Genomic DNA, 57,098 nt, shown 5'->3' with positions numbered 1-57,098 from the left:
TTCTTCCTGACAAACAGGTACCGGTAAAGGATGCGGACAGGTGGTTTGAGGACCTTATGGCATCCAAGCACCATCTGGGTGTTTCCACCATTGCCATCAGCCAGATCCATGATGAGATCACCCAGATGCTGGATACAGCTGCGGTGAATGTGTCGGAGAGTTTTATGGCAGTGGCCAACGGGCCTGGAAATGATGGGATCCATCCCATTGAGGAAAGGGAAGAGGAGATCGACCTGAGCAATGTGAGGATCTCCAAAAAGATATCCAAGATACTTGTTTTGGACCAGACGCCCAAGGATGTGGACACCCTGAACCGTATGTATACGATCCTGGGCAATATTGAGCGTATCGGGGACCATGCCATGAACCTGGCGGAATATGCCGAGACCATTGAGCAGAAAGGGTTATCATTTTCCGGATATGCCCAGAAGGAGTTTAAGACCATGGAAGAAACCTGCAGGGAGGGAATGGGCATCCTGCGCAGGGCAGCGGACGGTGACCCCGAGTTCAGGCTTTCCATGGCGGAGGAGATCGAGCAGAGGATTGATGATATCACCCTGAAGTTCCGCCAGAATCAGATTGACCGGATGCGTGAAGGAAACTGCAATGTGGAATCCTCCATTCTGTATTCCGAGATGCTTACCGATTATGAGAGGATCGGTGACCATATGCTCAACATTGCCCAGGCATATGCCGCTATTGAGCGTCCCGGTGACGGGGGACAGACGGCTGCGGCCGCAATTGCATCATAGGACGGGAGGTACAGGTTCTAAACAGAGCGGCATAGGGCCGGGAACCTGAAAAGACGGTTGACCGGGAAGGCCGGGCGGTGTAAGATAGTACCATAAAACAAACGTAACAAAAAGAAAAAGGTGATGAAGGTCCGGCATATCAGATGACACAGAATCAGTGGCATGGGTGTGACTGGAAAAGAGCGGATAAAATCAATTGGATCGGATCAAAGGCAGCTGTTCTGACAGTTCTGTTTTTGTACCCGGTATTTGATTTTACTCTGCTCACACTTTCATTGACCTGGAAAGAAAACCGCGGAGTAAAATCTGCGGTTTTATTATTTCCAGGTCAATAAACGTGTACCGTTTAAAAATGATTGCAAGGAGGATGGATGATGTACAAACACATGATACAGTTTTTAGACAGGCCGGACCTTTACCAAAAGACAGAGGCGGCATTCTGGGATGATGAGCACATTTCCGGGGAGATGCTAAAAGCCCATCTTGCTCCGGATTTTGAAGGGGCAAGTAGGAAGCTGGAATTTATCCAACGGTCGGCAGCGTGGATCGGGGAAATAATGCCCCCTGCAAAGTATCCCCGTATTCTCGATGTGGGCTGCGGTCCTGGGCTGTACACGGAACGGTTTGCCAAAATGGGATATGGGACAACTGGTATGGATCTTTCCAGGCGGTCCGTTCAATACGCCAGGGATTCAGCGGCAAGTCAGGGATTGGATATCACCTATTATTGCCAGAACTATCTGGCCATGGAACTGGAGGAAACCTTTGATGCGGCTGTGATGATATACTGTGATTACGGGGTGCTGCCGGATCACGAAAGGAGAACTCTTTTAAGAAACCTGTATAACCATCTAAGGCCAGGGGGAAAGGTGCTGCTGGATGTCTTTTCAATGGAAAGCTATAGGCGCTTTGAGGAACTGCAGACATGGGAAACCTGTCCAAAGGGGGGCTTCTGGAAAAAGGAGGGATATATAGCGTTGACGGGGAAATACCGCTGTACGGACCATGTGACACTGGAGCAGGTTACTGTGATCGGAGAGAGGGAAACAAAGGCATACTGCCTGTGGAACACATATTTTACAAAGGAAATGTTGGTCAGGGAAGCCGGGGAAGCCGGTTTTGGGGTATGTGGAGTGCTGGGGGATGTGGCGGGAAGCCCTTGCAGGGAGGATGGTCCCACCATTGCCATACTCATAGAAAAACAGGCCGGATGACCGGCCTGTGATTAAAGGGTACAGCAATATGATCCATTTTTATTTCTGCTTCCTGGTGGCGGTGGGCAGGTTCCAGCAGTATCGGGTGGCCAGCAGACGTATGAGGATGACCACCAGGGCGCCAACGATCATGGACGCATCCCCGGTCAGCCAGTCACTTAGGAACACATAGCACAGGGCGCCGGCAATGGAAGCGCTGGCGTACACGTGTTTGCGCAGGATGTAGGGGGTCTGCCCGGCCATGATATCCCTGAGCACCCCGCCTCCGACCCCGGTGAGCACACCCAGGAACACGGACAGGAAATGATAGTCCTCATATCCCGCCAGTACCGCGGTATCAATGCCCGTTACAGTGAAGGCGGCCAGACCAATGGCATCAAAGATATTCATCATTTTTTCATATGCCGCAATGTAGCGGCTTTCCAGTATCTTTTGGTTCAGGCGTACAACAATGAACAGTACCAGGACCGTAATGAATGCTGTGAGGACATAGACGGGATTCATAAACAGGCTGGGAGGGACATTTCCCAGTATGATATCCCGCATCATTCCGCCGCCCACCGCAGTGGTGACGCCCAGGACCACCACGCCAAGCAGATCCAGCTGCTGCTTAATGGCAACCATGGCGCCTGATGAGGCAAATGCAATGGTGCCGATCACCTCAATGATAAAAAAGATTGAAACATGAAATTCCATAAGATTCTCCGTTCTGCCGCATCAAAGGGATATCGGTATATACCCGGATATGCGGCATTTCTCCTCCGTAATTTAACCCATATGTATGCTATATTAGAAATGGCCGGATGTCAACAGGCATTTGAAGGAAAATCCAGTGAAACGGAAATATATAATAAAAACATCCCGCACCGGGGAAATCGCAGTCCCGGTCCGGGATGGTCTTGATACAGAAATCAGTTTGAACAGGTATTATAAAAGGAAAATATTATGTTCCCTGCATGTTTCCCGCATTTCACCGGGCCAGATGCTGGCCTGGACCTCTCCGATGTGGGCGCGGTCCAGCAAAAGCATGCACAGACGGGACTGTCCGATACCGCCGCCGATGGTGTAGGGAAGTTCCCCGTTTAAAAGCATCTGGTGGTATGGAAGGGTACGGCGGTCCTCGCAGCCGGCCTTTTTAAGCTGTTGCTCCAGGGCTTTTTCATCCACACGGATTCCCATGCTGGAAATCTCCAGCGCGCACTGGAGGTGGTCGAACCAGAACAGGATGTCGCCGTTCAGGCTCCAGTCATCATAGTCAGGCGCGCGGCCGTCATGGGGTTCCCCGCCCTTTAACTTGTCGCCGATCTGCATAAGGAAGACACATCCGTGTTCCCTGGTGATCAGGTTCTCCCGTTCCTTGGGCGTACGGTCCGGATACAGATCCTCCAGTTCCCGGGTAGTGATAAAAAAGATCTCCTTTGGAAGGTGCTTTACGGCTTCCGGATATTTGTACCATACTTCATGCTGCATGTGCTTGATGATCTTAAATATCTCGCGGACTGTTTCCATCAGGGTGTCCAGGGTCCTTTGTTCCTTGGTGATTACCCGCTCCCAGTCCCACTGGTCCACATAGCAGGAGTGGAGATTATCCAGCTCCTCATCCCTTCGGATGGCGTTCATGTTGGTATAAAGGCCTTCGCCCGGCTGAAAGCCGTATTCCTTTAATGCCATACGTTTCCACTTGGCAAGGGAGTGCACTACCTCCAGGGTTTCCCCGGGCAGTCCCAGCATATCAAATGCCACGGGACGCTCCGTACCGTTTAGGTTGTCATTGAGACCGCTGCTGCGTTCCACAAAAAGGGGGGCGGAGATACGCTCCAGGTGCATTTCCCGTCCCATCTCTTTCTGGAATGTATCACGTATGTATTTGATTGCGTCCTGTGTCTCCCGGATACTAAGCCGGGGGTCATAGTGTTCAGGTAAAATGAGTTCCATTTAACAAACCTCCAAATAATCGATTAGCGTATTTTCTTATGGTATCATTAATAGGAAAAAGGCGCAAGAGTAAAAAATAAAAAACATTACTCATATAGATCCATAAGTTTCCTGCGCATTTGCCTGCGCCGTTTTTCGGTTGCACCTGCATCCACGCAGAAGACGCCCTCCTGTTCCAGGATCACATCCCCCTCTTGTGCCCCGGGAGGGAGCTCCTTTAGGGGAATGGGGATCATTTCCCTGGACTCATTTTCACACACAGCCATTTCTTCCTCCAGGCGGTCGATAATGTATTTCATAAAAAACCCCTTTCTCATATATTATGTTTGGTCTAAGATCACTGCGGGTTAAGATCACTATGGATTGCACTGCTTACAGGGAGCGTAGCCCGCCTCTGTCAGTTCATCGCGGGTGGAGGTGACCTCCCGGCGGTTTCCGTCCCGGATCTGGCTCACTGAGGAGCACTCCGGCACATGGAATTTCTTTGTGTTGGTATTGAGTATGTACGTCTGCCCGGTCCCGGTCTGTCCCGCCCCGGTCTGCCCGGTCCCGGTCTGTCCCGCCCCGGTCTGCTCCGTTCCAATCTGTCCCGATATGGTTGTCCAGGTGATCTTGCTTCCATCGCTGTCCGCAATGATGGTTCCCTGCTTATCGGTGCGGAAAATGCGGCATCCGGCCTGTTCCAGCTTTTCCATGGTCTCTTTGTGGGGATGACCGTAGGAGTTGTCCTTGCCGCATTGGATCACCACATAGCTGGGGGATACCTTTTTAAAAAATGCATCGCTGGTGGAGGTGCTGCTGCCATGGTGACCCGCTTTCAGCACATCGGCAGACAGCACCGCGCCGCTGTTTACCATATCCTCCTCAGCATCCTTTTCCGCATCGCCGCACATGAGGAAGCTGTTATCCCCATAGGTCAGGCGGATGCCCACGGACCAGTTGTTCAGGTCATTTCCGTAATCCGCTGCAGGAGCCACAATGGTGAAGGCGGCTGCGCCCAGGGAATAGGAAGTGCCCGGAACCGGCTTGGTGATCTTAAGCCCCTTATTGGAAATGGAATCCAGCAGGTCCTCAAAGGTCCTGGATGTGTGCTCCACAGGGGGCAGGATGACTTTTTTCACAGTAAATTGGCCGATCACCTTGTCCAGGCCACCGATGTGGTCGGAATGGGGATGGGTTCCGATCACATAGTCCAGCTCAGTGACCCCGGCCTGCTGCAGATACCGGATGACGGTGTCCGCCTGGTTGTTTTCCCCTGCGTCAATGAGCATGAAATGCCCGTCCGACTGGACCAATATGCTGTCCCCTTGCCCCACGTCAATAAAATGGACCCTTAAGTCCTGTCCCTCAGAGCCTGACGCTGCAAGGGCCTGGGATCCGGGCGGGCCGGAGGACTGGGAAAGACCGGAGGAACACCCTCCCAGGAGAAGGGCTATTGCAGTGAGTAAACATATTATCAGTATTCGGATATGTTTTTTTTGTGCGATCATTTCAGTCTGCCTTTCTGTCAGTTAAATATTCTGTGTGGCCATGGCCTTTTGAAAAGCCTCATCCCATGTGGGATAGGTCCGTTTCAGGGAGACGGGATGCCCCTCCCTGTTAAGGAAGCAGTGGCTGCTCTCACCCGCGGCCCGGAGTTCGCCTGTAGCCTTGTCCCGCATCTCGTATGAGAGGGTCATGCGGATGGCGTTATAAGCTTTCATCCTTACCCGTATGAGGATATGGTCGTCAAAATGCACCATGGTCCTGTATTGGCAGCTGATCTCCAGAACCGGGCTCATGATCCCGGCCTCTTCCATGGAGCGGTATCCGCAGCCCATCTGCTCCATCATATCGATCCGGGCCTCCTCCATCCAACGGATGAAATTGGAATGGTGGACACAGCCCATCTGGTCTGTCTCATAATAGTTTGCGTGGTGCTCGTAGTCTTTAAACATTGGTACCTCCTGTGCGTTCAAATGCTACTGATTAGTATACCCCAGGCCCTGGATTTCGTAAAGTCCCTGAAAATTTGACATTTCCCAGTGAAACAAGCCGTATATTTTTGGATAAGCTGACATATAATGGTAATAAATGGCCGGTGAAAGAAACAAACGGCCTGAAAAATTAAATTCAGTAAAGGAGCGCGCGATTATGGCACGGGGAGTAAGAAAAACACCGATTGAAAAGCTGCAGGGAGAACTGGCGGAGGTGCAGAATTCCATTGCACAGTATGAGAACTGTCTGGAGACAATGAGGGAGCGTGAAAAAGCCCTGGAAGATCAGATCCAGCTGGAGGAGTTTAAGGTGGTCAATGAAATGCTGCGGGAGCGGGATATGACCATGGACGATTTAAAAGAGATGATCGCGGGGGGAACGGAGGAGAGCCTGACTGCTTAAAAGCGTAACTGCTTAAAGCATATTTGTCCGCTGTTTCCCGAAAGCTGTGTATAAATGTGAAAACACAGCATTCCGCACTTGTATACCCCATGATTTCTATGATAAAATAGAGAAAAATTCTCGGTGGAGGTACAGGTGATGGTGGAAGTGACTTTGGGAAGCACGGGCATTACGGTGAACAAGAACGGTTTTGGCGCCCTTCCCATTCAGCGTATATCAGATGAAGATGCTGTCTGTCTGATCAGAAAGGCATATGAAGGGGGCATCAACTTTTTTGATACGGCCCGGTGTTATTCGGACAGCGAGAAAAAGGTGGGGATTGCCCTGGAGGGAATCCGGGACAAGGTGATAGTGGCTACCAAGACCATGTCCACCACAGTGGAGGGATTCTGGGAAGATCTGGAGATCTCTCTGGACAACCTGAAGACAGACCATGTGGATATATACCAGTTCCATAATCCTTCCTTCTGTCCTCGCCCAGGTGACGGCACCGGCCTCTATGAAGCCATGCTGGAGGCCAAGGCACAGGGAAAGGTAAAACATATCGGCATTACAAACCACAGGCTGTCTGTGGCCAATGAAGCCATTGATTCCGGCCTTTATGAGACGCTGCAGTTCCCGTTCTGTTACCTTGCCACTGACAAGGATATAGAGCTGGTGGAAAAGTGCAGGAAAGCAAACATGGGATTTATCGCCATGAAAGCCCTGTCCGGAGGACTGATCAATAATTCCAGGGCTGCTTATGTGTACCTGGCCCGGTTTGATAATGTCCTGCCCATCTGGGGGGTCCAGAGGGAGAACGAACTGGATGAGTTTCTTTCCTATGTACAGGAGCCGCCGGTGATGACACAGGAGCTGGAGGAGCTGATCCGCCATGACAGGGAGCAGCTCCAGGGAGAATTCTGCAGGGGCTGCGGTTACTGCATGCCTTGCCCGGTGGGCATTGAGATCAACAACTGTGCCAGGATGTCCCTGATGATCAGAAGGTCTCCTTCTGAGGCACAGCTGACTCCAAAGATGCAGGAAAAGATGAAGCTGATCGAAAAATGCCTCCACTGCGGCCAGTGCAAAGGCAAATGTCCCTACGGGCTGGATACGCCCACACTCCTTGAAAAGAACCTGAAGGATTATCTGGAGATCCTGGACGGCAAAGAATATTAAAAAAGTTCTTGACTGTTATGATTTGATTTAGTATAATGCATAGCGTTCACTCGGAGGGTGAGCCATTCGTTTGGAAATGGCAAGCTGGATAAGGTGACAGGTTGAAAAGCCTGTTATCCTGTCCGGCTTTTTTTGTGTCATTAAAGTGACAAAAGGAGGAACGCAGTGATGGATTTATTGCAGGGAAACACTAAAACAACATACTTTAAATATCTGGGTGCGGCATTTGGCAGCGCATTGATCAGCGCGGTTTACAGCATTGTGGATATGGCCATGGTGGGGCAGTACCAGGGACCTGAGGGCACGGCGGCCCTTGCAGTGGTGGCTCCTGTGTGGAATATCATATACAGCCTGGGGCTTTTGACCGGCATTGGCGGATCCGTGCTTTTTGGCGCTGCAAAAGGAAAGGGTGAGAGACGCACAGAGGGGGAGTATTTTACGGCTGCCCTGATGATCACCGTGGTTTTGGCAGCTGCCAGCTGGCTTATGGTCCTGTTTTTTGACACTCCCATGCTGCATTTGTTTGGGGCGGAGGAGACGTTGCTGCCCCTGGCCAGGGAGTACCTTTATCCCATTAAGTTTGTGGTGCCCCTGTTTCTGTTTAACCAGATGCTGGCGGCCTTTCTGCGCAATGACGGCAATCCCGGCCTGGCCGCCGCCGCTGTATTGTCAGGGGGTATATTTAATATCATTGGGGATTATTTGTTTGTATTTGTGTTTGGCATGGGGATCATGGGAGCCGGACTTGCCACCGCGGCCGGAGCCGGCATCACCTTTGCCGGGATGATCTCACATTTCTTCACAAAAAAGAACACTATGAGACTGGTGAGGCCCAGCCTGTTTTGGGGAAAATGCCGCAGGATCATAGTGACGGGCTTTTCCACCTTTTTTATTGATGTGGCCATGGGAATCCTGACCATGCTCTTTAACCGTCAGATTATGAAATACCTGGGAGGCAGTGCACTATCCGTATATGGCGTGATCGTTAATATCAGCACCATTGTCCAGTGCTGTGCGTACAGCGTGGGCCAGGCGTCACAGCCGATCTTTTCCATCTGTTTTGGGGCGGGAAAATGGGACAGGATAAAAGAAACACTGAAATATGCCCTGTATTCAGTGGCATGTTTCAGTGTTGTCTGGACCCTGCTGGTATTTGCATTTCCCAACGGGTTTATCCGCATTTTCATGGCGCCCACAGATGAGATATACCGCATTGCGCCCTTTATATTGAGGAGTTATGGGATCTCCTTCCTGCTGCTTCCTCTCAATGTTTTTTCCACCTATTATTTTCAGGCGCTTATGAAGCCGGGAGTCTCATTCCTGGTATCGGTTCTGAGAGGGCTGATCCTCAGCGGAATTATGATCTGCCTGCTGCCCATTGCCGCGGGCCCTGATTCACTGTGGTTTGCCATGGTGATCACAGAGGCAGCGGTAGCGGTCCTGGTCATTTCCCTGATCCGCAGATACACAAGGGAACTGCCCGCAGGATAGGCGGAGCCAAAACCGGGACGTCCTTGGAATAAGTCTTCCATAGGAACCGGCTTATCCCCGGTACCGGTTGATACATGCAAAGATTTCCTGGGTTCTGGGCATGCACAGGCCGCAGGCAGCATAGGAGGTGTCGCTGACAGCGGTGATGCCTCCCTTTTTTATTTCCTTTTCCAACAGGGTAACCGTGTCAGCCACGGTATAGCGCTCCAGCAGCTGGTGCTCCACACAGTAGCGCAGCATCTGCGCCAGGGCATTGGTCTGCTCCGGGTCGATCAGCTGCTCCACGAAACGCAGGTCAACAGGAGACTTCCCCACCTGAAGGGAGTCCTTGCCGTAAACCTTGACTTTGATCCGCTCCTCGCGGCCGCCCTGACTGCCGTAACCGCCCCGGGCTCCATCCCGTCCGCCTCTTCCGCGTCCATAAGATCCTCCCTGGCGGTAACCGCCCTTACCATGTTCTTCAGGCTGCGCATTTTGGGACTGACCCGAACGGCCGGAAGCGGACAGGCCGGAATTGGATAGGCCGGATGTGGATGTCCCGGTCTGAAGCTTCCTTCCCCTGGCGGGAAGGGCAAAACCCGGGGCGCGGGTAATTGGCTCAGCGCCGTAAGAGGCGCAGAAAGCCTTGGTCTTGTCCGTAATATCCAATGGCTCGTAACAATCCATCTGTATGATAGTGTCCGCAATGTAAAAGTAAGCGCCGGAACTGCCCGCCACCATGATGGTGGAGATGCCGGCATTCTCATACAGATCCCTGGCCCGTTCAATAAAAGGCGTGATGGGTTCCTTGGAGCGGCTGATGATCTTTTGCATCAGGTCATCCCGCACCATGAAGTTGGTGGCGGATGTGTCCTCATCGATCAGGAATGCCCGGCTTCCCGCTTCTATTCCCTCGATCACCGCAGCTGCCTGGGACGTACTTCCGCTGGCATCCTCAGTGGAGAAGCACTTGGTATTCTTTTTGTTGGGAAGGTCATTGATGAACAGGGAAATGTCGGTGTTCTGTATGCTCCTGCCGTCCTCTGCCCTGAGCTTCATGGCAGTGCTGTCCGTGATCACATATTCCCGTCCATCTCCTGCAACATGGTTGTAGACGCCGGCCTCCAGGGCCTTTAACAGGGTGGACTTGCCGTGGTATCCGCCGCCTACGATCAGGGTGATGCCCCGCCTCAGCCCCATGCCTGTAAGCCTGCCATGGTGAGGCAGGTCCAGCTCTGTCCGAAGGGACTGAGGGGAGGAAAAGGGAACGCTGCCCTTCATGGGCCTGCTGGAAATACCGCTTTCCCTGGGAAGCACGGCCTTGTCCGCCACAAAGGAGACCAGATCCAGGCGCTCAAGCTCACGGCGTATGAACTGCTGGTCCTCTGCCAGATGGATCACGGACAGCACCTCCTCCGGCTTTCTGTTTTTAAAGTAGAATACATGTTTTACGCAGCGGGGCAGGAAGTCAAAAAGGATCTTGATCAGCTCCCCTGAATTAATGGTCCTGCCGTTGGCAGGGAAACCGGCCTCAAAGCGGGCGGTAATGCCCTTTGGGCCGCATTCGCAGGCCGTGCGGCTCAGTATCTCCGGGCCGGGCCGGCTGGTGGTGATAAGACCGCTTTTGCCGGAACCCTTTGCCTTAAAATTAAACGTTGCAATTCCCTGGTAAAACTGCCTTACCATATAATCTTCCAGGGCAGTCTGCTTCCAAGGCGTGTCAAAATATTCTGCCGGATATCCTGCCTTCTCATGGGGGATCCATACGCTTAATTTAGAAGGGGAAGCAAAGGGATCTCCCTGTACGTGGTCAATGGAAAGTACATAGTCATTAAAATCATAGGAACCCCTGGCATCCTTATAGGCGGGGTAGCTTCTGCGGTCAATGGACTCCAAGAGCCTCTGTAGATCTGTTGATGATTTCATAGTGGATCGTCTCCTCGCATTTAGTCCATTCCATTTTATAGCAGGGTACAGGAAAATGCAACAGGATGTGACATTGAAGAAAGGGATTGTTTGTGGTATGATGATTTCCATGATACGGCAGGAAACCATAGTGAAATAAAAGGGGATGAATCGAATGGACCAGCAAAAACAGGAAATACTGGATGCACTGGCAGGTGCGGATAAAGTGCTCATCGGAATCGGCAATGAATGGAAGCTGGCCGGAGACGGCCGGGATATAAGGGAACGCAGGCTGGATGACCCGGGGCAGACCCGGCTAAAGGAGGCCTATGGCAGGTTATGTGAACTGGTAAAGGATAAGGACTATTATGTGGTCACCACTGTGACGGACGGAGCCGTCTATGACACAGGGTTTGACAGCGGCCGGGTGGTGGCTCCCTGCGGAAATATCCACTGGCGCCAGTGTTCTGCCGCGTGTACCAAGGACATATGGGAGGAGGGGGAAGTCCCCGGGGACGTCTGTCCCCACTGCGGCGCGCCCCTGACAGGGAATACCCTGGAGGCGGGCCGGTATATAGAGGAGGGATATCTTCCCCGCTGGGAAGCCTATAAGAGATGGCAGACAGGCACCCTGAACCGGAACCTGGTGATACTGGAACTGGGAGAGGGGTTTAAGACCCCCACGGTGATCAGGTGGCCCTTTGAGAAAATTGCTTTTTTTAACCAGAAAGCCAGGTTTTTCAGGATCCACGAAAGCCTTTACCAGATTCCCGGGGAAGTGGGGGAGAGGGCCCTTGGGATTGGGTGCAACAGTGTGGATTTTATATTAAAATGGTAACAGTTCAGGACATCCGGTGTGAAATGGGTGTAAAAACCTGTTGCCTTTATTACGTTACCATGCTAAAATGTTAAATCATAGGGAACGAGGTTTGAGAATATGATTGGGATTATCGATTATGACGCAGGGAATCTGCGCAGCGTAGAAAAAGCACTGATATCCCTGGGAGAGGCACCGGTGATCACCAGGGACAGGAAGTCCATACTGGAAGCGGACCGGGTCATACTGCCCGGGGTCGGCTCCTTTGGGGACGCCATGTCCCGCCTTCGCCAGTATGGACTGGTGGATGTCATCCGGGAGACAGTGGATAAGGGCACTCCCTTTTTGGGCATCTGTCTGGGACTGCAGCTTTTGTTTGAGAGCAGCGAGGAGAGTGAGGGCGTGGAAGGCCTTGGAATCCTTCCTGGGCGCATTCTGCGGATCCCGGATACTCCGGGGCTTAAGATACCCCACATGGGATGGAATTCCCTGGACATCAAACCAGGCGCAAAGCTGTTTCGGGGGATTGACAATGGCGCCTATGTGTATTTTGTCCATTCCTATTATCTGAAAGCCGATGACGAGCGTGTTGTGGCTGCTTCCACGGAATACAGCACTCATATACACGCGGCTGTGGAAAAGGAACATGTATTTGCCTGCCAGTTCCATCCGGAAAAGAGCAGCCAGGTGGGTCTGTCTATTTTGAAGAATTTTCTCGAAGTTTAGGTGTATCTGAAAATGATAGGAGAGAGCTATGTTTACAAAGAGAATTATCCCATGTCTGGATGTGAATAACGGACGTGTTGTAAAAGGCGTAAATTTTGTGAATCTCAGGGATGCAGGTGATCCGGTGGAGATCGCTGCGGCCTATGACAAGGCCGGGGCGGATGAGCTTGTATTCCTGGATATCACCGCTTCCTCAGACAACCGGGGGACCGTGGTGGATATGGTGCGCAGGGTGGCTGAGACCGTGTTCATTCCATTTACGGTGGGAGGAGGGATCCGCACAGTGGAGGATTTCCGCATGCTCCTTCGGGAAGGGGCGGACAAAATTTCCATCAACTCCTCGGCTATCGACCGCCCGCGGCTGATCAGCGATGCGGCGGACAAGTTCGGCCGTCAGTGCGTGGTGGTGGCCATTGACGCCCGGCGCAGGAAAGACGGATCCGGTTGGAACATATACAAACACGGCGGACGGGTGGATGTGGGCATTGACGCAGTGGAATGGGCCATGGAGGCGGACCGCCTGGGAGCCGGGGAGATCCTTCTCACCAGCATGGACTGTGACGGCACCAAAGGGGGGTATGACAATGAACTCACTGCCCTGATCGCTGAAAATGTCTCAGTTCCCGTCATTGCCTCAGGGGGGGCCGGGACAATGGAGCATTTCTATGATACGCTGACAAAGGGAAAAGCAGATGCAGCCCTGGCCGCCTCCCTGTTTCATTACAAAGAACTGGAGATAGGGGATCTGAAGGAGTATCTGGCGGGAAAAGGGATATGTGTGCGGTTGTGAGAGCATTGTGACAAGTGAGGGATGGGGTTCACCGGCGGGTTCTGCCCGCCGGTATTTTTATGGGATGTTTTTCATCCATATTTCCTCATTGACATTTACGTGGTAATTTGATATAGTGATTTTGGGAACGTTCCCAAAATGATTCTGTTTGATCCGAAGGAGATTATATATGGACTTTTCAATCTGGGATGTGGCGAAGCGTGCAGGAGTGTCTAAAAGTACGGTATCCCGCGTGCTCAACGGCAATGCGGTTGGACAGGCTTCTTATCAGAAGGTTATGGACGCTGTTAAGGAGATGGGGTACCGTCCTAATTATATGGCCCGCGGCCTGAGGGGAAATTCCAGCAATGTGATCGGAGTACTTTCCCTTGGAGGCATGATGTTCCGTGACCCCTCACTGTGCACCCGTTTTGCGGGAGTTGCAGATGTGCTGCAGCAGCAGGGGTATGACCTGTTTCTGGTACATGATGACTATGATAATTTTAATGGCATTAACACGCCCAAATATATGACATATCTTGCTGAAAAAAGAATTAACGGTTTGATCACCCTGGGTGCAACGGACAGCCTAGAGGATCAGATTAAAAATGCTGCAACCAAGTTCCGCAATGTTGTCTATACCGGTGACCGGATCCTTTCTGATAAGGGATTCAGGGTGTATCTGGGCAACTATAATTACAGCTATGACCTGTTTCACTTACTTCTTGAATATGGTCATCGCCGGATCTTAATGATATACCGTGACAATAACAAGCTTCTTCTCAGCCGCAGGGAAGCTGCGCTTAAGGATGCGGCCGGAAGCCTTTCCATTTCTGGTGAGGTGCATTGTCAGTTTTATAATCCCTATGAAGATACCGGATATTCTGCGAAAACATCTAAATTGCAGGAAGCCATTTACCATACCTATAGGTCTGGTGATTTTACGGCTGTTTTTGCCGATGAGTCAATTGACACCCGCACAGTACTGGGGGCCTTTGCAAAGCATGAAAAGGTTTTGGGAAAGGACTATTCCCTTGTTACCATTGAAGGAGGTCTTGAGATCAACCAAAGCGGCGTTGATTCCATTACCTCTGTCCATTTGCCTGATTATGACTACGGAAAACGTATTGCTGAACTGATGATCGAGGTCATTGAGGATGACACTCTTGAATATAAAGATGTGTACATGTCCTACTCCCTGACAAAAGGAAATTCTGTCAGAAGATTACTTTTATAGGTTTATTTTTGCTTTTTCTGGGAACGTTCCCGAAAAAGTTTAAATAAGATCTGCGTTCCGGAACCGCAGTTTCTACTAAAATAATTAAGGAGGATCGTTTTTATGCAAACAAAAGGAAGATTCCATTATGCATTTGCTGTTGCGGCAGCATATTGCCTGGTTATTCCGGCTATCTATCTGTTCAGTAATCCTTTCAGCATGTATATGGTGCCTATCGTAGAAGATCTTCATATTTCCCGGGGTACATACTCATTGCACCAGACCATTCACGAAATCATATCTGCAATTGCCTACTTCTTGTATGTCAAGGCCCAAAAAAGGTTTGGCCTGCGGGAACTGGCAACCATGGGGCTGCTTTGCGCCGCGTTATCGGCTGTTTGCTACGCAGTTGCACACAGTGTGCCTCTTTTGTTCCTTGGAGGTGCCTTTTCAGCTCTGATCTGGCCTCTTTCCAGCCAGGTTACAGCGGGAAGTATTGTAAATAACTGGTTTGCCAAGAAAAGCGCTACCGTGATTTCCGTTATTTTCGGGTGTGGAAATATTGCAGGATTTTTTAATGCCAAGATCATTGCTTACTGGATCAGCCATTACGGCTGGAGGCGGTCAATGCTTTACACCATGGCGGTTATGCTGGTGGTGGCTGTCATCGCATATGCGGTAATCCGCAGCCATCCCAGCGAAAAGGGCCTTCACGCATGGGGGACTCCCCAGGGCGGGGAACAGTCTGATGAAGTAGAGGAGGATGACCCTTCAAAGCTTCCTGGCGCGGATTTTAATACGTCCATGAAAAATATTAAGCTTTACAGCGCGTACGCCTGGTGTTTTATCACCGGCATCATTGTATATCCGGTGGTTGGTATTTTTTCCGCCCAGCTTACGGATATTGGCCTGGATGCCGCCGCGATCAGCAATGCGGTGGGGATCATGAGCATCGGCTCCCTGGTTCTTCTGATCCCATTGGGACAGGTGATCGACAGATGGGGGATCCGGCCGGCTACCGTGGCCTGTGTATTGTCCTACCTGGGAACCATCGCCCTGCTGCTCACCGTATCCCCGGCGACTCCGGTTCTCGCAACGGTTGCCGGATTCCTCATGGGGGCTGCGATCCTTCTTTTTACGATCCTCCCGCTGTTTATGAAAGAAGTGTTCGGATTCCGGGAATTTGCAAAGTTTATGAGCTATTCTGTTATTTTCCGCACGGTGGGAAATGCGATCGGTTCGCCGATGTTAAACTTTGTGTATGATTACGCTGGTTCTTACCGGATCGTCCTGCTGGTGTTTGCAGGGATCTCGCTGCTGCTATTACTTTTTGGCTGCATAGCCACCAGCAAAAAGAACCCCTTGTGGGTGGAAACCCGTCCGGGATATCCGGGATATGTTGAAAACTAAATAAAAAACCATAAAAGGAGATATCACTATGCAGTACACGCGTTTATTAGGAAAATATGCTTCTGAACTGAAATATGAGGATCTGCCCGCCGAAGTCATTGAACAGGCTAAAAAGATCACGCTGCACACCATTGCGGTTGCCATTGCAAGCATGAATGTACCCACTGCGCAAAAGGCCGTGGAAATGGTGCGCAGAAAAGGTGGGACTCCTGAGGCAACTGTCTGGGGAACCGATCTGAAGGTCCCTGTGGAAGAAGCAGGCTTTGCCAATGGTACGACCGCGGATACTCTGGACTGGGAGGATTGTACCTGGACCGGACATGCGTCAGCCGGGGCGATACCGGCAGCCTTTGCCATGGCGGAACAGCAAAAGGCATCGGGAAAAAGGTATCTGGAGGCGGTGGTTGCGGCTTATGAAGTGTATCAGCGCATTGCGATGTCCGTGCAGCCGGACCTGTCCAATTACTTTGGAAAAGGAAAAGGCTGGGGGCTTGTGTGCTGGCAGATTTTTTCCTCCACTGTTGCGGCCGGCAAAATACTTGGGTTTGACGGAGATCAGATCGCGGCAGCCATTACAAAAGGCGCTTATCTTACCCCTCTTACCCTTGGTGATACCGGACTGACGGACACGTATCATGTGGCCCACGGGGTTTCTGCAAGATGCGGTATCAACAGCGCGCTGTTGACCAGCATCGGATTCGAGCCTTATCTGGATGGGTTGGATGGAAACAGCGGTTTCTGGAGACAGATCTGTGACCGTGTTGACTGGGATTGGCTGGATCGGGATTTGGGCAAAGATTACCTGATCATGCAGACCCTTCTGAAACATTGGCCTGTAAATGTATGGATCGAAGCGCCGCTGGACGGACTTGATAATCTTTGCAGGAAGTACCAGTTCCGGACAGAGGAGATTGCTAAAATACGCGTGTCGCCCCAGCTTGACATCTATACGGATAAAGGGATGAGCAGGCCGTATGTGTTCATGCAGGCGCAATACAGTGTTCCCCATTGCTTTGCAGCTTATTTGGACAATCCATTTCCGTCCGAAAACTGGTTTACCCAGGAGAGCAGACAGCCGGAAGGGCGTATTGCAGAACTGTCGCGCCTGGTTGAGTTTTTTGGCCCTGAGATGGATCGCTATGAAGCATTTCTTATTTTTATGGATCGTGATTTTCCTGAAACAACAGTTGAGGTCACTTTAAAAAATGGTGCCACTGTCGCAGAAACGCTTAAATATCCAAAAGGCCATCCCAAGAATAATTATACCTTTGAAGAGGAACGTGAACATTTTATGGCGCGTACGGCCCCGTATATCGGAGCGGAAAAAGCCAAACAGTTTGTGGATGCAATTGAACACCTGGAGGAATATTCCAACGTATCAGAGGTTGCAAAGTACCTGATCCGGGAATAAGAACGGTATTGCAGCCGGAAAATATTGTCCCGGCTTCCGGCTGCAATCTTTCATGGAATGAGGAGGTATCTGTTCATGTCTGGTAATACTCATGATACAAAACAAAAGTTAACTTTTTCCGAATGTTATTCCACGGGCATTGGAATGGTAATCGGAGCCGGAATCATCACAATGACAGGTGTTTGCATTGGTTTCACCGGCAGCGGTGTTTTCATTGCCTATCTCATTGCAGGCGTTGCCGTATTTTTAGCAAATGGTCCCCTTTTGCTGGCAGCATCCGTTTTGCCGCGTACCAGCGGCAATTACGTATATGCCAGTATACTGAACCGGAAACTGGGAGGCATTTATGCCTGTATCATCTTTTTAACAGATGTAACCATTGGTTTTATGGGAGTTTCTTTTGCCAATTATCTGGACAGTATTTTTCCTGTTAATAAGACTGTGATCGCTTTGGTGGTCGTGACTGTTTTCTTTATAGCAAATCTTTTTGGGGGTAAAAATGTGGCAAGGCTCCAGACAGCCCTCAATATTATTTTAATTCTTGCATGGGGAAGCTTTCTGATTTTAGGACTTCCGAAAGTTAATATTGATAATTTTACCGTTGACAAAATGTTTCTTAACCGGGCGCAAGGGATGAAGGATTCTGTTACAATGCTGGTTTTTGCAATGGGAGGCGGCCTTTGGCTGACCAACAGCGGAGGGCGTGTGAAGAATCCCCACAGGACTATTATACTTGGCAACCTTGCCATCACGGGAACAGCCATGGTGCTGTTTTCCTTGATCGCAATCGTGGCAGCCGGTGTTTTACCCTTGAGTGAAACCGCAAACCAGCCCCTTACCCTTGTGGCAAAAACAATTTATCCGGGAAACAGTTATCTGTTTTTTGTTGTAGGCGGTGCGCTGATCGCCCTTGCCACGACCATCAATGCCAGTTTCCTAAACACAGCAAATGCTCTGGTCCGCAGCAGTGAGGAGGGATGGTTTCCGGGCATTCTCGGAAGGCTTAATAAGCATGGTGTTCCGTATATGCTTCTAAGCCTGATGTTTGTTATCACCGTTATGCCCATCCTTTTTGGAATTGACACAACGCTGTTTTCACGCATGACCTCAGGCCTGACATACCTGACAAAGATCATTCCCAATGTGGCGTGTATTGCTGTTCTTTATAAGTATCCTGAAATTTGGAAAAACTCAAAGTTTCACATGAGCAAGCCGGCTTTGATCCTATTTTTAATGATCTGCTATACCGCCCTGGGATGGATCGTGTATGAGAATATGAAAAATTATCCTCCTGTGCTGCTTTTTATAGTTGCCCTGGTGCTGGCGGCAACCACGGCCTATATTTTCTGGCGTGAAAAATACCAGATCAAAATTAAAGAGGAACAAGGTTTCTCCGATACTGAGATCAGATTCTGACGCATTCCAGGCGGCTGATCTGTTTCCAAGTTTTCCGTAAAAAGGTCCGATTCCCCTTCCGGATAGGGGGGGAATCGGATTTTTTATGGAAATTAATCCATTCCCATGTCCAAATTCCTCAAATCTTTGACAAATATTTTGTATATATCCGTTGTTTCCTTTGTATTCCTATGCTAAAATATGAAAATATGGATAATTATGTAGAAGAAAAGGAGATGCAGAAGATGGCCGCAATATCCAATGATTGGCTGCAGCCCTTAAGCAGTGAGTTTAAGAAAGATTATTACAGGAAACTGTACCAGACCGTAAAGCACGAATATGAGACCAGGAAGGTATTCCCGGCTCCTGATGATATTTTTAATGCATTTGCCTTCACGCCTCTGGCTGATGTGAAAGTGGTGATCCTGGGGCAGGACCCGTACCACAATGACGGACAGGCCCACGGCCTGTGTTTTTCCGTGAAGCCGGATGTGGAGATCCCGCCGTCCCTTGTGAACATTTATCAGGAACTCCATGATGACCTGGGATGTTATATCCCCAATAACGGTTATCTGAAAAAATGGGCGGATCAGGGCGTTATGCTGCTGAACACTGTTCTTACGGTGCGTGCCCACCAGGCTAATTCCCACCACGATATCGGCTGGGAGGAGTTTACCAACGCGGCGATCAAGATCCTCAATGAGCAGGACAGGCCCATGGTATTTATCCTCTGGGGCAGGCCGGCCCAGTCCAAGAAGCCCATGTTAAACAATCCAAAGCACATGATCCTGGAAGCGCCCCATCCCAGTCCCCTTTCCGCGTTCCGTGGATTTTTTGGCAGCAGGCCGTTCAGTAAGACCAATGCCTTTCTTGAAGAACACGGCCTGACGCCTGTGGACTGGCAGATCGAGAATCTATAAAACAGGTATAGTGACCGAAAAGATTACATAAAATGTACAGCATGCAGCCGGAGCAATGCAGTCATGCGGTAAGGAGAATTTATGACTTTAGTTGAAGTGTTGAAGATAATTGTATTGGGTATTGTGGAGGGCTTTACGGAATGGCTGCCCATAAGCAGCACAGGGCATATGATACTGGTGGATGAGATCATCCGGTTAAACCAGCCGGATGCGTTTAAGGACGTGTTTCTGGTGGTGATCCAGCTGGGGGCTATCCTGGCGGTGGTGGTAATGTATTTCCATAAGCTGAACCCGTTCAGCCCTACCAAGAGCAGCCGCCAAAAGGATGCCACCTGGGCCTTATGGATCAAGATCGTGATCGCATGTGTGCCCGCGGCCGTGCTGGGGCTTCTCTTGGATGACTGGATGGAAGCCCATCTGTTTAACGCCTATGTGGTGGCGGCGGCCCTGATCATATACGGCGTGCTGTTCATTGTACTGGAGAACAGCAGCGTCTGCTCCAATCCGCAGATCAATAAGGTGGGGCAGATTTCAGCCAAGACAGCCTTTATGATCGGCATGATCCAGCTGCTGGCCCTGATCCCGGGAACCTCCCGTTCCGGCTCCACCATACTGGGAGCCATGGTGCTGGGCTGCTCCAGGGGCGCTGCTGCCGAGTTCTCATTTTTCCTGGGGATCCCGGTCATGTTCGGAGCCAGCCTTTTAAAGCTGGTGAAATATTTTGTGGCAGGCAATGTATTCACCGGCCCACAGATCTTTTATACGGTCCTGGGAATGCTGATCGCCTTTGTGGTCTCCATCTACTCCATCCAGTTCCTGATGAGTTATGTGCGCAAGCATGATTTTAAGTTCTTTGGATATTACCGGATCATACTGGGCGTGATCGTATTGGCTTATTTTGGAATAACGGCATTGGCCAGTTAACTGGCTTGCAAACGAGTTGAAGAAGTGAGGCAAACGAGTTGCAGAAGAGTTAAAAAGAGAAAAGAGAGTTGTCCCGCCGGCGTCCTATACGCCGGCCTTTTTATATCTGATATTTACATCTAAGTACGCCCGGCTTCCCCAAGGCGGATTGAAAAAAGTGATGGAAATAATTTCAGCCGGAAACAAAACACAGCGCCCAAACTAACTGGCAGCTGCGGTTTTGCTTCCGGCTGAGGCGATAGTCAGGAATGATTTCCCGCTTAGTCCAGATTATCGGCGATCTCGTACAACAGCCGCTCTGAGTCTTCCCAGCCCAGACAGGGGTCTGTGATGGATTGGCCGTAGCAGTGCTGGCCGATCTTCTGGCTGCCCGGCTCGATATAACTCTCGATCATAAGTCCCTTGACCAGCTTTTTGATATCGCTGGAATGACGGCGGCTGTGAAGCACTTCCTTGGAGATACGGATCTGCTCCTTGTACTGCTTGTTGGAGTTGGAGTGGTTGGTATCCACAATGCAGGCCGGGTTCTTCAGATCTCTCTTGGCATACAGGTCAAAGAGCAGCTTCAGGTCCTCGTAGTGGTAGTTGGGAATGCACTGTCCCCTTTTATTGACAGCTCCCCTGAGAATGGTGTGTGTCAGCGGGTTCCCCGGGCACTGCACTTCATTGCCCCGGAAGATAAAATCATGAGGCAGCTGGGCGGCCACCACGGAGTTGAGCATAACGGTCAGGTCGCCGCTGGTGGGATTCTTCATGCCCACAGGCACATCACATCCGCTGGCTACCAGGCGGTGGTACTGGTTTTCCACAGAGCGGGCGCCCACTGCCACATAGGCCATCATGTCGGAAAGATAGTTCAGGTTGTCGGGATAAAGCATCTCGTCAGCGGTGGCCAGACCTGTCTCACGCAGAACCCTCATATGCATGTGGCGGATGGCCAGGATGCCCTCGAACATATCGGGCTTCTTCTCAGGATCGGGCTGGTGCACCATGCCCATATAACCCTCGCCCGTGGTCCGCGGCTTGTTGGTGTAGACACGGGGAATGATGATGAGCTTGTCCTTTGTTTTTTCCTGAACCTTAACAAGGCGTCCCGTGTAATCGCACACGGATTCCTCATTGTCGGCAGAGCAGGGGCCGATGATCACAATAAACTTGTCGCTTTCCCCGGTGAATACCTTTTTGACATCCTCATCCCTCTGCTGTTTGATCTGTGCCAGCTTCTGGTCCAGAGGGAACTGTTCCCGTATCTCTGCCGGAGTCGGCAGTTTGTTAATAAACGTGAATCCCATTTTCTATATCCTCCCATGTATAAATACCGTGCCGTTATGCGTGGCGGATCGATCTATATGTAATGCCCCCAGCGCACGGATATGTTCCAATGCTTCATTATAGTATAGAAACAGGGATTCGTAAATAGTGAATCCCACGAAAATGTTGACAATAAAGGCATTTCCAAGTATAAATAGAGACATGGCGGTTTTGGGAGACAATACCTGACCGGGAGATAATACCTGCCGGGAGACAATACCTGACCGGGACACGATCCATAGCCGGGGCACAATACATAACCAGGAGACAGTACATAACTATGAAGACAGGGAACAGACAGACCATGGGGACGATCATGGCGCTGGCAGGCGGCATATGCTGGGGTTTTTCAGGATGCTGCGGCCAGTTCTTATTTGAGCAGAAGGCGGTACAGGCACCGTGGCTGGTGACCGTGCGCCTTTTCTTTGCAGGCATCCTTTTGATCCTGACAGGATTTAAGCTGAACGGAAGGGAGAATCTTAATATATTCAGAAAAAAACAGGACGCACTCCATCTTCTGGCCTTTGCTATTTTTGGCATCACCTTCTGCCAGTATACGTATTTTATGGCTATCCAGGCATCCAATGCGGGAACCGCCACGGTGCTGCAGTACCTGTCGCCGGTACTGATCCTTTTGGTGGTGTGCATCCGTGGAAAACGCCTTCCCAAAGGCCTGGAGCTGGGGGCCATCGGGCTGTCGCTCCTTGGCACCTTTGTCATAGGGACCCATGGGGATATCCACACCTTCCATATCTCGGGGGAAGCGCTGTTCTGGGGCCTTTTGGCCGCTGTCAGCTCCATGATCTATACCATGATACCGGGCGGTCTGATCCTCAAATATGATATCTACCAGGTACTGGGATTCGGCATGTTCATGGGCGGCATTGCCATGGGAATATTCGTGCGTCCGTGGACCTGCGCGCCGGTGTGGGATATGGGAACCGTTGGCGCCCTGGCCGGCGTGATCGTGGTGGGGACAGCCCTGGCTTTTGGTCTGTTTTTGCAGGGGGTCAGCCTTATAGGCCCTTTGCGGGGAAGCATTATGGGGAGTGTGGAGCCGGTGTCCGCGGTCATTATTTCCGTGTTTTGGCTGAACACGTCCTTTACCCCTGCTGATTTTATTGGGTTTGCCCTGATCCTGGGAGCTGTGTTTGTGCTGACATTTTCACAGAGGCCCGAATCCCTAAAAAAGGCGGATGCAGGGATAACAGACGGTATTTAGGGCTTGACAAAACAGGGAAGCCTGTCTATAATGGGGATAATTTCATGAATTGGCTATGACGGGAACAAGTAATGATCTGCAAAAGCATACAGAAAGCAGCCGGGTGATGAGAGGCGCATGGAAAGCAGGTCATGAATACATCTTAGAGCTTCACACCCAACGGCGGCTGCCCAGTAGGCTGTGACGGATCCTGCACACGTTATCGTGCTAGAGTATAAAGGAGAGGCATGCACTCCAGTACTCGAAGAGGCGGGCAGCGTGAGCTGTCTGTAAACATCAGGTGGTAACACGGAGCACATGGCTTCGTCCTTTTGAATCAAGAGGACGGGGCTTTTTTAGTACTCAGGAAAACATCTCCCCCTCCCGGGGAAATGCTGCCTGATAGAAAAACGTAAGAATCAAGCCCTTGCATGAAACAGGAAATATGATAAAATATTTAGAGTAGGAAGAGGAGAAAACACCATGCAGATTTACGAAGAATTAGTTGCCAGAGGCTTAATTGCCCAGGTCACAAACGAAGAAGAAATTAAGAAAATGGTAAACGAAGGCAAGGCTGTATTCTATATTGGCTTTGATCCAACGGCTGACAGTCTCCATGTAGGGCATTTTATGGCCCTGTGCCTGATGAAGCGCCTGCAGATGGCAGGCAACAAGCCGATCGCCCTGATCGGAGGAGGCACCGGCATGATCGGAGATCCGTCCGGACGTTCCGACATGCGTACCATGATGACTCCTGAGATCATCCAGCACAACTGTGACTGCTTTAAGAAACAGATGAGCCGTTTTATAGATTTCTCTGAAGGCAAGGCGCTGATGGTCAACAATGCGGAGTGGCTGTTAGAACTTAACTACATTGATTTTCTCAGGGAAGTGGGACCCCATTTTTCCGTCAACAACATGCTGAGGGCTGAGTGCTATAAGCAGAGGATGGAGAAGGGATTAAGCTTCCTGGAATTCAACTACATGATCATGCAGAGCTTTGATTTCTATGAGCTGTTCCAGCGCTATGGCTGCAATATGCAGTTTGGCGGTGATGACCAGTGGAGCAACATGCTTGGCGGCACGGAGTTGATCCGCAGAAAGCTGGGCAAGGATGCCCACGCCATGACCATCACGCTGCTGCTCAACTCTGAGGGCAAAAAGATGGGCAAGACCCAGTCCGGCGCTGTCTGGCTGGATCCCAATAAGACATCTCCCTTTGAGTTTTACCAGTACTGGAGGAATATTGCGGATGCGGATGTACTCAAGTGCCTGCGTATGCTTACATTCCTTCCGATTGAGCAGATTGATGAGATGGACCGGTGGGAAGGCAGCCAGCTGAATAAGGCCAAAGAGATCCTTGCATATGAACTCACCAGCCTGGTGCATGGTGAGGAAGAGGCAGCCAAGGCGCAGGAAGGGGCAAGAGCCCTGTTTGAGTCCGGCGGCAACACGGCTAACATGCCCACATACCAGCTGACAGATGAGGACTTTACCGATGGCGCCATTGACGTGCTGGGCGTGCTTCAGAAGTCAGGACTTTGTGCTTCACGTTCAGAGGCAAGAAGAAATGTGGAACAGGGCGGTGTATCCGTGGATGGGAATGCTGTAAAGGATATCAAGGCAGTTTTCTCAAAGGACCAGTTTGCAGGCGAAGGCCTTGTGTTTAAGCGCGGCAAAAAGAATTTTATGAAGGTCATTGCCAAATAAAAAGTCCTGCGGAGTCAGAAGATTGAGAGGAGGGTGCCGGATGAGCGGTTTCAGACCGGTACGGCAGCTGGGAGCATTTGTGGCTGCAGCTGTCCTAAGTATAGGCTCGGTGTTTGTTTCGGAAGCAGCAGCCGTAAAGCCACAGGTGCCTGTATCCATGCACATGGATATCAACAGCAGAAGGACATCCATCTATGATGGGTATTCCACCTATGTGCTTGGCTACAGGGCATCGGAAAGTGATACATTCACGGTTACAAAAGACAGAAACGACATCAATCTTGATGACGTGACAATGAATTATTATCTTCTCACCTATGACGGTGAGACACAAAAGTATCTGGAATGCACGGTTTATGGCCTGAAGGAGGGAACCCATTATCCCATTGTCCGGCCGGAGACCGTGGAGCGGGAAAAGGCAGCAGGCAATCTCTATGAATACCTAAACCGCTGTTATGTGGTGGAATTCTGTTATGGGGATGCCAGGTCGTCCATGTATTTTTCCGTGTTTCCCGAGGAGGATATGAATGCATACCGCAACATCCTTTTGGGAAAATGGAAAAAAGAGACCCGGGGATGGAAATATGAATATCAGGACGAGGTTCTCACGAACTGGGCCCTGATCAATGAAAAATGGTACTATTTCGGCGCAGACGGATATATGAAGACCGGATGGCAGGATTATAAGGGAGATGTATATTACCTGAGCCCTGACAGCGGTGTGATGCGCGCGGACTGTACCATTGACGGATTCCGTCTGGATTCCAGCGGTAAACGAGTGGATTAAAAACATGAAAAAAGCTGTACCCGGCAGGTATGATGTGCCGGATACAGCTTTTTTATTGCAGATATGTGCTGAGAATATGTGCTGAAAATATGTGGTGCAGATATGTTTTAAAATGCCAACAGCCCCAAATGTTCCAGCAGGATCTTAAGCCCCATAAGGATCAGAATGGCGCCTCCGGCCAGCTCCGCCCTGGATTTGTATTTGCAGCCAAAGGCATTTCCAACCTTTACGCCCACCATGGACAGGGTAAATGTGACAGCGCCGATAAAGGACACGGCAGGAACAATGTCAACGTTCAGGAATGCGAAGGTGACTCCCACGGCCAGAGCATCGATGCTGGTGGCCACGGCCAGAAGGACCATGCCGCGCACATCCAGGGACGCGTTGGCGCAGGACTCGTCTTTTTCAAAGGACTCCTTCACCATGCCGGCGCCTATGAGGACCAGAAGGAGGAAAGCCACCCAGTGGTCGTAGGCACGGATAGCCATGCTGAACTTAGAGCCCAGGAAGTATCCCAACAATGGCATGGCGGCCTGGAATCCTCCAAAGTACAGACCCACGATCAGCGCACCCTTCCAGCTCATCCTGGGCATGGCCAGGCCCTTACAGACAGCAACAGCAAATGCATCCATGGACAGGCCCACGGCAATGATGAATAACTCGGTTAATGACATAGCAGATCCTCCCGTTATTGGTTTAATATATGGAATGGCGTATAAAAAAAGACCCATCTACAGCTCTCTTGCCGTAGATAAGTCTCATTATTTAAAATAAAGCCAGATAGAATCTATCAGCGTGTTGACCTTATTACATGCAGCGCATGCCAATTACTCCCTTATCACTTGCTACATTTTACGTGACATTGGAAGAAAAGTCAAGAATAATTCTCAAAAAAGATCTGAAACAGCGTTTAATTCGTTGATTCAGACCATTGTAAAAAAACAGCCCCTGTGCTAAACTGATAAGAACGTACCGATACTGCGGAAAACAGCAGAAAAAAGGAGTATACAGGGAGTTTACGCGAGATGAAAAAGTCATATGAAATAGACATGTGCAACGGTCCGCTTTTGGGCAAGATCCTTTTATTTTCCGTGCCTTTAATGATGTCAGGAATCCTGCAGCTTTTGTTTAATGCAGCGGATATCATTGTGGTGGGACGGTTTGCAGGCAGCAGTGCCCTGGCGGCAGTGGGATCCACCTCGGCCCTGATCAATCTGCTGATCAATGTGTTTGTGGGCCTGTCCGTGGGTGTCAATGTCCTGGTGGCCAAGTACTATGGAGGCCGCAGGGAAAAGGACATGAGCGAAACGGTCCATACGGCCATTACCACAAGTGTCCTCAGCGGACTGTTCCTGGTGGTCTTAGGCCTGGTGGCAGCCAAACCTCTGCTGCACCTGATGGGGACTCCCGATGATGTGCTGAGCCAGTCCGTGCTGTATATGCGGATCTATTTTCTGGGAATGCCTGTGCTGATGCTGTACAACTTCGGCGCAGCGATCCTGAGAGCCATCGGGGATACCAGGCGCCCTCTTTATTTCCTGTTTGCGGCCGGTATAGTGAACGTGGTTCTGAACCTGTTTTTTGTGATCGGCCTTGGCATGGGGGTGGACGGTGTGGCGTGGGCCACGGTCATATCCGAGCATATATCGGCCCTGCTGGTGTTAAAGAGCCTGATGGAAGCGCCCGGAGCCTTGAAGCTGTCCCTTAAGAACCTGCGGATCCATCCCAAGAAGCTGAAGCGGATCATAAAGATCGGACTTCCGGCAGGAATGCAGGGAGCCATATTCTCCATTTCCAATGTGCTGATCCAGTCCTCGGTCAATTCTTTTGGCTCCATTGCCATGGCGGGAAATACAGCATCCTCCAATATAGAGGGGTTTGTGTATACGGCCATGAACGCGGTGTACCAGACCAATCTAAGCTTTACCAGCCAGAACCTGGGCGGCAGGAAATACAGCAGGATCAATAAGATCATGTACATATGCCTGGGGGTGGTCACCGTAGTTGGCCTGTCCTTAGGGCTGACGGCCGTGCTGGGCGGCAGGATGCTGCTTGGGATCTATTCCTCTGACCCGGAAGTGCTGCGATACGGTATGCTGAGGCTGGGGATCATCTGCACCACCTATTTTCTCTGCGGCATCATGGACTGTATGGTGGGAAGCCTGCGCGGCCTTGGTTACTCCATTATTCCCATGTTCGTTTCACTGACAGGGGCCTGCGGATTCCGTGTGCTGTGGGTGTTCACTGTATTTGCAGCATATCATTCCCTGGATGTCCTATACCTGTCATATCCGGTGTCCTGGGCCATCACCGCGGCAGCCCACATGATCACCTTCCGCAAGATACGCCGCAAGATTCCGAAACAGGATGCAATGCCCATGATTTAGATGCCAATAAAAGATGCAAAAGAAAGGTAACATTACTCTATGCTGTTCAGCTCACTTACCTTTGTATGGTTTTTCCTTCCTGCTCTGGCCCTGATCTATTACCTGATGCCGGGGCGGAAACTTAAAAATGCGATCCTGCTGATCGCCAGCCTGATATTCTATACATGGGGGGAACCCCGCTATGTGGTGCTGGTGCTTTTATCCATTCTGGTCAATTATGTATTTGGCCTTGTCATTGCGGGCCTTGACAGAGGGCCAGGTGTGAAAGCATCCGATGAAAAAGGGCCGGGAGAAATGAAACCGGACAGGAAAAGGCTGGGCAGGAAAAAGCTGGCCCTGGCCGTTTGCGTCATAGCAAACATCTGCCTGCTGGGGTATTTCAAATACTTTAATTTTTTCCTGGAACTGGTTTATACCATTGCGGGAAAAGATGGATTTACACCCAGGAACATTCCTTTGCCCATCGGCATTTCCTTTTATACCTTCCAAGCCATTTCCTATATAGCCGACATATACCGGGGCGTAAAGCCGGTGCAGAAAAATATGTTCAGGCTTGCCCTTTATATATCGCTGTTTCCACAGATCCTTTCAGGTCCCATTGTAAGATACAATGAACTGGAACCGCAGATCACGGGCCGCAGGGAGAGCATTTCCATGCACGCCTACGGCATCAAGCGGTTTGTCTGCGGACTTGCCAAAAAGATGATATTTGCCAATATGTTTGGACAGGTGGTGGACCGGATCTGGGAACTTCCCCTGGAGCAGCTGGGCACGGCCATGGTGTGGTTTACAGTCACTCTATACAGTTTCCAGATTTATTATGATTTTTCCGGTTACTCGGATATGGCCATTGGACTGGGGCGTATGTTTGGCTTTACCTATCAGGAAAATTTTAATTTCCCCTACCTGTCCGCCTCTGTCAGTGAGTTCTGGAGGCGGTGGCATATATCCTTATCCACCTGGTTTAAGCAGTATCTCTACATTCCCCTGGGAGGCAACCGCAAGGGCCTTAATAGGACCTGCGTCAATCTGTTTGTGGTGTTCCTTGCAACGGGACTGTGGCATGGAGCCAGCATGAATTTTATCTGCTGGGGCATCTATTACGGGATATTTATCGTGGCGGAGCGTCTGTGGATCGGAACGCTTTTGGATAAGAATCCATATAAGGTGCTGAACCACGTGTACGCACTGGTGGTGGTAGCTTTCGGGTGGCTGCTGTTCCGTGTGCAGAACCTTCACCAGGCCAAGGTCATGGTCACTGCCATGCTGATTCCAAAGGCAGGCCTGTGGAATCTCCGTATTTTTATGGACAATCGGATCATTTTCCTCCTGATACTTGCAGTATGCTTTTGCGGTCCTGTTCAGCATCTGTTTCCTGGGCTTAAAAAGCGGCTGTTTGATGAAGAGCGCATGGGGGTATTGGATGTGGCGGTTATGGCATTCCTGCTCCTTCTCTGTACAATGCTCATGGTCAGCAGTACCTATCAGGCGTTTATCTACTTCAGATTCTGACATACATAAGGGAGTACATTTATGATAAAAAAGATTTTGATCGGGGGATTCTGGGCGCTTGTGCTCCTTCCCAACCTGCTGTTTATGCTGGCCGGGGGCAAGGGGGATGGCGGGGGGACGGAGAACCGGACCCTTGCGGAATTTCCTGTGTTTGAAGCGGATACATATGAAACATTTCCCTCAGCGGTGGACAGTTACATCAACGACCATGCGGCTTTCAGAAACCGCTTTCTCAGCGCCAATTCAGTGCTGAACTTAAAGCTGTTCGGATATGCGGATAACCAGGATGTGATCAGAGGAAAAGACGGCTGGTATTTTTTTGCAGGAGGCATGAGCCTGTACGATGCGCTGGGCACGGAGCCCTTTTATCCGGATGATGTTGCATGGATCGGGAATCAGATCATACGGGCGGCAGATTATTATGAGAGCAGGGGGATCCCGTTTATCGTAATGATACCGCCTAATAAAGAAGGCGTTTACAGGGAATACATGCCGGATTGCTACGGCCGCGTATGGGAGGGGAACAGGCCGGCCCAGCTGGAAGAGTATCTCCGTGAACACTCCGGTATCACGGTGCTGGACCCCAGGGAATATTTTAATGCCAACAGGGACTATACCTGGTACTACAAGACCGATACCCACTGGAATTTTGCAGGGGGATACGTGGGAACGCAGATGATCATAGAAGCCCTGGGCGGTACGCCGGTACCCATTGAGGATGTGACCGTAACGTATGAGCAGGGGACTCCCGGGGATCTGGTGAACCTGTTCCATTTGCCGGAACGGTTCTGCAGTGAAGAGAATGCGGTGGTGACCGGTTACAGGGATGAGCTGACAGTCAATGCAGAGGATGTGAACGGGGATAAAAACATACTCCATATGTCCACCCCGGGAGCTCCGGACAAAAGGCGGATCGCGGTTATCAGGGACTCATTTGGAACCGCATTGATGGATAAACTGCCCAGATATTTTGCAAATGTGGACTTTTACCACTGGCAGGCATTTGACTATACTATGCTGGAGGAGAATCTGCCGGATGCCATTGTGTACCAGATCGTGGAGAGGGATCTGACCAGGATTCCACAGGATGTGGAAAAGATGCTGCCTCCCTTGGACGCGGAATGATTTTTTAAACTACATCTTTTGTAAATGGATAAAATATCGTATAATCAGATGGGATAGCATGTAATGCTGTGCAATACTCAATATAGAAGCAGAAAAGGAGAAGGAACGTACATGAAGATTTTGAATTATGGCTCATTGAATATTGACTATACCTACAGTGTGGATCATTTTGTAAGGGGTGGGGAGACATTGTCGTCAGACAGCATGAATGTATTTTCCGGAGGAAAAGGGTTAAACCAGTCCATTGCCCTGAGCAAAAGCGGGGCTGAGGTTTGGCATGCAGGCGCGGTGGGAACAGGAGACGGGGACTTCCTGATCCGGCAGCTTCAAAGTGCCGGTGTTAACACGGAGCTGATCGCAGTGCTGGAAGGTAAGACCGGACATGCCATTATCCAGAAGGCAAAAGACGGAGGGAATTGTATCCTTCTCTACGGCGGCGCCAATCAGGAGATCACAAAATCCATGGTGGATGAAGTCATGGAACACTTTGAGGCCGGGGATTACCTGGTTTTGCAGAATGAGATCAGCGAGATCGGTTATATCATGGAAAAGGCCCATGAGAAACAGATGAAGATCGTATTAAACCCCTCGCCCATGGATCACAGGATAGGGGAATATCCACTGGAATATGTGGACTATTTCCTGTTAAATGAAATCGAGGCAGGGGATATATGCAATGAGCAGGGAGAGGGGGAAGCGCTCCTTAGAAAGCTGTCCGCCAAGTTTCCGGGAGCCAGGATCGTCCTGACCCTGGGAGGTGACGGTTCCCTTTACTGGGACGGGGAACGCCTGCTAAAGCAGGGGATCTATAAGGTGGAGGTGGCGGATACCACCGCTGCCGGGGATACCTTTACCGGATTTTTTATCGGAGGCCTGGTGCAGGGCATGGATGCCGCTGCAGCTCTTGAATGGGCTGCAAAGGCAGCGGCGATCGCTGTCTCACGCCAGGGGGCAGCTCCATCCATTCCTTCCAGGGATGAGGTAGACGGGTTCTGATTAAAGGGTACACAGAAGAATACATTAAGAAAACAGGTGATCTGAAAAGCCGTCATTCCATGTTTTTGTTTTGCCAAACAATGGAATGGCGGCTTTCATTTTATTTTTGTGTTGTTGAGAACGGAAATAAGATCATTAAGAAAAGCCGTAAGGAGTCACTGTCTACGAAAAACCGGAAATCCGCCACAGGAAGGGGGAGCAATCGTTTGATTATTCTAAAATTATCAGAATATTTAAACAATTAGTACAATAATCAAGGGTAAAATTGTATTAAAACGGAAACAATTGTAATTAATTGGATTTAAATATAAATAAACTAAAAAGATAATAAAAAAATTAAAAAAGTGTTGACAAATAGAATGTCATTTACTATAATGAAGACAACAAAAGAACAGAGAACAAAAAAGAATTCAAGGAACTGTAGACAATCAGTTCACAAGTAATAAAATCCAAGCAAAGGAGGTACGGACCACCAAAGACTTAATTTTAGTTTAATATATAGTAAAAGAAATTTTATTATATATTAGACCAGGAAAAGCCAATCTACTAAAAAGTGAAACGCTCAGGCAGTAAAGTAATTTTAAGTAATTGATTTAAAGAAACAAAAGAATCCAGTCGATTGGGAAACGATTCAAAGAGTAACAGAGTTTCAAAGATTAAAGAAGTTTTAATGTAAATGAGTAAGTTTACAAAGGAAAACCATTTAATATAAAGAAATAAGTTAACAAATTGGAAAGTTTAAAAAGCAATTGCAGTATTTAAAGAAATAATTTAAAGATACAAGCTGTTAAAAAGTGAAACATTTATAAAACAATGGATGATAACATTTTCATGAAACTATCTCAAGAGTATTAATCAAAAGATCAGATATCGGTTTAGTGATATGACGAGAAAGTATCATTAGAACGAATTCAATTAATACCGGATAGTAGGGTACAAAGAAGTAAGGAAAATGGATCAGACATAAGTAGTTAGATGAAGTAGTAAGAGCGAAGTAGCAGATAGTAGAATGGTGTAACAACTTAATATAGAAGTAAAAAGAAACAATTGTTTCAGAAAAGTGAGGCTTGGTCCAATGGACGAGATAGTCTGGAGACGAGTATCGTAATCGAGAACGTGGTTAGTCAAAGATTCGATACTCGTCTTCCTTGTTGTTTAGAGCACGTTTGAAACACACACAGTTGAGACATGCTCTGAAGATATGTATATGGAATGAGTGGAATCAGGCGTTTTACAGGCCAGGGAAAAGGGAAAGCTGGCAGGTAGACGCTTTTTTGTTGGAGTTACGCTGTTTTCCTAATTTACAGTCCCTCCAGATCAAAGGGAGGGGTATACTCTTCCCTGGCGCTGCTCTTTTGCTGCATAAACCCCTGAGTCAGACCCAGTTCAATCGCTGTGTCCACCACACGGTTGTACTCGTAGGTGGTGATGCGGCGGTTCAGGCCGGGATATTCGCTGCTGTGGTGAAAGGGGGTATACTGGCTCATAAGGCTGATCAGATACCGGCCTTCAGGCAGATGATCTTTCATCCAGTGAAGCAGGGCAATGGAATCATCCTTGTGTCCGGGAAGGACCATATGGCGTATGATAACGCCCTTTTTCAGCAGGGGAAAGGAGGAGACGCTTTCCTGGCCTGGGAGGTGATCCTGATCCGGGAGGTGATCCTGGTCCGGGTTGTGATCCTGCCATACAGGGGCGCCGGTCTGACGGATCATCTGCCGGATGGCGGCAGAGGACTGCTCAAAGTAATCAGATGCCCTGGAATACTTAAGGGCAAGCCGGTTATCATAATACTTGAAGTCAGGAAGCCATATATCCACATAGTCCTTTAGGGCCAGAATCATCTCTGCGGTCTCGTATCCGCCGCAGTTGTAGACAACGGGTATGGTAAGTCTGTCCCGCACCATATCCAGGGCAGATGTGATGTGGGGCAGGTATTGGGTGGGAGTGACCAGGTTGATGTTGTAGGCCCCCTGGGATTCAAGATTCAGGAAAATCTGTGCCAGTTCTTCTGCGGTCAGTACTTTGCCGAAATTGTCACTGCTCAGTTCCCAGTTTTGGCAAAAGCAGCATCTTAGGGTGCAGCCGGAAAAGAACACGGTCCCGCTTCCGCCTCTTTCCTGTTCAGGACCGCTGATACACGGTTCCTCCCAGTGGTGGAGGGCAGCCCTGGCAGCTTTCAGCTCATGGCCACAGCCGCAGTAGCCGGTGGTTTCCAGGCGGTTGACACCGCAGGCCCTGGGGCATAGGGTACAGGCGGTATATCTGTCAAATGGTATGGGGATTCTCTGATTCATGGCTCATGGTTCTCCTAAATGGTATAGTCCTGCTGTTCCGGCAGGCGGTGATGTTCCCTGTATTCCTTGGGGGAGACACCGTACTCCTTTTTAAAGGCCCTGAAAAAGCTGGTGTAGTCCTTAAAACCGTACTGATGGTAAACATGGCTGATGGGCTGGTCGGACAGGATGGCGTTCTTGCTGGCATGAAGGCGCTTTTTCAGGATATACTGGTGAAGGGGGATCCCCATATTGTCCTTAAATATGTGGGATATGTGATATTTACTCACATAAAAAAAGGAGGACAGGCTGTCCAGGCTCAGATCACCCTCCAAATGCCGGTTAATGTAGTCGCAGATGTTCAGGTAGAGCACATTTTCATAGACCACTGACTTTTGGTGAAGGCTGTCATAAAGCAGCCGGTTGATATATACCAAAAATGACACGGCCATAAGTTCTGCCGTCAGGCGGTGGAAGGCGCGGCCGCTGGCCGACTCCTCGATCAGGTCCGTAAGCTTACCCTGTATCTCCTGGGTGGTGATGGTGTCGGTATGAAAACGGTAGGTCTGATGGCTCTGGGCATAGTCAAAACCATAAGCCAGCTCCTCATCTGCCTGGCGCAGTGTTTTGAAGTAATCCGCTCCCAGCCAGAATACAAAGCGGCGGTATGGTTTGTCATGGGAAAGAAATTCCGGATAGTGGGGAGTGGAGGGTGGGACCAGCAGACAGTCACCGTACTCCAGATGATAACTTTTGTTTCCCACATGGTATTGTACATCGCCTTCCAGGAAAAAATAGAATTCATAATAATCGTGTTCATGGGCAGCCACGGATTTTAAGGTAGTGTCATTGTAATAAAACAGCTCAAAGTCAACGGGCTGCATGTATTGTCTTGTATTAAAGTCCGAGGATATCTGTTTTTTCACAGGGAGTTTCCTTTCTGGGGCAGTTTGTGCGCGGGCGCAGGAGCAGGTATAAACCGTGTGGTGAGGTATTATTTTACCCAATCTTAGCATGAAACAACAACATTTGCAATATGTTGGGCAAGTATCACTATGGACGGGAATGCTGTATCTGATATAATAAAATTAAATAAAGGGACATCCATTAACCAACAATTTTAAGGAGGAGTTTATACATGAAATTATCATTCAGATGGTACGGAGAAGATGACAAGGTAACCTTGGAGAACATCCGCCAGATCCCGGGAATGCAGTCTATTGTAACAGCTGTTTATGATGTGCCGGTAGGTGAGGTATGGAGCCGTGAAAGCATTGCCAAGTTAAAAAAGCAGGTTGAGGATGCGGGCCTTGGATTCGATGTGATCGAGAGTATTCCGGTTCATGAGGATATCAAGCTGGGTAAGCCAACCAGGGATAAATATATTGAGAACTACTGTGAGAACATCCGCCGTGTGGCTGAAGCCGGTATCAAGTGTGTATGCTATAATTTCATGCCTGTATTTGACTGGACAAGAACCCAGTTGGACCATGAGCTGGGTGATGGATCCACTTCACTGGTATATTATCAGGAGCAGGTGGACGCAGTGAATCCTCTGAACAGCGACAGCGATCTGACTCTTCCGGGATGGGATTCCAGCTACACAAGAGAAGGATTAAAGGCAGTTGTTGAGGAGTACAATAACCTGACCGAGGATATGCTGTGGGATAATGTAAAATATTTCCTGGAAAGAGTGATCCCGGTTGCGGCAGAGTGTGATGTAAACATGGCAATCCATGAGGATGACCCATGCTGGAGCATTTTCGGTCTGCCGAGAATCATTACCTGCGAGGAGAACCTGGACCGCTTCTTAAAGCTGGTGGATGACAAGCACAACGGTATCACGCTGTGTACCGGTTCCCTGGGCTGCTCCGCTAAAAACGATGTGGTGAGAATGGCCGGAAAGTATGCTGCCATGGGCAGGATCCATTTTGCACACATCAGAAATGTGGCTGTTCTGGACAATGGATTTGAGGAGAGAGCACATCTGTCTTCCTGCGGTTCCCTGGATATGTTCGGAATTGTAAAGGCACTGGTGGATAACGGCTTTGACGGCTATGTGAGACCTGACCACGGACGTATGATCTGGGGTGAGACAGGACGCGCAGGATATGGTCTGTACGACAGGGCTCTGGGCGCAACATATCTCAACGGTCTGTTTGAGGCAGTGGAGAAGATGAGCAAGTAATAGACTTTCATGGATAGATCGAATAAAGGGATCAGGGTAGAGTGCGCTGGTCCCTTTTTTTACATAGAAACCATGTACAAAACCAAATGGAGGGAGGTTAAAGGTATGGTATTCGGAACGGATCTGACCGGAAAGATGGCTGTGGTCACAGGAGCGGGCGGGATTTTGTGCGGTATGTTTGCCAGGACTCTGGCAGGGGCAGGGGCATCAGTGGCCCTGTTGGATATCAATCTGGAGGCGGCTGAGAAAATTGCAGGCGAGATACGGGACATGGGCGGCACCGCCTCGGCCTATGAGGTGGATGTAATGGACAAGGATATGCTGGAAAGCGTCCATGCCAGAGTCCTGGCGGAACTGGGCCCCTGTGATATCCTGGTAAACGGAGCAGGAGGCAACCAGGCCTGCGCCAATACATCCAAGGAGTATTTTGAGATGGGCGACATTGAAGGGGATGTGGTCACATTTTTCGATCTGGAATATGGGGGCATACAGAAGGTGCTGGATCTGAATTTCCTGGGGGCATTCCTTACCTGTCAGGTGTTTGCAAAGGATATGGTGGGAAGGGACGGGTGCAATATCCTGAATATTTCCTCTGCCAGTGCGAAGCGGCCCCTGACCAGGATACCGGTATTCAGCGGGGCCGTGGCGGCCCTCAGCAATTTTACCCAGTGGCTGGCCGTGCATTTTGCCAGGGCAGGCATCCGGGTCAATGCCATTGCGCCGGGGTTTTTTGTGACACGGCAGAATGAGAGGCTTTTGTATGAGGAGGACGGCGCCCCGGCAGCCAGGGCGGCCAAGGTACTGGCCGCAACCCCTATGGGCCGGTTCGGAAAGCCGGAAGAACTCAATGGGGCCCTGCTTTTCCTTCTCAATAACGAGGCTGCCGGTTTTATCACCGGGGTGGTTCTGCCTGTGGACGGGGGATTCGGGGCAAATGCAGGGGTTTAACATGCATGTTCCGTTACGTATGTTCTGTCATACATCCCTTGAATGTCCTTTGATCCCCCTCGCCTAAGCTGCTCCTAAATGTCCGCAATACCCCAACATAAGGTTCATCAGGCAGGTGTTTTCCTGGAACGGCTGAGATATTTGGGAAGGCCCAGCTCCATGATCCGCTCCGGTTCCCCTGCAATGAGAGGCAGTGCGTACTCCAGGAATTGGGGACCGATATCCGTACCCTTTTGGGTGATCCAATCCACCGGAAAGCCCTTTTCCTTGTTGCAGACATTGCAGACATCCGTCAGCCCGTATTCCAATTCATAGGAAGGGGTATGGCGGCGGGAACAGGTGACCATGCACCCGGTGGCGCCGCCCAGCATCTGTTGAACAGCGGTTCGTCCGGACAGGACTGCTTCGTGCACATCCGCGGCAGATGCCAGCAGGCTGCTGCACCGCTGATTTACATTCAGTTCCACGGAACGGACTTTTACATGGAAGCGATTGCGCACATAGCTTTCAAGAAGCTTGGCGCTTCCAGTGAGCATTTTGTGGCCAAAGGTGTCCAGGCTGGCCTCATTGGCATATTCACAAATAAATCTTCCATGTTTATCCCTGATGCCTTCGGATACGCAGACCACCACATTGGGCTGCTGATCCAGGGCATTTTTTACATTTTCCAAAAACTGTTCCATGTCAAAGGGAACTTCCGGCATATAGATAAGGAGAGGGTTGTCTCCAGGGTGCTTTCTTGCCAGAACGCTGGCCGCAGTGACCCAGCCGGCATGGCGGCCCATAAGCTCCACAATAGTGACTGCGGGCTGCTGGTATACCGAGGCGTCCAGGCATATTTCCCTGACCGTGGATGCCACATATTTGGCAGCGCTGCCGTAACCCGGTGTGTGGTCCGTGACAGGAAGGTCGTTGTCTATGGTTTTAGGTACCCCAATGAATGATACGTTTTCATGGCGCAGACGGGCACAGCGGGACAGCTTGTCCACTGTATCCATGGAGTCATTGCCGCCGATATAAAGGCAGGCGCCAATGCCCAGTGAGGTGAATTTTTCAAATAAAAGCCCGTAAACAGGGGCGTCCAGATTCTCGGGAAGCTTATAGCGGCAGGAGCCAAGATATGCCGCCGGGGTCTGCTTTAACAGCAAAAGGTCCTCCGCGGTCAGCTCTTGTGAAAGATCCATGCAGCGGCCTGAGAGGAAACCCTCGATTCCGTTTACCATGCCGTAAACCGTGTCTATGTGTTCAGGATGGGCTTTTCCCTCGGTGATGACTCCGTATAAACTGGCGTTAATGACAGCAGTGGGCCCTCCGGACTGGCCAACCAGAATGTTTTTTCTCATGATGCTTCTCCTTGATATTCTCTTTGATGTTAGGCAAGTACGCATATGAGTATATAATAAATGTAAAGACAATGCAATCCACTCTTGTAAACATGCATAGAAATGTAATCCAATTTTGTATATTATGCCAATTGAAATTGAAATGACTATGTGCTAACCTGTATACAGATTTAAAAAGTTGTATACAAGTTGATAGGTTGGAATACAACCTCGCAGCCAAAGGAGGATTTAAGTAATGGATATTCGTTATTCTGCAAACCAGAGAGATGTGAAGCGCTATACCACAGAAGAATTAAGGGATGAATTCCTGATCCGGAACCTGTATGTGGAGAATGAAGTGGTTGCCGTGTATTCACACGTGGACCGTATGGTGACATTGGGATGTATGCCCACAACCGAGACTGTTTCCATTGATAAGGGAATTGACTGCTGGAAGAATTTCGGCACTCATTTCTTCCTGGAGCGCCGTGAGGTGGGTATTTTTAATATTGGAGGCGCTGGAAAGATCGTAGCTGACGGCCAGGAATTCAACATGGGATATAAGGACTGTCTGTATATCACCAAGGGAACCAAGGAGGTTTACTTCTCCAGCCAGGATGCCTCTGCTCCGGCCAAGTTCTACATGGTAAGTGCACCGGCCCATACTTCTTTTACCACCACCTATATCCCCATTGAGAAGGCTGCCAAGAGGCCATGCGGCGCTGCCGAGACTGCCAATAAGCGCGTGATCAACCAGTTCATCCACCCGGATGTGCTTCAGACCTGCCAGCTGTCCATGGGCATGACGGTTTTGGAAGAGGGCAGTGTATGGAATACCATGCCGGCCCATACCCATGAGCGCCGTATGGAGATCTATATGTACTTTGAGGTTCCGGGAGACAACGTGGTATTCCATATGATGGGAGAGCCCACCCAGACAAGGCATATCATCATGAAGAATGAGGAAGCTGTCATCAGCCCGTCCTGGAGCATCCACAGCGGAGCCGGTACATCCAACTATACATTTATCTGGGCCATGGGCGGAGAGAACATGGAGTTCGATGACATGGATACCATGATGCCGAATCAGATGATGTAGGGGCAGACAGATAAGAATCAGGCAGATGCAGAACGAGTAGATGCAGAACATATCACAGGTTTTAGGAGGATAAGGAAATGAACGAATATTTACAGAATTTTTCACTGGAAGGTAAGATTGCCCTGATTACAGGCGCATCCTACGGAATCGGTTTTGCCATTGCAAAGGCCATGGCAGGAGCCGGTGCAACCATTGTTTTTAACGATATCAAGCAGGAGCTGGTGGACAAGGGCGTGGCAGCATACAAGGAAGAGGGAATCGAAGCACACGGCTATGTGTGTGATGTCACCAACGAAGATGCTGTGAATGAACTGGTATCCGTAATTGAGAAGGAAGTGGGCGTGATCGATATCCTGGTCAATAACGCAGGGATCATTAAGAGGATCCCCATGTGTGACATGTCGGCTGCCGAGTTCAGACAGGTGATCGATGTGGATCTCAATGCTCCATTTATTGTATCAAAGGCAGTTATCCCCAGCATGATCAAGAAGGGCCATGGCAAGATCATCAATATCTGTTCCATGATGAGTGAGCTGGGCCGTGAGACTGTTTCCGCTTATGCGGCAGCCAAGGGCGGATTAAAGATGCTTACTAAGAACATTGCTTCCGAATACGGCGAGTACAATATCCAGTGCAACGGCATTGGACCCGGCTATATTGCCACTCCTCAGACCGCGCCTCTTCGTGAGATCCAGCCTGACGGGTCCAGACATCCATTTGACCAGTTCATTATTGCCAAGACTCCAGCCGGCCGCTGGGGCGAGGCAGAGGACCTGGGCGGACCAGCTGTATTCCTGGCTTCCGAGGCATCTAATTTTGTGAACGGTCTGGTATTATACGTGGACGGCGGTATTCTGGCATATATCGGAAAGCAGCCTAAATAATAGAAAATGGGGGAAGTATCCCCAAAGAGGTGCCTCCAGGTCAGGATTTCCTGGAGGCATCGGATCAGTGACGGATAACTGTATGGGGGTGACACCATGGGAGAAGAGAATTTTAAGAACCGCGGAGAGCTTGTATTTGAGACCCTGAAGCGGGAAATCCTGGATCTGAGGCTTAAGCCTGGACAGATGATCAGTGAAAATGATATATGTGACCGCTTTGGCGTGTCCAGGACTCCTGTGAGGGATGCCCTCAGGCTTTTGCAGGAACAGGGCTTTGTGGAGACCGTTCCCTACAGGGGGACTTATGTCACTCTTTTAAGCCTGGATAATATCAAGCAGATGATCTATATGCGGGTAGCGGTGGAAACCATGGTACTCAGGGATTTTACCCAGGTCCGCACACCCATGGTCATGGAGGACATCCGGCATGCCATTGCCCAGCAGAAGGCTTTGACCCAGGAACCCGGATTTGAACCTGAACAGTTTTATCATATGGATGCGCAGATGCACTCCATCTGGTTCTGGGCAGTGAAGCGCCAGAAGCTTTGGGAAATGCTTCAGGCCCAGCAGCTCCATTACACCAGGTTCCGTATGCTGGATTTTATAACGGAGACGGATTTTGAACGCATCATAGGGGAACATGAGGAATTGTTTCAGCTGATCTCCCAGGGAGATGAAAAGGGGCTGGAGGAATCCCTCAAGGTACACCTGTATTACAGTATGAAGCGCATGCGCCATTCCATAGAAGTGGATTACAAAGATTATTTTGAAGAAGAACCAGAAGAAGGACGGTTTGTCATATGACAGGCCGTTTTATTTTATGAATATTTTGTAACGGTTCAGGCCGGCTTATCTTCTTGACCGGAAAAGCCGGTCAAGAAGCATCAGATGTCCATCCGATGTGAAAATGGGTGCAAACAGACCAATAAGCAAGCTTAACGCCCGCTTTTGCCCCCATTTTTCCGCTGTTCAGAACTGTTATAATATTTTCTTTCATCCGGATTTTCCTTTAGATAATCCTCCAGATCTTCAGGGGAGAGATGGGAGCGGACTTCCTCAAAGAAGGCTGCTCCGTCCATGGATGCAAATTCCAGAAGCCGTCTGGCCACCTCCTGATCCTCTGCCAGTTTTTCAATGCGTTCTTTGGTAAAGTAGTTCATGATTGATTCTGCCTTTCAATGTCTGATTTTGTCAGTTTATACATCCTATCTCCTATAGTATATTCGTAATTGCGAAGATATTCAATATCCTAAATCTATTTTATGCTTAATCTATCAAGCGGATTGTCAGCTGGTGCCGCAGCAAGACGCCGGGACTTACGCGAATACAGGAGTTTGGAATGATAGATTATACGCCATTTTGGAAGACACTGGAACGTTCAGAAGAAAACTGGTATACCCTGACAAAACGCCACCATGTGTCTGACAGTACCCTACACAGACTGAAGCATAACAAGGACGTATCCATGAAGACAGTGAACGACCTGTGCAGGATATTGAATTGTGATATAGAGGATATTGCGGTATATGTGGCTTCTGATCAGGACCAGAAGCTGTAGAAGGGTGTCTGAAACTGGATATGGTTGGATGGATATAGCTATCCCCGGCAGGCAGGTCGTGTGACTTGCGGATGCAGGGGATTTTTTCTGTTCCCGGTTTTATAATAATATGTTTATTTTGGGATTGCGTCTTCCAAAAAGGAGAAAACTAGTATAAAATATTTTCAGGAATTGAATAAAATGTAAGGACAGGAGGCAGGGCATGGATACAGGGCATGGAAAAGGAAAAAGTCCGGGATACTTTGGCAGGATGTGGCTATCCTGCTCCCTGGAGCAGAAGGTGCGCTATATTTCACGTTCTGCAGCCGCAGTGGTGATTCTGTCCATAGCAGCCAATATTCTGGTGGCGGGATTTGGAATGCGGGAATTCAGTTCGGTTCTTAGGAATAATTCCCAGACCCTGTCATTCTGGTCCGCTATGTCGGAGGAGAGCAATGCCTTTGTGTCCCTGGTGAATGACGGGAATGAAGAAAACAGGATGAAATTTGAGACGGCTAGGAATGGGGCTGTGTCGGCTCTTCGGTCCCTGCCGTTTGATTATGGTAAGATCGGGGCCGAGCGGTATGCGGGAACCTGGTCCATTTCCAATCTATATGAGAACTATGCCAGGGCAAGGGATGAGTTCCTTGAGATGGATGAGGACGATCAGGATTATCTGGAACGTCTTTACACCATTTACCGTGTTCAGGGATATCTGGGCACCCACGCGGCCAGACTGGAGCAGATGACCGTGGAGATGGGGAATGAGAGTTATCAGAGGCAGCAGCCTTTGCTGGTGATGGTTCCCATAATCAGTATTCTCTGGGGGGCGGCAGCTCTTTTGATGCTGAGGTGGTTAAAACAATCGGTCAGCCGCAGTATTGTGCGTCCTGTGGTGGAACTGGCCGAGGATTCACGGCGTATAGGGGAAAATGATTTCTCAGGGCCGGATATACAGGCAGAGGGGGATGACGAGATAGCAAGTCTGGTCAGGGCCTTCTGTACCATGAAAGCATCCACCAAAGGATATATCGCTGCCCTGACAGAAAAGCATGAGGCAGAGAAACAGCTGGACGCCGTGCGGCTCCAGATGCTGAAAAACCAGATCAATCCCCACTTCCTTTTTAACACGCTGAACATGATCGCCAGTACGGCCCAGATTGAGGACGCAGGCGCCACGGAAAAGATGATAACCGCCCTCAGCCGTTTGTTCCGCTACAATCTTAAATCCACCGACTCGGTGATGCCTCTGGAGCGTGAGCTGAAGGTGGTGCAGGATTACATGTATCTGCAGAGGATGCGGTTTGGGCAGAGGCTTAGCTGCAGCTATGACTGCCGGCCCGACACCTTGGAAGTGCTGGTGCCATCCTTTGCCCTTCAGCCCCTGGTGGAAAATGCCATCATACACGGTATATCACCTGGAAGCCAGGGCGGGAGGATCCATATACGCTCCTGGATGAGGGGAAGGAGGCTGTGGATCTCGGTGGCGGATACAGGCATTGGAATCGATGAAGAACGCCTTGTGGAGATCCAGGAAGCATTGAAGCAGGGGGATGAGAAGGCCACCGGAGTAGGACTTGGGAATATTTACCGAAGGGTCCATGGAATGTACCAGGACGGGGAGGTGTTCCTGTACAGCAGGAAGGGCTGCGGTACTGTAGTGCAGATGGCTTTTACGGGAGAGGCGCTTAAGTGAATGGAAAGGATGAGAGCATGAGCAGGTATCGTATATTATTGGCTGATGATGAGCAGATTGAGCGGATGGCCCTTGCCAAACGGCTGAACCGGCATTTTGGGGACAGCCTGGATATCAGTGAGGCAGTCAATGGAGCAGAGGCGCTGGAGGTATTTGGAAGGGAACAGAGCCAGATCGTGATTATGGATATTTCCATGCCGGAGATGAATGGGGTGGAGGCCGCGGAGCGGATCCGGTCCATGGATGAGGACTGTATCATCATATTCCTCACCGCCTATGATGATTTTGCCTATGCTAAGAGGGCCATTGTCATCCGCGCCCTGGACTACCTGTTAAAACCCTGCGATGAGGAGGAACTGGTCTCTGTTATGGAAGAAGCCATGCGGCTGACTGACCGCAGGGAGGGACAGAAGCAGATGATGGAGGCTGGCAGGGCTGGTGGGGGAGCAGCTGGTGAGTCAGCTGGTGAGTCAGCTGGCGGGGTGGCAGGCGGAGCAGCAGGTGCGTCAGTTGGCAGGTCGTCCGGCGGAGCCGCTGTCGGGTTGTCCGGAGGGGTGCCTGGTGATCATGCCGGCGGGCAGAACCTTCCCATGGACCATGGGGAGGAAGAAGGCGGAGCCGGTCGTATGGCTCAGACCGCGGAAACCATGCGGGAATATATACGGAACAATTATATGAAGGAAATATCCATGCAGGATGCGGCCAGGGTCATGAATTATTCGGATGCCTATTTCTGTAAGCTGTTTAAACAGTGTTTTGACCAGAATTTTACTTCCTATCTTACAAATTTCCGTATCAGCGAGGCAAAGAAACTTTTAAGGAACAGGAATGCAAGTGTCAAGGATGTAAGTCTTCAGGTGGGATATTATGATTCCAATTATTTTGCAAAGGTGTTTAAGCGGATCACAGGGGTCATTCCCTCAGAGTACAGGGACAGCCTGCCATCCGGGCCGTCCGGGGAATAAAGATTTATCCTTGTGTTAAGAAAATGACAAAATCTTCTCCCCCAATGACAAACTTTTACGGTACAAATAAAATGCCCCGGGCTATATAATTAAGAAAGTGTTAAGGAAGGCGCCAACACCTTAATGTGTTCTGGATTGTACAGCTGCAGGGGTTATTTTTATGCAGTATGAGATGGAGGATTTCAGTCCAGAATAATAACAAAGGATTTTTACCGTATAAAGGGAAAGGAATGGGAAATGGTGAGGAAATTCATGAAGAAACTGGCAGCAGGTATGCTGGCAGCTGTGGTAGCTGCCGGCCTTACGGGCTGTGGCTCTGTGACATCCGGGAAGCGGATCATCCGTATCTCCCATGCACAGTCGGAAACACATCCGGAGCATCTGGGGCTGCTGGCATTTAAGGAATATGTGGAAGAACGCCTGGGAGATAAGTATGAGGTTCAGATCTTCCCCAACGAGATCCTTGGATCTGCTCAGAAGGCCATAGAGCTGACTCAGACAGGGGCCATTGATTTTGTGGTGGCTGGAACAGCCAATCTGGAGACATTTGCAAGTGTGTATGAAATTTTCAGTATGCCGTACCTGTTTGATTCAGAGGAAGTGTATAAGTCGGTGATGCAGGATACGGATTATATGGAACAGGTGTATGAGTCCACGGACGAGGCGGGATTCAGGGTGGTGACATGGTATAATGCAGGCACCAGAAATTTTTATGCAAAAACGCCCATCCATACGCCGGATGACCTAAAGGGCAAAAAGATCAGGGTTCAGCAGAGCCCTGCCAGCGTTGCCATGGTAAATGCATTTGGCGCAGCCGCTGCTCCCATGGGATTTGGTGAGGTATACACCGCCATCCAGCAGGGAGTGATCGATGGGGCTGAGAACAATGAGCTGGCCCTTACCAACAACAAGCACGGTGAGGTTGCAAAGTATTATGCCTACAATAAGCATCAGATGGTTCCGGACATGCTGGTAGCCAACCTTAAATTCCTGGAAAGCTTAAGCCCTGAGGAATATGAGATATTCAAGGATGCGGCAGCCCTGTCCACCCAGGTGGAAATGGACGAGTGGGATAAGAGCATTGAGGAGGCAAAGAACATTGCCGTAAACGACATGGGAGTGGAGTTCATAGACGTGGATGTGGATGCGTTTAAGCAGAAGGTCCTTCCTCTCCATGAGACCATGCAAAAGGAAAATCCAAAGATCGTAGACCTGTATCAGCACATTCAGGAAGCAAATGAAAAAGCAAAGGGAGGACAGTAGGATGGAAGGCATGCATAAAGTAAGAGCCGGTATTATGCGGATCCTGGGTATTGTAATCATATGCCTGTTTGCCATGATGACCGTGATCGGCACCTATCAGATCGTAACCAGATATTTCTTTAACCGCCCCAGCACTGTTTCAGAGGAGCTTTTAACTTATTCCTTTACCTGGATGGCTTTGCTTGCCTCCGCTTATGTATTTGGAAAAAGGGACCATATGCGCATGGGATTCCTGGCAGATAAGATCACTGGTCCGGCAAGGAAATGTCTTGAGATTGCCATTGATCTGCTCACCTTTGCATTTGCCGGTGTTGTAATGGTGTATGGAGGTATTTCCATTACAAAGCTGACCATGATCCAGACCACGGCGTCTCTTCGTGTACCCATGGGTTACATCTATGTGATCGTGCCTGTGACCGGCCTGCTCATCATGCTGTTCAGCCTGATGAACGCGGCGGATATGATGCACAGGGACTTTAGCGGAAAGGAGGAGGCGTAAGAGATGAATATAGCAGTAGTTTGCGGACTGATCATTCTGGTACTTTTAGTTGTAATGCTTTTAGCCGGCGTTCCCATTGCGGTTGCCCTGGCAGTGTCATCCATTTGTGCGATCCTCCCTGTCCTGAATACAGGGGCGGCCGTGCTTACGGGCGCACAGCGGATATTTTCCGGTATTTCCGTGTTCAGCCTTTTAGCCATTCCATTTTTTATCCTGGCCGGAAATATCATGAACAAGGGCGGGATCGCCATCCGTCTCATTAATTTTGCAAAACTTTTCACCGGCAGTATCCCCGGCGCACTGGCACATACCAATGCGGTTGCCAATATGCTTTTTGGAGCTATTTCCGGTTCCGGTACAGCGGCGGCATCTGCCATGGGCTCCATTATCGGGCCTATCGAGGAGGAGGAGGGATATGACAGGGACTTCTCCGCGGCGGCCAATATAGCCACGGCGCCCACCGGTCTTCTGATCCCTCCCAGCAATGTAATGATCACGTATTCACTGGTCAGCGGAGGTACCTCTGTGGCGGCTCTGTTTATGGCGGGATATATTCCGGGAATCCTTTGGGGATTGGCATGTATGGCGGTTATCTTTTATTTTGCAAAGAAAAAAGGGTACCGCAGCACTATTAAATACAGTTCCAGTGAAAAGGTAAAGGTATTTTTCCAGGCTATTCCCTGCCTTTTGATGATCGTGATCGTGATAGGCGGTATTATCAGCGGTATCTTTACCGCAACCGAGGGAAGCGTGGTGGCAGTTGTGTACAGCCTGATCCTGTCCCTGTTTTTTTATAAATCCATCAAGCTGTCTGAACTGCCAAAGATTTTTCTGGACAGTGCGGAGATGACAGGTATTATCATTTTCCTGATCGGTGTGTCCAGCATCATGAGCTGGGTTATGGCATTTACCGGCATACCAAGCGCAGTGTCCGAGGCCATGCTTGGGATCAGTGATAACAGGTATGTGATCCTGTTTATCATCAATATCCTGCTGTTGATCATCGGCACTTTCATGGACATGACTCCTGCCTGCCTGATCTTCACGCCCATCTTCCTGCCCATCTGTCAGGCATTGGGGATGAACACCGTACACTTTGGTATTATGATGATATTTAACCTTTGTATCGGTACAATCACACCTCCGGTGGGGACCACGCTGTTTGTAGGCGTTAAGGTTGGAAAGACAAAGATTGAGAATGTAATAAAGCCGCTGCTCCTTTATTTTGCAGCCATCTTTGTGGTGCTGTTGCTTGTATCCTATGTACCTATCCTGTCCATGTGGCTTCCGGGGCTGCTGGGATACGTGTAATGGGTGAGCCGGTGTAATATGCAAGAGGTAGAAATTGTGCAGATGACAGGATCTTTATAGATGGAAAGATCTTATAGATGAGGGAATGGAGAGTGCCGCTGCCGCGGTTTATGCATACATTGTGTGCAGTGGCAGCGGCAGTTTTCTTGTAGCATATCCACCCCGCCCCTCATAAGTGAGGGAAGGATTAGAGCCCAGGTGAAAATGTTAGGGAAAACAGGTTGTAGTCCGGGCTGAATTCTGTTATAGTACATAACGTATGTTTCAATATTCAGACAGATGAGGATAGGAAAATGACGGAAATACTGATAAAGGCAGCGTCTTTTGTGGCCATAATCGTGGTGGGTTATGTGCTGAGGCGCAGGGGTTTTTTTAAGGAAGAAGATTTTTATGTATTGTCAAAAATTGTATTAAAGATCACGCTTCCCGCTGCGATCATTTCAAATTTTTCAGGGATTGATATGAAGCCCTCCATGCTTCTTCTAAGCCTGCTGGGACTGGGCGGCGGCGTGATCTTTGTGACCATGGCGTTTCTCATAAGCATTGGGAAAAGCGGAGAGGAAAGAGCGTTTCATATAATAAATATGTCCGGATACAATATAGGGAATTTCACTCTGCCTTTTGCGCAGGGATTCCTGGGGCCATTGGGAGTGGTGGCAACCAGTCTGTTTGATTCCGGTAATGCCCTGGTTTGCCTGGGCGGTTCCTACAGCATTGCATCCATGGCAAAGGGAGGCAAAAGCGGATTCAGTATCAGGCCGGTCATAAAATCCCTTCTCACATCCGTTCCTTTTGACGCGTATCTGCTGATGACAATTCTTTCACTGCTCCACCTTTCACTGCCGTCCCCGGTGGTGTCTTTTACCGGGATCATTGCCAATGCAAATGCCTTTATGGCAATGTTGATGCTGGGTGTGGGATTTAAGATGACAGGGGACAGAAGCCAGCTGGGGCGGATCGTGAAGATATTGGGAATACGGTATTCCATATCCATAGCCCTGGCATTGGCATTTTATTTTCTGCTGCCTTTTGCGCTGGAATACAGGCAGGCGCTGACCATCTTGGCATTAAGCCCCATTGCCTCCTCTTCTCCCGCCTACACAGCAGAACTAAAGGGGGATATAGGCCTGTCCAGTGCGGTGAATTCACTCTCCATCATTATCAGTGTGGTTTTGATCACCGGAACGCTGCTGATGATATTATAGCTGTTTTTTATTGTTTGCAAAAAATTTTATGGGGAGTGTATATTCTAATTGGATCGGGTGATAATATGAGTATACCTGAAAGATAAAGTAATTAATACTTATCCTCCCCTTTTTAAATCAGCTTCAGCGCGAGTGACGTGCCGGGGCTGATTTTTTGTGGGTTTGGTGCTATGCTGGTTTCTGTTTTTTTGTCGGTCCATCAACCTGGGAGGCTGCGGCTTATTTGTGATTTACTCTTGAGCTGAAGCGTTAGTGTAATAGTCATGGGATTGCTGCTGGGGGATACAATCTCAATCGTCCAGTCAGGCCCATCGCAAGGTTGCGGTGGGCCTGGATTTTTTACAGACAGGCCATGGGTTATTTTGACAGCCCTCTGTATGATCATACTTACCCGGAGAATAGTTATTTCCCTCCTGACATGATACCTAAAGTACAGGGGGTATAGAAAAAATAGGACAGAGGCAGCCAGATGTGATTTGCGAAAATGCAAGAAACAAATGAAGAAAGAGCCAAGTAAGTCAGATGATTGAACCCAAGGGCGCTGCTAATGCGCCCTTCATGGTTAATCGTAATAATGTTCTACTACATAATGAGCTACTGCATCAATAAAAGCACCGTTTCGTGGTTTCTGTTCTGTCTCAAAGCCAAAAACTTCATATAAAAGCATTTTGTCGCCATGTTCCCATATCGTTTTCACTATGGTCCGGATATCCCTTTCAACACACCCAATAGATGTTTGGAATCGGCTGGCGATATCTACATATAATCCTTTTGAGATGTAAGTGAGCAGTTCAGGATCATGGATGGCCCGTCCAACGCCGTAGGCGGTATAGCGGAATCCCTTGTAAGAATTATTGACACCCAGACGCCGCAGTAAATTACAGGTTTCTCTTTCGTACTTCATATTCTAATCCTCCTAATGTATTGTTACCACTGTAAAGTTATACGCTGGGAGGGGGATTATCAAGCGGAGAGACGACAACAAAAATCGATATATTATGACGAAAAATGTCGAGCGATTAGGCGGGGAATTGGTATATGTAAAAAAGTGCCTGCGTATCAGGGGACAGGACAAGACGACAAATCAGGGAAGAACGAAAAAAGGCGCGTTCAAATATGCTGAACAAAAAACAGAAGAAGGCGTATTCAAATATGCTGTGGGAAAGGATGTTCAGGCACACAAAAAGAAAAAAATAAAGGGAGGACCGGAAAACCGGTCCAGCCGCGATTGGCGCCCGCGCCTCTGCAGTGACGGGGCTGGATCTTATACAGGGATTAATGATACATATATAGTGTCAATAATACATAACAGTGTTAATGATACATGGACAAGGTTAAGGCTCCATGCCAAAGCATCTTCTGTAGCTGCTGTTTGCATTCTTCCAATTTACTACGTGGAACCAATCATCAATATAATCCCCACGCAAATTATAATGTTTTAAATAGTAGGCGTGTTCCCAGACATCCAGATTAAGCACAGGGCACATCCCCAAGGGCAGAGGGGTGTCTTGGTTTTTTGTTGTTATGATAGCAAGCTGTCCAACTGCATTTACAACCAGCCAGGCGTAGCCTGAACCAAATACAGAGAGGGCGGCGGTTTTGAACTGATTTTGAAAGTCCTGAAAACTCCCGAATTCCATGTTGATGGATTCAGCAAGCAAACCCACGGGTTGAGAAGGCGCAGGATTTGTAAGGTTAGAAAAGTAAAATTGGTGGTTGAATACACCGCCTCCATTGTTTGTGACAGCAGTCTGAAGATCTGTTGGAAGGCTTGGGACATTGACTAGCAGCTGTTCCAGGGTCCAGGTTTGAAATTCCGGGTATTGACTCAGGGCATTGTTTAAATTGTCAATATAGGTTTGAAGATGTTTATCATGATGCAGGTACATTGTCTTTTCATCAATATAGGGTTCCATAGCATTGTAAGAATATGGAAGCGGCGTGTTGACAAATTTATAATGCTGGTTCATGGTTATGACCTTGTTTTTTCTTAGTATATGCCCGTATTATGGAAAATGTACCCTGCAGCCATCGATAAATAAGATAGGGCTGTTACAGATCATTGGCATACAGCCACTGTGATTTAGCCCGCTCCATCCAATAAGTGTTCCCTCGGTTGCGTTGCAGTTCATCAAAAAAATCAATGCATTCCTCTGTATCCCGGGAAAGGCGGGACCTGGTTGCGGATGGCTTCATGGAATTGGTACTGAGGCATGATGGATTGGGGAAAACCATATGTTCCAGCTGCAGTTCTGTGTCGGAAGGCCGTCTGGCCGCGCTGTAAGATATCTTACGGAACCACTCCCTATAGGACAGTAACGCACGGTTTGAGGCGGCATATGATAAGCCAAAGGTTCCGTGAATCAAGGCGGCATCATAACACTTTAGCCGGTGGATCAGAATGCGGGGGGCCAGGATGTTACTTGCAAAGAAGTCCGCTTCCAGATCATTCTCCATGGTGTCTCCGGCGTGGTCCAGCAGTATGTGGCCAACCTCGTGCATTAATGTAAAACGCTGGCGGCAAAGGTGAGGGAAGGTATCATTGTAGTAAATGCTTCCCTTGAGTTTAAATGCATCATCGCTGACCCGGTGACATTCCAGCTCCTTCCTGGATGGAAGTTCTGAGTACTTAAATAAGGGAATCCCTAATGTTTGGATCACCTCAATGCTGTTGACGGGAAAGCTGTCAATCCCGCAGGTTTTGTATACCTCTAAAATCTTGCACAATATCCCACCACGATCCAAAACGGTTCACTCCTTAATCATCAGACAACAAAATCCGTATGATGTCCTGCTTTTGTTCGACCGTGAGTTTCTTTCCATTGCGTGCAATCAGGCTTTGTATATCTTCGTAGGTTGGCTCATAAGTCTGTTTTTCCGCCGGTATAGCGGAAACCTTTGTATGCCCCAGAAGATAGTCCGCATCTACCTGGAAGAAATCAGCGATTTTCTCCAGGGTCTCAAAATCAGGCTCCCGGTTGCCGTTTTCATACATACTGATTGCGCTTCGGGAGATATCCAGCACATCTGACAAATATGCTTGGGAATATCCACGTTCCTGTCTGAGTGACTTAAAAACCTTATAAAATTCGCCCATGTTCACACCTCGTTTCTATAAGTGCATATTATCACGGCGCGTGTCCTTTGTAAAGAAATAATGACACGTAATGTGAAAAAACACTTCTGCATATTGACACGAAATGTGAATGATGATATAACATAAGCAGACACGAAATGTGACACCATATAAAGGATAAAGATAGAACACACGTTCGATATAAAAACTATACCACCTACGGATCCTGGTGTCAATATCAGAAAGGAGATTATCATGGAAAAACATTATTGTGACATATGTGGGGGAGAGACACCGGCAGGTTATGTCAAAGCGACCAGTGAGACGGCACAGATCTTTTCAGGGGCAGGTTTTCAGGATGTATGCTGCCGCTGCCTTGGCAGGGCTAAAAGCATATCCTGGCGCGAGGTGGTCCAATCGGCCATCGGGAAGGATGACTTCTTTTCTGACATGTGATATCCTGAAAGAGAGAATTAAGTACCAATGTTAAAAATCGATCAGAAAAGGGGGATGCTATGAACCAAAATAAATTAAAGAATGCCGTTATTATTTTTTGTGCTGTTATGCTGGCAGTGAATCATGTTCAGGTCAGAGGGATAAAGAGAGAATTAGAGTCTCTGAGACAGGAATATAACAATCGGGAAGTCAATATACATAATGATCTGGAAAACGTAAGGACATCTCTTTATGAGAGCAGTAATAAACTGGAGACTTTGATAAGAGAAGGGCAGAGTTTGTTTTCTGAGACATCGATAGATGTAAAACTGCAGGATAAAAAGATGGCAGTGACCATGATGGCAGTGCCTAAGGAAAGAAAAAGCGGAGAGACTCTGGTGGCCAGTATAATTGTTGGAGGACAGGTCTATCAGCAGGAAGCAGATGATTATGATCGGGCGGTGCTGCTTGTTGATATGGCTGAATCCATTAAACCCGCTTTTGTTCTAAAATCTTCAGAGGGGATCAGACAGGAATCACTGGACGAGATGTATACAGGTGAATTGTTTACCCGCAGGGTGGAAACGAACTGGAGCTTGGACTCAGAATCTTCCGGGGACCGTAATCTGCTTTATGCCTGGATTTCTCCGGCAAATGAATCCATGCCCCTGGATGAGGATGATATTGAGAGAGTGGAGTTGATCATCAGGGACACCGGGACCGTAGAACTGTCGCCTTCCGACCGCGGTTCGGGCAATCGCTCGGGCAGCTTTAGCTCCAGTTCAAGTTACAGCGTAGAAGGGGGAGGAAGCGTTTCGGGCAGGACCGCGGGGCCCATTATAAAGATCCCCCAGGGGGATACCCTCCCCGCCAGGAAGCTGGCTGAAGGAGGGCAGTCTTCCATCGGATATACGGCGGATCTGTCAGAGTATACCAACAGAAAAGACGGAATACGCTATGAAGTCTATCTTACGCTTTTAACGAAGGAGGGAATCCTGTACGTGACACCGGATCATCCCATTGCATCTTTCAGTACAGTGGAAGGAGCGCAGAAACGAAACAGCGGAGATGGAGTCATGTGGCCGGATTTTCAATACTGAGGTGTGTGACTTTGTGTTTGTAAGAAATAGGTAATCATACAGATACTATATGCTAACGTACACAAAAAGTGGATTGATTTTCGGAGGGTGATAAACTAAAATAGAAGGGTATTGTCTTTATCTTTTAGAGTACAGATAAAAAGAAATCACAATTGAAATTGAGCCTGGTAGATCAGTGATGTTTAGTAAGAGGGACTTGAGATGAGAGAACCGTATGTTGTCTATCAATCCATAAAAGCTGCTGAAGATATGTTTGCGGCAATGGAAATGATTCCTGACCGCGTGAGATTCAGACAAGTGGAGTTCATAGATAACGAGACCGCGGCTGTTAATCTGGATATAGCCTTAATTTTGGTTGCACTGGAAAATGGGCCATTACAATAATTTTTTTAAAATTTGTCCCATGAATGTATATCAAAGAAAAAAAAGGCAATAATGAGAGTGTTAAGAATTTTCTTAATACTTATCCTCCCCTTTTTAAGCCGGCCTGCAGCAGATGTGCTGCGGGCCGGCTTTTTTCTAAAGGAGAAATCGTACCCATTCAACGATATTTAATAATTCCATCCTTTATGAACCTGTATTCTAGTTAGCAGATGTATCCTTATATAAGAGTACCTGACCGGTATGGGATTTGAAATGATTCATATGAATGGGGAGGAATTTGGATATGAAGCGTATTGGTGTGATGTTGGGGGTATCCATACTCATAATATCAATTTCGGCTTGCAGCAGTCCGTCTGTCACCTCAGAAGATACATGGGTGAATCTGAGCGGAGAACTTAAGTCAGTAAGGGGGATGTACAGATTGTATATATTAACTCAGAACATGAAGAACTCATAATCTCCAACAACATCGGGGAACAGGGCGGAAACATAAGTATTGATACCAGCCTGCGCTTTGAAAAAGGAGAGGGGAGCCTTGTGTTCAGAGGCTATGATGCAAAATTTAAGTTTGATCTGCTGTTTACAAATACAGACAGGGATGACAACTGCATTGTGCTGAATACGGATCTTGGCAGCAAAACAAAAGTAAGAGTATGGGTCAATGCAAAGGTGTCCAGCGTGGACGATAAAAGCAGCCTGTCTTTTAGCGGCTTTAATCTGGGTTACAAAACACCGGACGGAGAGAATGTGGCTGCGGTCAAATATAAAACAAATATATAAATCATTGGGTGGCACAATTGTCAGATTTTCGCCTGAATAGAAGATAGTACTGGAAATGTGGTGGATTATGTTAAGCCAGATTCAGAAGCCTATATTGACGACAAATAAAAATTGTCTTCAATTGTCTTCAAAAATCCAGATGGTATAAAATAAAAAAAGTGCTAAAAACCTTGTAATATCAAGGGTTCCAGCACACTTTAACCAGTGGAGACAACAGGACTCGAACCTGCGACCCTCTACACGTCAAGCAGATGCTCTCCCAGCTGAGCTATGTCTCCATAGGGCGATTATAACACAGATCGCAGTGAATTGGCAAGACAATCCCTATAAAAAGGGAGGAGCCGGTCAGAATCTCTTCTGCCGGCTGAGTATTATGAAAAAAATCTTATAAGCAATATTTGTTTACAAGACATAGTATATCCGGCAAATATGAGCAATCCATAGACAAAATATGAACGGTTTGTAAGAAGTTTGTGAAGGAAATAAGAGGAAATTCCTAGTCCTTGCTGATTTCTCTCATCTGCTCAGTAACCGGGCGGTAGCCGTCTCCTTTGAGGAGGCCGTTAAAAACCGTATCATAAACAGCAAGTGCCAGGACAATGGCTAAAACAGCAATCAGACATTTGGCAATAAATTTCACACTTGATCCCTCCTCCATGGTAATGATTTTTGTCTGCTCTCATGTATATTTCTACTTTATCATTTTACTGCACATAACACAATAAGAATAACACAGGCCCGGCTTACGGGGGCAATCGCAAAGGCCCGATTACAGGTTGTTTGCAAATGCTTACCTATCCGGTGTGTTTTTGTCTTAGCATGTGTGATTTTTGCGATTTCAATCCCTTTCAAGTTGAGACTTTTAAAAGCATGGTGACGGATCAAAAAGCTGCAGAGGAAGAGAAGCGTGCAAAATAAAAGAAAACCCCGTTCCAGGACGGGGCTTTTATTACAACGGTGTGATACTGGTGGCATATGCCTTACCGTTTAGCGGCTGATAAATCTCCACAATGGCAAAATGCGGCGTAAGACCTGTTTCTTTTGGCTCAGCAATGGTCATGAATCGATAATTGGTTCCATTGACAATCTGTTTTGCCACCGCAATGGGATGATAAAAGTAGTCATCATGGGTTCCAATGGCATTATAAAAAATAAAAGAGTCATAGGTGGTAATGTATGGCTGGTATTCCCATCCTCCGGGCATTGGGATACCTCCCTGGGTGTATTTGGTATTAATATATGTCCTGTGGGGGAATTGGTGCAGATGGGGGACAACAGGATTCATTTTCCAAGAAAATTCAGAAATCATTCCAAGTCCTTATGGGAAGGCGCGCATAGGCCTGTCTTAAGCACCAGAGAAGTATTATATGTTTTCTTAATTTTCCCCTCTGAGCCTTGTACTGGCATCAGAGGGGATGTTCTGTTTAAGCGGCAGATTCAGTATGCTTGGTTTTCCATTTCTTTAGTGCGATATTCATCCAGTTTCCAAACAGTTTAACCGCAATGATTTTTATAATTATTTTTAAAGCTGCGTATCAGCTAAAGGAAACCTGTTTTTTAAAGGCTGTGGTGATGCATCCCGTTCATATACTATGTTTTCCTCATAAGCATTCCCGTTTGACGAACCTTGATCCAGAAGGCGCTTTTGAGCTTCAAGCCGTTCCTGATCCAATATGGACTGATAGTCACTTTCAATGCTGCTTTCATTGTCAGGGTTTGTGCAGAAGCCATTTGAATCAAAATAATATGTGGTATTATTTTCCGTCAAGTCCTCATATCTAATTTCGCCGGTAGGGTTAAGATAATACCAGTTACCGTTGACGGTTTTTATCCATCCGGTTCGCATATATCCGTTATCGTTGAAAAGATAGTTCTTTCCGTCAATGTTCTGCCAGGTACTGGTTGGATATCCTCCATCATCATTTTGATACCACCATCCAGTATCATCTTGTTTCCATTCTCCGGCGAAGGCTGTCATTCCCATAGATGCTGACAGAAGAGCAGATGCAATAAATAATAGTACTTTCCTCATGATAAATCCTCCTGGTATTTTTTATAAAAACTTAGGTTTAAACTACTTTTGGAAATCAGGCTTTGTATATCTTTATAGGACGGCTCCGCGTTCTCTTTTTACTTAATGTATCCAATGTGTCCCCCGACTTTTCCAGTCCCTACCTTTAACGAGCAGATTTGGTTAATCCAGAATATTTACTTAAATGAAAAACTAAATTCCAGTTGTAGACTATTCTAGTAAATTTGCGGAATTAACTTCCACTTTGTACCTTAACAAATTTATACATTTGCCTTATAATGAACCTATAAGCACCCAGTTTTGATGTTTTTTTGCATGCTAACGGGGCATCTGAAAATAGTGTGCGAGACTAAATTCCACATGCCTTTGTGCAAGACTAAATTCTGGTGCAGTGAAATCTGCCTGTGCTTAAACTATTTATTTTAACAAGTTTGGACTAAGCATTACGTCATCAGGTGCGATTGCCTTTAATCCGATTGCTTTGTGAAGCTTATTGTCCAAGAGTAAAAGAGAGAGTTCATATGGGCTATGCCCATTAAGACTGTCTTCTTTTTTCGTTATTTATGTGATTCATCATTAAGTTTTAATTTTATTATCATACTAAATCAGCGAATGAACTGTCCTTTTGGACGGTATAGTAACGTATTATATTCATTGGTTCTTTT

At 48.7% G+C, this 57,098-nt stretch carries 56 protein-coding genes, 1 tRNA gene and 1 pseudogene (1 of these 58 running past the window's edge); 37 read left to right on the top strand and 21 right to left on the bottom strand.

What is annotated here, in order from left to right; translation table 11 throughout:
• Together HMPREF9469_RS07570 and HMPREF9469_RS07565 are read left to right on the top strand one after the other, a co-directional pair.
• Positions 1–752, top strand: partial view of a Na/Pi cotransporter family protein gene (locus tag HMPREF9469_RS07570; protein WP_007860666.1) — the 3' end only. The gene continues 922 nt to the left of window position 1, outside the view; only the last 752 of its 1,674 coding nucleotides appear in the window; its start codon lies off the left edge, out of view; the stop codon is at positions 750–752.
• Between the two features lie 371 nt (positions 753–1,123).
• Positions 1,124–1,966: a class I SAM-dependent methyltransferase gene (locus HMPREF9469_RS07565; RefSeq protein WP_322746752.1), complete on the top strand. Its 843-nt coding sequence runs from the start codon at positions 1,124–1,126 to the stop codon at positions 1,964–1,966.
• 39 nt (positions 1,967–2,005) lie between these two features.
• Here HMPREF9469_RS07565 and HMPREF9469_RS07560 read toward each other — a convergent pair whose 3' ends face one another.
• The 5 genes from HMPREF9469_RS07560 to HMPREF9469_RS07540 all read right to left on the bottom strand — a co-directional run bounded on the left by HMPREF9469_RS07560 (position 2,006) and on the right by HMPREF9469_RS07540 (position 5,838).
• Entirely contained in the window at positions 2,006–2,662 is a 657-nt protein-coding gene (locus HMPREF9469_RS07560) for a trimeric intracellular cation channel family protein (protein WP_007860657.1), read from the bottom strand.
• 231 nt (positions 2,663–2,893) lie between these two features.
• On the bottom strand, positions 2,894–3,901 hold the full coding sequence (gene asnA / locus HMPREF9469_RS07555; protein WP_007860656.1) for an aspartate--ammonia ligase: 1,008 nt from the start codon (positions 3,899–3,901) through the stop codon (positions 2,894–2,896).
• An 86-nt stretch (positions 3,902–3,987) separates the two neighbouring features.
• On the bottom strand, positions 3,988–4,200 hold the full coding sequence (locus tag HMPREF9469_RS07550) for a DUF3006 domain-containing protein (RefSeq protein ID WP_007860655.1): 213 nt from the start codon (positions 4,198–4,200) through the stop codon (positions 3,988–3,990).
• Between the two features lie 57 nt (positions 4,201–4,257).
• Complete coding sequence (locus HMPREF9469_RS07545; RefSeq protein ID WP_007860654.1) at positions 4,258–5,391, bottom strand: ComEC/Rec2 family competence protein; 1,134 nt, start codon at positions 5,389–5,391, stop codon at positions 4,258–4,260.
• Between the two features lie 21 nt (positions 5,392–5,412).
• Positions 5,413–5,838, bottom strand: coding sequence for an acyl-CoA thioesterase (locus HMPREF9469_RS07540; protein ID WP_007860653.1), 426 nt, complete (start codon positions 5,836–5,838; stop codon positions 5,413–5,415).
• A gap of 196 nt (positions 5,839–6,034) precedes the next feature.
• Here HMPREF9469_RS07540 and HMPREF9469_RS07535 point away from each other — a divergent pair, with 196 nt between their 5' ends.
• From HMPREF9469_RS07535 to HMPREF9469_RS07525, 3 genes are all read left to right on the top strand, one after another.
• A complete protein-coding gene (locus HMPREF9469_RS07535; protein ID WP_007860651.1) occupies positions 6,035–6,280 on the top strand; it encodes a hypothetical protein in 246 nt (81 codons plus the stop codon).
• 138 nt (positions 6,281–6,418) lie between these two features.
• Positions 6,419–7,441, top strand: a complete 1,023-nt coding sequence (locus HMPREF9469_RS07530; RefSeq protein WP_007860649.1) for an aldo/keto reductase — start codon at positions 6,419–6,421, stop codon at positions 7,439–7,441.
• Between the two features lie 168 nt (positions 7,442–7,609).
• A complete protein-coding gene (locus HMPREF9469_RS07525; RefSeq protein ID WP_007860647.1) occupies positions 7,610–8,932 on the top strand; it encodes an MATE family efflux transporter in 1,323 nt (440 codons plus the stop codon).
• A 51-nt stretch (positions 8,933–8,983) separates the two neighbouring features.
• On the opposite strand, the gene HMPREF9469_RS07520 is transcribed toward HMPREF9469_RS07525, so the two are convergent.
• Positions 8,984–10,837 carry an ABC-ATPase domain-containing protein gene (locus HMPREF9469_RS07520; protein WP_007860645.1) on the bottom strand — a complete coding sequence of 618 codons (1,854 nt, stop codon included), beginning with the start codon at positions 10,835–10,837 and terminating at the stop codon, positions 8,984–8,986.
• A 154-nt stretch (positions 10,838–10,991) separates the two neighbouring features.
• On the opposite strand from HMPREF9469_RS07520, the gene HMPREF9469_RS07515 reads away from it, so the two are divergent.
• The 9 genes from HMPREF9469_RS07515 (at position 10,992) to HMPREF9469_RS07475 (ending at position 20,404) form a co-directional block, all read left to right on the top strand.
• Positions 10,992–11,654, top strand: coding sequence for a hypothetical protein (locus HMPREF9469_RS07515; protein ID WP_007860642.1), 663 nt, complete (start codon positions 10,992–10,994; stop codon positions 11,652–11,654).
• 99 nt (positions 11,655–11,753) lie between these two features.
• A complete protein-coding gene (hisH, locus tag HMPREF9469_RS07510) occupies positions 11,754–12,359 on the top strand; it encodes an imidazole glycerol phosphate synthase subunit HisH (protein WP_007860640.1) in 606 nt (201 codons plus the stop codon).
• Between the two features lie 28 nt (positions 12,360–12,387).
• Positions 12,388–13,149, top strand: coding sequence for an imidazole glycerol phosphate synthase subunit HisF (gene hisF, locus HMPREF9469_RS07505; RefSeq protein ID WP_007860638.1), 762 nt, complete (start codon positions 12,388–12,390; stop codon positions 13,147–13,149).
• A gap of 169 nt (positions 13,150–13,318) precedes the next feature.
• On the top strand, positions 13,319–14,365 hold the full coding sequence (locus tag HMPREF9469_RS07500) for a LacI family DNA-binding transcriptional regulator (RefSeq protein ID WP_007860636.1): 1,047 nt from the start codon (positions 13,319–13,321) through the stop codon (positions 14,363–14,365).
• Between the two features lie 102 nt (positions 14,366–14,467).
• Positions 14,468–15,754: an MFS transporter gene (locus HMPREF9469_RS07495; RefSeq protein ID WP_007860635.1), complete on the top strand. Its 1,287-nt coding sequence runs from the start codon at positions 14,468–14,470 to the stop codon at positions 15,752–15,754.
• A 28-nt stretch (positions 15,755–15,782) separates the two neighbouring features.
• Positions 15,783–17,165, top strand: coding sequence for an MmgE/PrpD family protein (locus tag HMPREF9469_RS07490; protein WP_007860634.1), 1,383 nt, complete (start codon positions 15,783–15,785; stop codon positions 17,163–17,165).
• A gap of 75 nt (positions 17,166–17,240) precedes the next feature.
• The gene (locus tag HMPREF9469_RS07485) at positions 17,241–18,581 is read left to right on the top strand and encodes an APC family permease (protein ID WP_007860633.1); all 1,341 of its coding nucleotides are present in this window, start codon (positions 17,241–17,243) and stop codon (positions 18,579–18,581) included.
• A 224-nt stretch (positions 18,582–18,805) separates the two neighbouring features.
• Positions 18,806–19,480 (top strand): uracil-DNA glycosylase, encoded by a 675-nt coding sequence (locus HMPREF9469_RS07480; RefSeq protein WP_007860632.1) that lies wholly within the window; start codon positions 18,806–18,808, stop codon positions 19,478–19,480.
• A gap of 81 nt (positions 19,481–19,561) precedes the next feature.
• On the top strand, positions 19,562–20,404 hold the full coding sequence (locus HMPREF9469_RS07475) for an undecaprenyl-diphosphate phosphatase (protein ID WP_007860631.1): 843 nt from the start codon (positions 19,562–19,564) through the stop codon (positions 20,402–20,404).
• Between the two features lie 260 nt (positions 20,405–20,664).
• Here the strand turns inward: HMPREF9469_RS07475 and HMPREF9469_RS07470 are convergent, their stop codons facing one another.
• Positions 20,665–21,696 (bottom strand): 3-deoxy-7-phosphoheptulonate synthase, encoded by a 1,032-nt coding sequence (locus HMPREF9469_RS07470; RefSeq protein WP_007860629.1) that lies wholly within the window; start codon positions 21,694–21,696, stop codon positions 20,665–20,667.
• 299 nt (positions 21,697–21,995) lie between these two features.
• Between HMPREF9469_RS07470 and HMPREF9469_RS07465 the strand changes: the two genes are divergently transcribed.
• The 3 genes from HMPREF9469_RS07465 to HMPREF9469_RS07455 all read left to right on the top strand — a co-directional run bounded on the left by HMPREF9469_RS07465 (position 21,996) and on the right by HMPREF9469_RS07455 (position 25,413).
• Positions 21,996–22,937 (top strand): EamA family transporter, encoded by a 942-nt coding sequence (locus tag HMPREF9469_RS07465; RefSeq protein ID WP_007860624.1) that lies wholly within the window; start codon positions 21,996–21,998, stop codon positions 22,935–22,937.
• A 462-nt stretch (positions 22,938–23,399) separates the two neighbouring features.
• Positions 23,400–24,626 (top strand): tyrosine--tRNA ligase, encoded by a 1,227-nt coding sequence (gene tyrS, locus HMPREF9469_RS07460; protein WP_007860621.1) that lies wholly within the window; start codon positions 23,400–23,402, stop codon positions 24,624–24,626.
• Positions 24,627–24,666: 40 nt separating this feature from the next.
• Positions 24,667–25,413, top strand: coding sequence for a hypothetical protein (locus HMPREF9469_RS07455; protein WP_007860619.1), 747 nt, complete (start codon positions 24,667–24,669; stop codon positions 25,411–25,413).
• 107 nt (positions 25,414–25,520) lie between these two features.
• Here HMPREF9469_RS07455 and HMPREF9469_RS07450 read toward each other — a convergent pair whose 3' ends face one another.
• Positions 25,521–26,087 carry a manganese efflux pump MntP gene (locus tag HMPREF9469_RS07450; protein WP_007860618.1) on the bottom strand — a complete coding sequence of 189 codons (567 nt, stop codon included), beginning with the start codon at positions 26,085–26,087 and terminating at the stop codon, positions 25,521–25,523.
• 351 nt (positions 26,088–26,438) lie between these two features.
• On the opposite strand from HMPREF9469_RS07450, the gene HMPREF9469_RS07445 reads away from it, so the two are divergent.
• From HMPREF9469_RS07445 to HMPREF9469_RS07430, 4 genes are all read left to right on the top strand, one after another.
• The gene (locus tag HMPREF9469_RS07445) at positions 26,439–27,800 is read left to right on the top strand and encodes an MATE family efflux transporter (RefSeq protein WP_007860617.1); all 1,362 of its coding nucleotides are present in this window, start codon (positions 26,439–26,441) and stop codon (positions 27,798–27,800) included.
• Positions 27,801–27,839: 39 nt separating this feature from the next.
• Entirely contained in the window at positions 27,840–29,312 is a 1,473-nt protein-coding gene (locus tag HMPREF9469_RS07440) for an MBOAT family O-acyltransferase (protein WP_007860616.1), read from the top strand.
• Positions 29,313–29,333: 21 nt separating this feature from the next.
• The gene (locus HMPREF9469_RS07435) at positions 29,334–30,437 is read left to right on the top strand and encodes an alginate O-acetyltransferase AlgX-related protein (protein ID WP_007860614.1); all 1,104 of its coding nucleotides are present in this window, start codon (positions 29,334–29,336) and stop codon (positions 30,435–30,437) included.
• Positions 30,438–30,548: 111 nt separating this feature from the next.
• Entirely contained in the window at positions 30,549–31,433 is an 885-nt protein-coding gene (locus HMPREF9469_RS07430) for a ribokinase (RefSeq protein WP_007860612.1), read from the top strand.
• Positions 31,434–32,734: 1,301 nt separating this feature from the next.
• On the opposite strand, the gene HMPREF9469_RS07425 is transcribed toward HMPREF9469_RS07430, so the two are convergent.
• Positions 32,735–33,730, bottom strand: coding sequence for a radical SAM protein (locus HMPREF9469_RS07425; RefSeq protein WP_007860610.1), 996 nt, complete (start codon positions 33,728–33,730; stop codon positions 32,735–32,737).
• Positions 33,731–33,744: 14 nt separating this feature from the next.
• Complete coding sequence (locus tag HMPREF9469_RS07420; RefSeq protein ID WP_007860608.1) at positions 33,745–34,635, bottom strand: AraC family transcriptional regulator; 891 nt, start codon at positions 34,633–34,635, stop codon at positions 33,745–33,747.
• Between the two features lie 212 nt (positions 34,636–34,847).
• Here HMPREF9469_RS07420 and HMPREF9469_RS07415 point away from each other — a divergent pair, with 212 nt between their 5' ends.
• Together HMPREF9469_RS07415 and HMPREF9469_RS07410 are read left to right on the top strand one after the other, a co-directional pair.
• Positions 34,848–35,897 carry a mannonate dehydratase gene (locus HMPREF9469_RS07415; protein ID WP_007860606.1) on the top strand — a complete coding sequence of 350 codons (1,050 nt, stop codon included), beginning with the start codon at positions 34,848–34,850 and terminating at the stop codon, positions 35,895–35,897.
• A 105-nt stretch (positions 35,898–36,002) separates the two neighbouring features.
• Positions 36,003–36,845: an SDR family oxidoreductase gene (locus tag HMPREF9469_RS07410; RefSeq protein ID WP_007860604.1), complete on the top strand. Its 843-nt coding sequence runs from the start codon at positions 36,003–36,005 to the stop codon at positions 36,843–36,845.
• A gap of 107 nt (positions 36,846–36,952) precedes the next feature.
• Here HMPREF9469_RS07410 and HMPREF9469_RS07405 read toward each other — a convergent pair whose 3' ends face one another.
• Complete coding sequence (locus HMPREF9469_RS07405; RefSeq protein WP_007860602.1) at positions 36,953–38,188, bottom strand: 6-phosphofructokinase; 1,236 nt, start codon at positions 38,186–38,188, stop codon at positions 36,953–36,955.
• Between the two features lie 235 nt (positions 38,189–38,423).
• Between HMPREF9469_RS07405 and kduI the strand changes: the two genes are divergently transcribed.
• The 3 genes from kduI to HMPREF9469_RS07390 all read left to right on the top strand — a co-directional run bounded on the left by kduI (position 38,424) and on the right by HMPREF9469_RS07390 (position 40,954).
• Positions 38,424–39,266 (top strand): 5-dehydro-4-deoxy-D-glucuronate isomerase, encoded by an 843-nt coding sequence (kduI, locus tag HMPREF9469_RS07400; protein ID WP_007860601.1) that lies wholly within the window; start codon positions 38,424–38,426, stop codon positions 39,264–39,266.
• Positions 39,267–39,343: 77 nt separating this feature from the next.
• Positions 39,344–40,150, top strand: a complete 807-nt coding sequence (locus HMPREF9469_RS07395) for a gluconate 5-dehydrogenase (RefSeq protein ID WP_007860599.1) — start codon at positions 39,344–39,346, stop codon at positions 40,148–40,150.
• 96 nt (positions 40,151–40,246) lie between these two features.
• Complete coding sequence (locus HMPREF9469_RS07390; RefSeq protein ID WP_007860598.1) at positions 40,247–40,954, top strand: GntR family transcriptional regulator; 708 nt, start codon at positions 40,247–40,249, stop codon at positions 40,952–40,954.
• 131 nt (positions 40,955–41,085) lie between these two features.
• Here the strand turns inward: HMPREF9469_RS07390 and HMPREF9469_RS07385 are convergent, their stop codons facing one another.
• Positions 41,086–41,310 (bottom strand): hypothetical protein, encoded by a 225-nt coding sequence (locus HMPREF9469_RS07385; RefSeq protein WP_007860594.1) that lies wholly within the window; start codon positions 41,308–41,310, stop codon positions 41,086–41,088.
• A gap of 179 nt (positions 41,311–41,489) precedes the next feature.
• On the opposite strand from HMPREF9469_RS07385, the gene HMPREF9469_RS07380 reads away from it, so the two are divergent.
• From HMPREF9469_RS07380 to HMPREF9469_RS07350, 7 genes are all read left to right on the top strand, one after another.
• Positions 41,490–41,708: a helix-turn-helix domain-containing protein gene (locus HMPREF9469_RS07380; RefSeq protein WP_007860593.1), complete on the top strand. Its 219-nt coding sequence runs from the start codon at positions 41,490–41,492 to the stop codon at positions 41,706–41,708.
• Between the two features lie 202 nt (positions 41,709–41,910).
• The gene (locus HMPREF9469_RS07375; RefSeq protein WP_007860591.1) at positions 41,911–43,383 is read left to right on the top strand and encodes a sensor histidine kinase; all 1,473 of its coding nucleotides are present in this window, start codon (positions 41,911–41,913) and stop codon (positions 43,381–43,383) included.
• A gap of 17 nt (positions 43,384–43,400) precedes the next feature.
• The gene (locus HMPREF9469_RS07370; RefSeq protein WP_040415701.1) at positions 43,401–44,348 is read left to right on the top strand and encodes a response regulator transcription factor; all 948 of its coding nucleotides are present in this window, start codon (positions 43,401–43,403) and stop codon (positions 44,346–44,348) included.
• A 237-nt stretch (positions 44,349–44,585) separates the two neighbouring features.
• The gene (locus HMPREF9469_RS07365; RefSeq protein ID WP_040415145.1) at positions 44,586–45,611 is read left to right on the top strand and encodes a TRAP transporter substrate-binding protein; all 1,026 of its coding nucleotides are present in this window, start codon (positions 44,586–44,588) and stop codon (positions 45,609–45,611) included.
• Between the two features lies 1 nt (position 45,612).
• A complete protein-coding gene (locus tag HMPREF9469_RS07360) occupies positions 45,613–46,110 on the top strand; it encodes a TRAP transporter small permease (RefSeq protein ID WP_007860586.1) in 498 nt (165 codons plus the stop codon).
• 3 nt (positions 46,111–46,113) lie between these two features.
• Complete coding sequence (locus HMPREF9469_RS07355; protein WP_007860585.1) at positions 46,114–47,421, top strand: TRAP transporter large permease; 1,308 nt, start codon at positions 46,114–46,116, stop codon at positions 47,419–47,421.
• 293 nt (positions 47,422–47,714) lie between these two features.
• On the top strand, positions 47,715–48,626 hold the full coding sequence (locus HMPREF9469_RS07350) for an AEC family transporter (RefSeq protein WP_007860584.1): 912 nt from the start codon (positions 47,715–47,717) through the stop codon (positions 48,624–48,626).
• Positions 48,627–49,188: 562 nt separating this feature from the next.
• Here the strand turns inward: HMPREF9469_RS07350 and HMPREF9469_RS07345 are convergent.
• The 4 genes from HMPREF9469_RS07345 to HMPREF9469_RS07330 form a co-directional block, all read right to left on the bottom strand.
• A complete protein-coding gene (locus tag HMPREF9469_RS07345; protein WP_007860583.1) occupies positions 49,189–49,530 on the bottom strand; it encodes a sporulation initiation factor Spo0A C-terminal domain-containing protein in 342 nt (113 codons plus the stop codon).
• A gap of 430 nt (positions 49,531–49,960) precedes the next feature.
• A complete protein-coding gene (locus HMPREF9469_RS07340; protein WP_007860582.1) occupies positions 49,961–50,596 on the bottom strand; it encodes a superoxide dismutase in 636 nt (211 codons plus the stop codon).
• A gap of 82 nt (positions 50,597–50,678) precedes the next feature.
• Entirely contained in the window at positions 50,679–51,371 is a 693-nt protein-coding gene (locus HMPREF9469_RS07335; RefSeq protein WP_007860575.1) for an ImmA/IrrE family metallo-endopeptidase, read from the bottom strand.
• A gap of 13 nt (positions 51,372–51,384) precedes the next feature.
• Positions 51,385–51,723, bottom strand: a complete 339-nt coding sequence (locus tag HMPREF9469_RS07330; protein WP_007860573.1) for a helix-turn-helix domain-containing protein — start codon at positions 51,721–51,723, stop codon at positions 51,385–51,387.
• Between the two features lie 234 nt (positions 51,724–51,957).
• Here HMPREF9469_RS07330 and HMPREF9469_RS07325 point away from each other — a divergent pair, with 234 nt between their 5' ends.
• From HMPREF9469_RS07325 to HMPREF9469_RS07310, 4 genes are all read left to right on the top strand, one after another.
• Positions 51,958–52,158 (top strand): hypothetical protein, encoded by a 201-nt coding sequence (locus HMPREF9469_RS07325; RefSeq protein ID WP_007860571.1) that lies wholly within the window; start codon positions 51,958–51,960, stop codon positions 52,156–52,158.
• Positions 52,159–52,217: 59 nt separating this feature from the next.
• The gene (locus HMPREF9469_RS07320) at positions 52,218–53,237 is read left to right on the top strand and encodes a hypothetical protein (protein WP_007860569.1); all 1,020 of its coding nucleotides are present in this window, start codon (positions 52,218–52,220) and stop codon (positions 53,235–53,237) included.
• A gap of 201 nt (positions 53,238–53,438) precedes the next feature.
• The gene (locus HMPREF9469_RS07315) at positions 53,439–53,621 is read left to right on the top strand and encodes a hypothetical protein (protein WP_007860566.1); all 183 of its coding nucleotides are present in this window, start codon (positions 53,439–53,441) and stop codon (positions 53,619–53,621) included.
• 537 nt (positions 53,622–54,158) lie between these two features.
• Complete coding sequence (locus HMPREF9469_RS07310; RefSeq protein WP_007860562.1) at positions 54,159–54,401, top strand: hypothetical protein; 243 nt, start codon at positions 54,159–54,161, stop codon at positions 54,399–54,401.
• Between the two features lie 205 nt (positions 54,402–54,606).
• On the opposite strand, the gene HMPREF9469_RS07305 is transcribed toward HMPREF9469_RS07310, so the two are convergent.
• From HMPREF9469_RS07305 to HMPREF9469_RS34050, 5 genes and pseudogenes are all read right to left on the bottom strand, one after another.
• A tRNA-Val gene (locus HMPREF9469_RS07305) sits at positions 54,607–54,679 on the bottom strand.
• Positions 54,680–54,897: 218 nt separating this feature from the next.
• Positions 54,898–55,041 carry a hypothetical protein gene (locus tag HMPREF9469_RS32370; RefSeq protein ID WP_166436571.1) on the bottom strand — a complete coding sequence of 48 codons (144 nt, stop codon included), beginning with the start codon at positions 55,039–55,041 and terminating at the stop codon, positions 54,898–54,900.
• Between the two features lie 309 nt (positions 55,042–55,350).
• Positions 55,351–55,605 (bottom strand): hypothetical protein, encoded by a 255-nt coding sequence (locus HMPREF9469_RS07300; protein WP_007860554.1) that lies wholly within the window; start codon positions 55,603–55,605, stop codon positions 55,351–55,353.
• Between the two features lie 318 nt (positions 55,606–55,923).
• Entirely contained in the window at positions 55,924–56,433 is a 510-nt protein-coding gene (locus tag HMPREF9469_RS07295; protein ID WP_007860552.1) for an N-acetylmuramoyl-L-alanine amidase family protein, read from the bottom strand.
• 417 nt (positions 56,434–56,850) lie between these two features.
• Positions 56,851–57,098: pseudogene (locus HMPREF9469_RS34050) on the bottom strand (hypothetical protein); the annotation flags it as partial.

Origin of the sequence: [Clostridium] citroniae WAL-17108 (assembly GCF_000233455.1) — a bacterium.
Lineage (GTDB): Bacteria > Bacillota > Clostridia > Lachnospirales > Lachnospiraceae > Enterocloster > Enterocloster citroniae.
Note: the sequence above shows the minus strand (reverse complement) of the source record. Positions and strands in the feature narration are given on the sequence as shown.

Coding starts and splice junctions, on each gene's coding strand:
- HMPREF9469_RS07480 (WP_007860632.1), top strand. CDS start 18,806: ATGGCCGCAATATCCAATGATTGGCTGCAGCCCTTAAGCAGTGAGTTT.
- HMPREF9469_RS07515 (WP_007860642.1), top strand. CDS start 10,992: ATGGACCAGCAAAAACAGGAAATACTGGATGCACTGGCAGGTGCGGAT.
- HMPREF9469_RS07375 (WP_007860591.1), top strand. CDS start 41,911: ATGGATACAGGGCATGGAAAAGGAAAAAGTCCGGGATACTTTGGCAGG.
- HMPREF9469_RS07345 (WP_007860583.1), bottom strand. CDS start 49,530: ATGAAGTACGAAAGAGAAACCTGTAATTTACTGCGGCGTCTGGGTGTC.
- HMPREF9469_RS07485 (WP_007860633.1), top strand. CDS start 17,241: ATGTCTGGTAATACTCATGATACAAAACAAAAGTTAACTTTTTCCGAA.
- HMPREF9469_RS07545 (WP_007860654.1), bottom strand. CDS start 5,391: ATGATCGCACAAAAAAAACATATCCGAATACTGATAATATGTTTACTC.
- HMPREF9469_RS07355 (WP_007860585.1), top strand. CDS start 46,114: ATGAATATAGCAGTAGTTTGCGGACTGATCATTCTGGTACTTTTAGTT.
- HMPREF9469_RS07385 (WP_007860594.1), bottom strand. CDS start 41,310: ATGAACTACTTTACCAAAGAACGCATTGAAAAACTGGCAGAGGATCAG.
- HMPREF9469_RS07475 (WP_007860631.1), top strand. CDS start 19,562: ATGACTTTAGTTGAAGTGTTGAAGATAATTGTATTGGGTATTGTGGAG.
- HMPREF9469_RS07550 (WP_007860655.1), bottom strand. CDS start 4,200: ATGAAATACATTATCGACCGCCTGGAGGAAGAAATGGCTGTGTGTGAA.
- HMPREF9469_RS07300 (WP_007860554.1), bottom strand. CDS start 55,605: ATGCCCGGAGGATGGGAATACCAGCCATACATTACCACCTATGACTCT.
- HMPREF9469_RS07435 (WP_007860614.1), top strand. CDS start 29,334: ATGATAAAAAAGATTTTGATCGGGGGATTCTGGGCGCTTGTGCTCCTT.
- HMPREF9469_RS07440 (WP_007860616.1), top strand. CDS start 27,840: ATGCTGTTCAGCTCACTTACCTTTGTATGGTTTTTCCTTCCTGCTCTG.
- HMPREF9469_RS07410 (WP_007860604.1), top strand. CDS start 36,003: ATGGTATTCGGAACGGATCTGACCGGAAAGATGGCTGTGGTCACAGGA.
- HMPREF9469_RS07370 (WP_040415701.1), top strand. CDS start 43,401: ATGAGCAGGTATCGTATATTATTGGCTGATGATGAGCAGATTGAGCGG.
- HMPREF9469_RS07395 (WP_007860599.1), top strand. CDS start 39,344: ATGAACGAATATTTACAGAATTTTTCACTGGAAGGTAAGATTGCCCTG.
- HMPREF9469_RS07315 (WP_007860566.1), top strand. CDS start 53,439: ATGAGAGAACCGTATGTTGTCTATCAATCCATAAAAGCTGCTGAAGAT.
- HMPREF9469_RS07320 (WP_007860569.1), top strand. CDS start 52,218: ATGAACCAAAATAAATTAAAGAATGCCGTTATTATTTTTTGTGCTGTT.
- HMPREF9469_RS07535 (WP_007860651.1), top strand. CDS start 6,035: ATGGCACGGGGAGTAAGAAAAACACCGATTGAAAAGCTGCAGGGAGAA.
- HMPREF9469_RS07470 (WP_007860629.1), bottom strand. CDS start 21,696: ATGGGATTCACGTTTATTAACAAACTGCCGACTCCGGCAGAGATACGG.
- HMPREF9469_RS07390 (WP_007860598.1), top strand. CDS start 40,247: ATGGGAGAAGAGAATTTTAAGAACCGCGGAGAGCTTGTATTTGAGACC.
- tyrS (WP_007860621.1), top strand. CDS start 23,400: ATGCAGATTTACGAAGAATTAGTTGCCAGAGGCTTAATTGCCCAGGTC.
- HMPREF9469_RS07415 (WP_007860606.1), top strand. CDS start 34,848: ATGAAATTATCATTCAGATGGTACGGAGAAGATGACAAGGTAACCTTG.
- HMPREF9469_RS07425 (WP_007860610.1), bottom strand. CDS start 33,730: ATGAATCAGAGAATCCCCATACCATTTGACAGATATACCGCCTGTACC.
- HMPREF9469_RS07380 (WP_007860593.1), top strand. CDS start 41,490: ATGATAGATTATACGCCATTTTGGAAGACACTGGAACGTTCAGAAGAA.
- HMPREF9469_RS07490 (WP_007860634.1), top strand. CDS start 15,783: ATGCAGTACACGCGTTTATTAGGAAAATATGCTTCTGAACTGAAATAT.
- HMPREF9469_RS07450 (WP_007860618.1), bottom strand. CDS start 26,087: ATGTCATTAACCGAGTTATTCATCATTGCCGTGGGCCTGTCCATGGAT.
- HMPREF9469_RS07365 (WP_040415145.1), top strand. CDS start 44,586: ATGGTGAGGAAATTCATGAAGAAACTGGCAGCAGGTATGCTGGCAGCT.
- hisF (WP_007860638.1), top strand. CDS start 12,388: ATGTTTACAAAGAGAATTATCCCATGTCTGGATGTGAATAACGGACGT.
- HMPREF9469_RS07350 (WP_007860584.1), top strand. CDS start 47,715: ATGACGGAAATACTGATAAAGGCAGCGTCTTTTGTGGCCATAATCGTG.
- HMPREF9469_RS07465 (WP_007860624.1), top strand. CDS start 21,996: ATGAAGACAGGGAACAGACAGACCATGGGGACGATCATGGCGCTGGCA.
- kduI (WP_007860601.1), top strand. CDS start 38,424: ATGGATATTCGTTATTCTGCAAACCAGAGAGATGTGAAGCGCTATACC.
- hisH (WP_007860640.1), top strand. CDS start 11,754: ATGATTGGGATTATCGATTATGACGCAGGGAATCTGCGCAGCGTAGAA.
- HMPREF9469_RS07430 (WP_007860612.1), top strand. CDS start 30,549: ATGAAGATTTTGAATTATGGCTCATTGAATATTGACTATACCTACAGT.
- HMPREF9469_RS07445 (WP_007860617.1), top strand. CDS start 26,439: ATGAAAAAGTCATATGAAATAGACATGTGCAACGGTCCGCTTTTGGGC.
- HMPREF9469_RS07360 (WP_007860586.1), top strand. CDS start 45,613: ATGGAAGGCATGCATAAAGTAAGAGCCGGTATTATGCGGATCCTGGGT.
- HMPREF9469_RS07525 (WP_007860647.1), top strand. CDS start 7,610: ATGGATTTATTGCAGGGAAACACTAAAACAACATACTTTAAATATCTG.
- HMPREF9469_RS07500 (WP_007860636.1), top strand. CDS start 13,319: ATGGACTTTTCAATCTGGGATGTGGCGAAGCGTGCAGGAGTGTCTAAA.
- HMPREF9469_RS07540 (WP_007860653.1), bottom strand. CDS start 5,838: ATGTTTAAAGACTACGAGCACCACGCAAACTATTATGAGACAGACCAG.
- HMPREF9469_RS07295 (WP_007860552.1), bottom strand. CDS start 56,433: ATGAGGAAAGTACTATTATTTATTGCATCTGCTCTTCTGTCAGCATCT.
- HMPREF9469_RS07340 (WP_007860582.1), bottom strand. CDS start 50,596: ATGAACCAGCATTATAAATTTGTCAACACGCCGCTTCCATATTCTTAC.
- HMPREF9469_RS07530 (WP_007860649.1), top strand. CDS start 6,419: ATGGTGGAAGTGACTTTGGGAAGCACGGGCATTACGGTGAACAAGAAC.
- asnA (WP_007860656.1), bottom strand. CDS start 3,901: ATGGAACTCATTTTACCTGAACACTATGACCCCCGGCTTAGTATCCGG.
- HMPREF9469_RS07455 (WP_007860619.1), top strand. CDS start 24,667: ATGAGCGGTTTCAGACCGGTACGGCAGCTGGGAGCATTTGTGGCTGCA.
- HMPREF9469_RS07495 (WP_007860635.1), top strand. CDS start 14,468: ATGCAAACAAAAGGAAGATTCCATTATGCATTTGCTGTTGCGGCAGCA.
- HMPREF9469_RS07565 (WP_322746752.1), top strand. CDS start 1,124: ATGATGTACAAACACATGATACAGTTTTTAGACAGGCCGGACCTTTAC.
- HMPREF9469_RS07520 (WP_007860645.1), bottom strand. CDS start 10,837: ATGAAATCATCAACAGATCTACAGAGGCTCTTGGAGTCCATTGACCGC.
- HMPREF9469_RS07330 (WP_007860573.1), bottom strand. CDS start 51,723: ATGGGCGAATTTTATAAGGTTTTTAAGTCACTCAGACAGGAACGTGGA.
- HMPREF9469_RS07325 (WP_007860571.1), top strand. CDS start 51,958: ATGGAAAAACATTATTGTGACATATGTGGGGGAGAGACACCGGCAGGT.
- HMPREF9469_RS07560 (WP_007860657.1), bottom strand. CDS start 2,662: ATGGAATTTCATGTTTCAATCTTTTTTATCATTGAGGTGATCGGCACC.
- HMPREF9469_RS07405 (WP_007860602.1), bottom strand. CDS start 38,188: ATGAGAAAAAACATTCTGGTTGGCCAGTCCGGAGGGCCCACTGCTGTC.